Annotated in this window: 52 protein-coding genes and 1 tRNA gene (2 of these 53 only partly in view); 42 read left to right on the forward strand and 11 right to left on the reverse strand. The window is 67.2% G+C overall.

Going from position 1 to position 57,504, the window contains the following annotated elements; genetic code table 11:
• Positions 1–1,778: the 3' portion of a CehA/McbA family metallohydrolase gene (locus ACXJKJ_RS12385; protein ID WP_457390309.1), read on the forward strand. Its footprint begins 631 nt before the window's first position; the window shows 1,778 of its 2,409 coding nt (coding positions 632–2,409); its start codon lies beyond the left edge, outside the window; the stop codon is at positions 1,776–1,778.
• Positions 1,779–1,861: 83 nt separating this feature from the next.
• Positions 1,862–2,830: a tripartite tricarboxylate transporter substrate-binding protein gene (locus ACXJKJ_RS12390; protein ID WP_056192940.1), complete on the forward strand. Its 969-nt coding sequence runs from the start codon at positions 1,862–1,864 to the stop codon at positions 2,828–2,830.
• 226 nt (positions 2,831–3,056) lie between these two features.
• Here the strand turns inward: ACXJKJ_RS12390 and ACXJKJ_RS12395 are convergent, their stop codons facing one another.
• Positions 3,057–4,679, reverse strand: coding sequence for a diguanylate cyclase domain-containing protein (locus ACXJKJ_RS12395; RefSeq protein ID WP_457390310.1), 1,623 nt, complete (start codon positions 4,677–4,679; stop codon positions 3,057–3,059).
• A gap of 166 nt (positions 4,680–4,845) precedes the next feature.
• Here ACXJKJ_RS12395 and ACXJKJ_RS12400 point away from each other — a divergent pair, with 166 nt between their 5' ends.
• The 11 genes from ACXJKJ_RS12400 to ACXJKJ_RS12450 all read left to right on the forward strand — a co-directional run bounded on the left by ACXJKJ_RS12400 (position 4,846) and on the right by ACXJKJ_RS12450 (position 22,561).
• A complete protein-coding gene (locus ACXJKJ_RS12400) occupies positions 4,846–6,189 on the forward strand; it encodes a GH1 family beta-glucosidase (RefSeq protein ID WP_457390311.1) in 1,344 nt (447 codons plus the stop codon).
• A gap of 7 nt (positions 6,190–6,196) precedes the next feature.
• On the forward strand, positions 6,197–7,204 hold the full coding sequence (locus tag ACXJKJ_RS12405) for a LacI family DNA-binding transcriptional regulator (RefSeq protein WP_056192932.1): 1,008 nt from the start codon (positions 6,197–6,199) through the stop codon (positions 7,202–7,204).
• 41 nt (positions 7,205–7,245) lie between these two features.
• Positions 7,246–10,194, forward strand: a complete 2,949-nt coding sequence (locus ACXJKJ_RS12410) for a TonB-dependent receptor domain-containing protein (RefSeq protein ID WP_457390312.1) — start codon at positions 7,246–7,248, stop codon at positions 10,192–10,194.
• 61 nt (positions 10,195–10,255) lie between these two features.
• On the forward strand, positions 10,256–11,677 hold the full coding sequence (locus tag ACXJKJ_RS12415; protein WP_457390313.1) for a glucoamylase family protein: 1,422 nt from the start codon (positions 10,256–10,258) through the stop codon (positions 11,675–11,677).
• A 108-nt stretch (positions 11,678–11,785) separates the two neighbouring features.
• The gene (locus ACXJKJ_RS12420; protein ID WP_457390314.1) at positions 11,786–13,054 is read left to right on the forward strand and encodes a sugar ABC transporter substrate-binding protein; all 1,269 of its coding nucleotides are present in this window, start codon (positions 11,786–11,788) and stop codon (positions 13,052–13,054) included.
• A complete protein-coding gene (locus tag ACXJKJ_RS12425; RefSeq protein ID WP_056192924.1) occupies positions 13,051–13,947 on the forward strand; it encodes a carbohydrate ABC transporter permease in 897 nt (298 codons plus the stop codon). The genes ACXJKJ_RS12420 and ACXJKJ_RS12425 overlap by 4 nt, the downstream gene beginning before the upstream one ends.
• A gap of 89 nt (positions 13,948–14,036) precedes the next feature.
• A complete protein-coding gene (locus tag ACXJKJ_RS12430) occupies positions 14,037–14,756 on the forward strand; it encodes a carbohydrate ABC transporter permease (protein WP_235531826.1) in 720 nt (239 codons plus the stop codon).
• 610 nt (positions 14,757–15,366) lie between these two features.
• Entirely contained in the window at positions 15,367–18,333 is a 2,967-nt protein-coding gene (locus ACXJKJ_RS12435) for a hypothetical protein (RefSeq protein WP_457390315.1), read from the forward strand.
• Positions 18,330–19,052 carry a carboxylesterase family protein gene (locus ACXJKJ_RS12440; protein ID WP_457390316.1) on the forward strand — a complete coding sequence of 241 codons (723 nt, stop codon included), beginning with the start codon at positions 18,330–18,332 and terminating at the stop codon, positions 19,050–19,052. Before ACXJKJ_RS12435 ends, ACXJKJ_RS12440 begins: the two co-directional genes overlap by 4 nt.
• The gene (locus ACXJKJ_RS12445) at positions 19,049–22,330 is read left to right on the forward strand and encodes a GH36-type glycosyl hydrolase domain-containing protein (protein WP_457390317.1); all 3,282 of its coding nucleotides are present in this window, start codon (positions 19,049–19,051) and stop codon (positions 22,328–22,330) included. Before ACXJKJ_RS12440 ends, ACXJKJ_RS12445 begins: the two co-directional genes overlap by 4 nt.
• A gap of 9 nt (positions 22,331–22,339) precedes the next feature.
• Positions 22,340–22,561 (forward strand): hypothetical protein, encoded by a 222-nt coding sequence (locus ACXJKJ_RS12450; RefSeq protein WP_056192911.1) that lies wholly within the window; start codon positions 22,340–22,342, stop codon positions 22,559–22,561.
• Here ACXJKJ_RS12450 and dtd read toward each other — a convergent pair.
• A complete protein-coding gene (gene dtd / locus ACXJKJ_RS12455) occupies positions 22,558–22,998 on the reverse strand; it encodes a D-aminoacyl-tRNA deacylase (protein ID WP_457390318.1) in 441 nt (146 codons plus the stop codon). The genes ACXJKJ_RS12450 and dtd overlap by 4 nt on opposite strands.
• Positions 22,995–23,888, reverse strand: coding sequence for a cation diffusion facilitator family transporter (locus tag ACXJKJ_RS12460; protein ID WP_457390319.1), 894 nt, complete (start codon positions 23,886–23,888; stop codon positions 22,995–22,997). The genes dtd and ACXJKJ_RS12460 overlap by 4 nt, the downstream gene beginning before the upstream one ends.
• A gap of 50 nt (positions 23,889–23,938) precedes the next feature.
• Here ACXJKJ_RS12460 and ACXJKJ_RS12465 point away from each other — a divergent pair, with 50 nt between their 5' ends.
• The 14 genes from ACXJKJ_RS12465 to tatC all read left to right on the forward strand — a co-directional run bounded on the left by ACXJKJ_RS12465 (position 23,939) and on the right by tatC (position 32,667).
• Positions 23,939–24,949 carry a dienelactone hydrolase family protein gene (locus tag ACXJKJ_RS12465; protein WP_457390320.1) on the forward strand — a complete coding sequence of 337 codons (1,011 nt, stop codon included), beginning with the start codon at positions 23,939–23,941 and terminating at the stop codon, positions 24,947–24,949.
• Between the two features lie 103 nt (positions 24,950–25,052).
• On the forward strand, positions 25,053–25,958 hold the full coding sequence (gene argB, locus ACXJKJ_RS12470) for an acetylglutamate kinase (RefSeq protein WP_457390321.1): 906 nt from the start codon (positions 25,053–25,055) through the stop codon (positions 25,956–25,958).
• Positions 25,959–26,077: 119 nt separating this feature from the next.
• Complete coding sequence (locus ACXJKJ_RS12475) at positions 26,078–26,764, forward strand: pyrimidine 5'-nucleotidase (protein ID WP_457390322.1); 687 nt, start codon at positions 26,078–26,080, stop codon at positions 26,762–26,764.
• Between the two features lie 77 nt (positions 26,765–26,841).
• Positions 26,842–27,528: a response regulator gene (locus ACXJKJ_RS12480; protein WP_056192896.1), complete on the forward strand. Its 687-nt coding sequence runs from the start codon at positions 26,842–26,844 to the stop codon at positions 27,526–27,528.
• A 28-nt stretch (positions 27,529–27,556) separates the two neighbouring features.
• Positions 27,557–28,186 (forward strand): nucleoid occlusion factor SlmA, encoded by a 630-nt coding sequence (slmA, locus tag ACXJKJ_RS12485; RefSeq protein ID WP_056192893.1) that lies wholly within the window; start codon positions 27,557–27,559, stop codon positions 28,184–28,186.
• Between the two features lie 23 nt (positions 28,187–28,209).
• Entirely contained in the window at positions 28,210–29,076 is an 867-nt protein-coding gene (locus ACXJKJ_RS12490; RefSeq protein WP_056192890.1) for an ATP-binding protein, read from the forward strand.
• Positions 29,073–29,498 carry an NUDIX domain-containing protein gene (locus tag ACXJKJ_RS12495; RefSeq protein WP_056192887.1) on the forward strand — a complete coding sequence of 142 codons (426 nt, stop codon included), beginning with the start codon at positions 29,073–29,075 and terminating at the stop codon, positions 29,496–29,498. Before ACXJKJ_RS12490 ends, ACXJKJ_RS12495 begins: the two co-directional genes overlap by 4 nt.
• A gap of 84 nt (positions 29,499–29,582) precedes the next feature.
• The gene (gene hisI, locus ACXJKJ_RS12500; RefSeq protein ID WP_457390323.1) at positions 29,583–29,972 is read left to right on the forward strand and encodes a phosphoribosyl-AMP cyclohydrolase; all 390 of its coding nucleotides are present in this window, start codon (positions 29,583–29,585) and stop codon (positions 29,970–29,972) included.
• Positions 29,965–30,303, forward strand: coding sequence for a phosphoribosyl-ATP diphosphatase (locus ACXJKJ_RS12505; protein ID WP_457390324.1), 339 nt, complete (start codon positions 29,965–29,967; stop codon positions 30,301–30,303). The genes hisI and ACXJKJ_RS12505 overlap by 8 nt, the downstream gene beginning before the upstream one ends.
• A complete protein-coding gene (locus ACXJKJ_RS12510; RefSeq protein WP_457390325.1) occupies positions 30,300–30,668 on the forward strand; it encodes a DUF4870 family protein in 369 nt (122 codons plus the stop codon). Before ACXJKJ_RS12505 ends, ACXJKJ_RS12510 begins: the two co-directional genes overlap by 4 nt.
• Before the next feature lie 12 nt (positions 30,669–30,680).
• A complete protein-coding gene (locus ACXJKJ_RS12515; RefSeq protein WP_457390326.1) occupies positions 30,681–31,028 on the forward strand; it encodes a histidine triad nucleotide-binding protein in 348 nt (115 codons plus the stop codon).
• Between the two features lie 122 nt (positions 31,029–31,150).
• A complete protein-coding gene (tatA, locus tag ACXJKJ_RS12520) occupies positions 31,151–31,387 on the forward strand; it encodes a Sec-independent protein translocase subunit TatA (RefSeq protein WP_056192876.1) in 237 nt (78 codons plus the stop codon).
• A complete protein-coding gene (gene tatB / locus ACXJKJ_RS12525) occupies positions 31,388–31,867 on the forward strand; it encodes a Sec-independent protein translocase protein TatB (protein ID WP_457324414.1) in 480 nt (159 codons plus the stop codon).
• Positions 31,864–32,667: a twin-arginine translocase subunit TatC gene (tatC, locus tag ACXJKJ_RS12530; RefSeq protein ID WP_457351473.1), complete on the forward strand. Its 804-nt coding sequence runs from the start codon at positions 31,864–31,866 to the stop codon at positions 32,665–32,667. Before tatB ends, tatC begins: the two co-directional genes overlap by 4 nt.
• On the opposite strand, the gene ACXJKJ_RS12535 is transcribed toward tatC, so the two are convergent.
• On the reverse strand, positions 32,655–33,818 hold the full coding sequence (locus ACXJKJ_RS12535) for a S1C family serine protease (RefSeq protein ID WP_457324413.1): 1,164 nt from the start codon (positions 33,816–33,818) through the stop codon (positions 32,655–32,657). The genes tatC and ACXJKJ_RS12535 overlap by 13 nt on opposite strands.
• A gap of 21 nt (positions 33,819–33,839) precedes the next feature.
• On the opposite strand from ACXJKJ_RS12535, the gene ACXJKJ_RS12540 reads away from it, so the two are divergent.
• Positions 33,840–34,586, forward strand: coding sequence for a Nif3-like dinuclear metal center hexameric protein (locus ACXJKJ_RS12540; protein WP_457351469.1), 747 nt, complete (start codon positions 33,840–33,842; stop codon positions 34,584–34,586).
• A 126-nt stretch (positions 34,587–34,712) separates the two neighbouring features.
• On the forward strand, positions 34,713–35,339 hold the full coding sequence (locus tag ACXJKJ_RS12545) for a hypothetical protein (RefSeq protein WP_056192861.1): 627 nt from the start codon (positions 34,713–34,715) through the stop codon (positions 35,337–35,339).
• Between the two features lie 13 nt (positions 35,340–35,352).
• Here the strand turns inward: ACXJKJ_RS12545 and ACXJKJ_RS12550 are convergent, their stop codons facing one another.
• Positions 35,353–36,264, reverse strand: coding sequence for a M14 family metallopeptidase (locus ACXJKJ_RS12550; protein ID WP_457390327.1), 912 nt, complete (start codon positions 36,262–36,264; stop codon positions 35,353–35,355).
• The gene (locus tag ACXJKJ_RS12555; protein WP_457390328.1) at positions 36,261–38,057 is read right to left on the reverse strand and encodes a DUF885 domain-containing protein; all 1,797 of its coding nucleotides are present in this window, start codon (positions 38,055–38,057) and stop codon (positions 36,261–36,263) included. The genes ACXJKJ_RS12550 and ACXJKJ_RS12555 overlap by 4 nt, the downstream gene beginning before the upstream one ends.
• A gap of 72 nt (positions 38,058–38,129) precedes the next feature.
• On the opposite strand from ACXJKJ_RS12555, the gene pdxA reads away from it, so the two are divergent.
• Positions 38,130–39,179 carry a 4-hydroxythreonine-4-phosphate dehydrogenase PdxA gene (gene pdxA / locus ACXJKJ_RS12560; protein WP_457390329.1) on the forward strand — a complete coding sequence of 350 codons (1,050 nt, stop codon included), beginning with the start codon at positions 38,130–38,132 and terminating at the stop codon, positions 39,177–39,179.
• A gap of 179 nt (positions 39,180–39,358) precedes the next feature.
• Here the strand turns inward: pdxA and ACXJKJ_RS12565 are convergent, their stop codons facing one another.
• Together ACXJKJ_RS12565 and mscL are read right to left on the reverse strand one after the other, a co-directional pair.
• Positions 39,359–41,776 (reverse strand): DUF1631 family protein, encoded by a 2,418-nt coding sequence (locus tag ACXJKJ_RS12565; protein WP_457390330.1) that lies wholly within the window; start codon positions 41,774–41,776, stop codon positions 39,359–39,361.
• 130 nt (positions 41,777–41,906) lie between these two features.
• Positions 41,907–42,329: a large conductance mechanosensitive channel protein MscL gene (mscL, locus tag ACXJKJ_RS12570; protein WP_056192848.1), complete on the reverse strand. Its 423-nt coding sequence runs from the start codon at positions 42,327–42,329 to the stop codon at positions 41,907–41,909.
• A gap of 174 nt (positions 42,330–42,503) precedes the next feature.
• On the opposite strand from mscL, the gene petA reads away from it, so the two are divergent.
• From petA to ACXJKJ_RS12600, 6 genes are all read left to right on the forward strand, one after another.
• On the forward strand, positions 42,504–43,100 hold the full coding sequence (petA, locus tag ACXJKJ_RS12575) for a ubiquinol-cytochrome c reductase iron-sulfur subunit (protein WP_056192837.1): 597 nt from the start codon (positions 42,504–42,506) through the stop codon (positions 43,098–43,100).
• Between the two features lie 18 nt (positions 43,101–43,118).
• The gene (locus tag ACXJKJ_RS12580) at positions 43,119–44,525 is read left to right on the forward strand and encodes a cytochrome b (RefSeq protein WP_056192833.1); all 1,407 of its coding nucleotides are present in this window, start codon (positions 43,119–43,121) and stop codon (positions 44,523–44,525) included.
• 20 nt (positions 44,526–44,545) lie between these two features.
• Positions 44,546–45,316, forward strand: a complete 771-nt coding sequence (locus ACXJKJ_RS12585; protein ID WP_056192823.1) for a cytochrome c1 — start codon at positions 44,546–44,548, stop codon at positions 45,314–45,316.
• Between the two features lie 142 nt (positions 45,317–45,458).
• The gene (locus ACXJKJ_RS12590) at positions 45,459–46,076 is read left to right on the forward strand and encodes a glutathione S-transferase N-terminal domain-containing protein (protein WP_056192820.1); all 618 of its coding nucleotides are present in this window, start codon (positions 45,459–45,461) and stop codon (positions 46,074–46,076) included.
• Positions 46,077–46,204: 128 nt separating this feature from the next.
• A complete protein-coding gene (locus ACXJKJ_RS12595) occupies positions 46,205–46,714 on the forward strand; it encodes a ClpXP protease specificity-enhancing factor (RefSeq protein ID WP_056192817.1) in 510 nt (169 codons plus the stop codon).
• Between the two features lie 25 nt (positions 46,715–46,739).
• Positions 46,740–46,815, forward strand: a tRNA-Thr gene (locus ACXJKJ_RS12600).
• Between the two features lie 45 nt (positions 46,816–46,860).
• Here ACXJKJ_RS12600 and ACXJKJ_RS12605 read toward each other — a convergent pair.
• A complete protein-coding gene (locus ACXJKJ_RS12605) occupies positions 46,861–47,199 on the reverse strand; it encodes a hypothetical protein (RefSeq protein ID WP_157281141.1) in 339 nt (112 codons plus the stop codon).
• Positions 47,200–47,369: 170 nt separating this feature from the next.
• Here ACXJKJ_RS12605 and secA point away from each other — a divergent pair, with 170 nt between their 5' ends.
• The 6 genes from secA to ACXJKJ_RS12635 all read left to right on the forward strand — a co-directional run bounded on the left by secA (position 47,370) and on the right by ACXJKJ_RS12635 (position 55,759).
• Entirely contained in the window at positions 47,370–50,114 is a 2,745-nt protein-coding gene (gene secA / locus ACXJKJ_RS12610) for a preprotein translocase subunit SecA (protein WP_457390331.1), read from the forward strand.
• A 226-nt stretch (positions 50,115–50,340) separates the two neighbouring features.
• Positions 50,341–50,871: a PEP-CTERM sorting domain-containing protein gene (locus ACXJKJ_RS12615; protein WP_157281139.1), complete on the forward strand. Its 531-nt coding sequence runs from the start codon at positions 50,341–50,343 to the stop codon at positions 50,869–50,871.
• 39 nt (positions 50,872–50,910) lie between these two features.
• Complete coding sequence (locus tag ACXJKJ_RS12620) at positions 50,911–51,603, forward strand: PEP-CTERM sorting domain-containing protein (protein ID WP_457390332.1); 693 nt, start codon at positions 50,911–50,913, stop codon at positions 51,601–51,603.
• Between the two features lie 90 nt (positions 51,604–51,693).
• Positions 51,694–52,923 (forward strand): bifunctional glutamate N-acetyltransferase/amino-acid acetyltransferase ArgJ, encoded by a 1,230-nt coding sequence (gene argJ / locus ACXJKJ_RS12625; protein WP_457390333.1) that lies wholly within the window; start codon positions 51,694–51,696, stop codon positions 52,921–52,923.
• Between the two features lie 117 nt (positions 52,924–53,040).
• Positions 53,041–55,170: a prolyl oligopeptidase family serine peptidase gene (locus ACXJKJ_RS12630; RefSeq protein ID WP_457390334.1), complete on the forward strand. Its 2,130-nt coding sequence runs from the start codon at positions 53,041–53,043 to the stop codon at positions 55,168–55,170.
• Between the two features lie 163 nt (positions 55,171–55,333).
• Complete coding sequence (locus ACXJKJ_RS12635; RefSeq protein WP_235531819.1) at positions 55,334–55,759, forward strand: GNAT family N-acetyltransferase; 426 nt, start codon at positions 55,334–55,336, stop codon at positions 55,757–55,759.
• Here ACXJKJ_RS12635 and ACXJKJ_RS12640 read toward each other — a convergent pair.
• Positions 55,756–56,985, reverse strand: coding sequence for a hypothetical protein (locus ACXJKJ_RS12640; RefSeq protein ID WP_457390336.1), 1,230 nt, complete (start codon positions 56,983–56,985; stop codon positions 55,756–55,758). The two genes, ACXJKJ_RS12635 and ACXJKJ_RS12640, sit on opposite strands and share 4 nt — an antisense overlap.
• A 58-nt stretch (positions 56,986–57,043) precedes the next feature.
• A protein-coding gene (locus ACXJKJ_RS12645) for an alpha/beta hydrolase (RefSeq protein WP_457390337.1) crosses the window boundary here: on the reverse strand, positions 57,044–57,504 show its 3' portion. It continues 199 nt past the right edge of the window; only the last 461 of its 660 coding nucleotides appear in the window; the start codon falls outside the window, past its right edge; the stop codon is at positions 57,044–57,046.

Genomic DNA, 57,504 nt, shown 5'->3' on the forward strand with positions numbered 1-57,504 from the left:
AATCGGCACCGGCCATCAACAGCCTGCCCTACACGGTCTACTACGCCAATCTGCACAGCCAGACGAATGACTCCGACGGCGGCGGGGCGCTGGGCAGTTGCTCGTCTTCGCAGCCCGCGCAGACAGGCGCCTTCGGCCCGGCAGACGCCTTCGCCTATGGCAAGACGGCGGGCCTGGACATCCTGATGTCGTCCGAGCACAACCACTACTTCGACGGCTCCTCGAGCACCAACGCCAGCGGCAGCCCCGCCACCGCCAAGAGCCGCTACCAGTCTGGCCTCAGTGCCGCCACCGCCGCGTCGACCTCTTCCTACCTCGCCCTCTACGGCATGGAGTGGGGCGTCATCAGCAATGGCGGCCACATGAACATCTTCAACAGCACGGAGCTGTTCGCCTGGGAATACAACAGCAGCAACCAGCTCTTCGGTGACCGCTTCACGGCCAAGAGCGACTACGCGGCCTTGTACGCGACGATGCGCCAGCTCGGCCTTGTCGGCCAGTTCAACCATCCCGACACGACCGGCCAGTTCCTTGTCGGTGGCACGGCGCTGGGCTACAGCGCCGATGGCGACGAGGTCATGGTGCTGAGCGAGATCCTGAACAGCTCGGCGTTCTCGTCCAACACGACCGAGACCGAGACAGGCCTCTCCAATTTCGAGGACGCCTTCAACAAGATGCTGGAACGGGGCTTTCACGTGGCGCCCGCCAGCAACCAGGACAACCACTGCGCCAACTGGGGCAAGTCGTACACCAACCGCACCGGCGTGCTGATCCCGAATGGCACTGCGCTCAGCAAGGCCAGTTTCATCGATGCCATCAAGGCCCGCCGCGTCTTCGCGACGATGGACAAGACGGCGCAGATCGCGCTGACCGCCAATGGCCACGTCATGGGTGAGCGCTTCACCAACAGCGGCACGCTGTCCTTGAGCGTCGGTTATGCCAGCAACAGCGGCAAGACGGCCACCAGCGTGCAGATCTACGAAGGCGTGCCCAAGCGCAACGGCACCGTCACACTGCTGGCCAGCAGCGGCACGGCCAGCACCACGCCGGCCATCGGCGAGCACTTCTACTACGCCAAGATCACGCAGAACGACGGCAAGATGCTGTGGACAGCGCCCGTCTGGGTCACGCAGTCCAACGGGCCGGTGGACACCACGCCGCCGACCGCGACGGCCAGCGAGAGCGGCACGTCCGGCACCGTCACGCTGTCGGCCACGGCGAGCGACAACATCGGCGTGGCGCGCGTGGACTTCGTCGTTGATGGCACGGTGAAGGGCAGCGACAGCAGCGCGCCCTATTCGCTGTCGCTGGACTCGACGACGCTTGCCAACGGCAGCCACAGCCTGGTCGCCCGCGCCTACGACGCYGCCGGCAACTCGGGCGCCTCGTCGGCCGTCAACTTCAGCATCAGCAATGCCAGCGCGGCGCTGAACGAGACCGAGTCCAACGGCACCATCGCCACCGCCAACGTCGTCACCAACCAGACGACGATCAGCGGCACCATGGCCACCACGAGCGACAAGGACTACTTCAAGGTCACGCTGGCCGCAGGCAAGACGCTGCGTGTCGACATGAGCTGCCCGGCGGCCTATGACTACGACATCTACTTGCACAACGCCAGCGGCACGACGCTGACCTCGTCGGAGAGCGCCACCTGCACCGAGTCCCTGAGCTACAAGAACACCGGCAGCTCGGCGCTGGCGGTCTACATCCGCGTGGGGGCCTACTCAGGCAGCAGCGGCACCCAGGGCTATACGCTGACGCTGAGCTACCCCTGATGGCGCTGGCTTGGGGCCATCCCGGAGACGCCGGGGGCGGTACTCTGCCTAAGATCGTGCGCACACATCCTGGAGACAAGCCCATGCGCACGACCCTGATTGCCCTGGCGGCCCTGCTGGCCGCCGGCACCGCTGCCGCCGACTATCCCGACAAGCCGGTCACCGTGATCGTGCCGTTTGCAGCCGGCGGGCCGACCGACAAGGTCGCTCGCGACCTCGCCGAGGCGTTGCGCAAGCCCCTGGGTGCCACCGTCATTGTCGAGAACGTCGGCGGTGTAGGCGGTACGCTGGGCGCCAACAAGGTGGCCAAGGCCGCGCCGGATGGCTACACGCTGCTGCTGCACCACATCGGCATCGCCAGCGCGACGGCCCTCTACCGCACGCTGCCCTACAAGACGCTGGAAGACTTCGAATACCTGGGCATGGTCAACGAGGTGCCGATGACGCTGATCGGCCGCCCCAACCTGCCGGCGGCCAACTACGCCGAGCTGGCCAAGTGGCTGGAGTCCAACAAGGGCAACATCAACCTCGCCCACGCCGGGGTCGGCTCGGCCTCGCATCTGTGCGGCCTGTTGTATCAGTCGGCCATTAAGATCGACATGACGACCGTGCCCTACAAGGGCACCGCGCCGGCCATGAACGACCTGCTCGGCGGCCAGGTCGACATCATGTGCGACCAGACCACCAACACCACCGGACAGATCGAGGCCGGCAAGGTCAAGGCCTATGCGGTGATGTCGGCCAAGCGCCTGCCCAGCGGCCCGCTGGCCAAGCTGCCGACGGCCGACGAGTCAGGGCTGAAGGGCTTCAATCTTGCCGTCTGGCACGGCATGTATGCACCCAAGGGCACGCCCAAGGCCGTCATCGACAAGGTCAACACGGCGCTGCGCGCAGCCCTGAAGGACGCCGACTTCCACAAGCGCCAGGAGGCCCTGGGTGCGGTCATCATCAGTGACGCGCGCCTTGCGCCGGCAGAGCACAAGAAGTTTGTCGAGGCCGAGATCAACAAACTCACCCCGGTCATCAAGGCGGCAGGGGTCTACGCCGACTGAGATGGAGCCCCTCGTCTGGTCTCGCCATGCTGAACGCAGGCGAGTCCAGCCGGTCCCCCTGGGGGACGGCGATGCTTGCCGGATTGACCAGCAAGCACATCGCCAAAGGCGGGCCTGCTTGGGAGCGGCCCGGCGCTCGGCCCGCAAGCCAGCAAGCAAGCGTTGTTTCGAACGCCGGCCGGGGCGGCGCTCAGCCTTGTGTGCGGGCGTGCACGCCGCTTGGCCGTCAGTGGGGGTGGGCCTTTTCGCGCTTGTTCGCGTACATGCCCTGGTCACTGCGGCTGAGCACGGTGCGCAAGGTGTCGGTCGGCAGGACTTCGGCGAGCCCCAGGCTCACCGAGACCGACAGGCCGGCAGCGATGCCGCCCCATGCATGGCGGGACACCGCGTCGGCGATCCGCTCGGTCAGCGCTTGGGCTGCCTGCGCGCCGGTATCGCGCAGGATGATGACGAACTCGTCGCCGGCCAGCCKCGCGGGAAAGTCCTTGTCGCGCACGCATCTTCGGATCTGCGCCGCGATGGCCCGCAGCACCGCGTCGCCCGCGTTGTGCGAATGGCCGTCGTTGATCTGCTTGAACTTGTCGACGTCGATCATGACGAGGCAGGCCGTGCTGCCCTGGGTGCGCACCTCCTCCAGCAGGCCTTGCAGCTGGAGTTCGAAATGGCGCCGGTTCGGCAGGCCGGTCAGGCCATCCTCGAGCGCCAGTTGCTGGAAGTGCGCGCGTCCGGCCTCGGAGGCGTGCAACTGCCGGGTCCGGCTGCGCAGTTCCAGCTGTCGTTCGACGTCGGCGACGCGGCCGCGCAGGCTGGCAGACCGGGCCAACTGCTCGCGCTCGGCCAGCTCGCGCAGGGCCTGCGCGGCTGCGGCGTGGTCGCCCGCGGTGGACGCCAGATAAGCCAACTGGCCCAGGCCAATGCTGACCAGCCCTTCATGGTTCTGCGCCAGGGCGATGCGAATCATCTGCTCGGCGTGATTGCGGGCCAACGGCAGGTCATCTTCGGCCAAGGCCAGTTCGGACCCGGCCCAAAGCACGAGGGCTTGCAGCCAGGGCCGGCGGGAAGATTCCACCGCCTCGCGCAGCCGGCGCACCTGCGCCGCGGCACCCACAAGGTCGGCCTGCCAGATCAGCAGCATGGCCTTGTTGAAGGCGTGGGTGAGGGCGCTGCTGCTGCGGCTGCCAATGCCGATGCTGGCCAATGGCGCTGCATCGTGCAGCAGCTCATCGCAACGGCGCAGGTGTTCGCGCAGCAGTTCCAGGCTGGTCGTGCCTGCCGTGGTGGCGCTGCGTGCGCTGAGCGTGCGCATGACCTCGGTGGACCCCAGGTCGGCATGCAGCACATAGGTGTCAACCGGGGGGTCGCACTGGTAGGCCAACTCGATGGCGCGCTGTGAAGCCTCGCTGGCCTCGGCGTAGGAGCGGCCGATGAACATGGCGACACCCAGTGCGTGGTGGGCCACGACCTGCTCGACGCTGGCTCCGTCGCCCGACGTGCCGGCACACAGCTTGACCGCCAGCAGGGCGCAATCGACCGAGGTTTCGTAGTAGCCCAGGCGTGCAGCGGCCATGGCTTGGGTGGCGAGTGCGCGGCATTCGCCCTCGGGCATCTCGGCCTGCTGGAACTGGAATGCCGCCTGGCGTGCGGATTCCAGCGCCGCAGCGAAATGACCCAGCAGGCGCAGCTCGACGCTGGCAATGCAGTGCGTGGCTTCCGCCTGGGCGGCCACGCTTCCCCGTTCAAGCGCGGCGTGGTGGGCGCGGCGCGCTGCATCCAGCGCGGCCTCGGCATTGCCTGCATCGGCATGGGCCCTGGCTTGGGCCAGCGTGGCGTTGATCTGTGCTTGTTCCATCCCTGGCTCGGCTTCTGGTGGCGGGCGCGCGGCAGAGTCTGAGGTGCGGTCACGACGGTCCGGGGTAAACACGCTGTTGACTCGTCAAGTAATCACGGAAAGAATGCATGTAAACGTTTACATGACGACACAACGACCGACCCGCGCAAGCGGAGTTGGCACACGGATGAGACAACCGTTCCCGCCCGGCTTCCTTTGGGGCTGTGCGACTTCCGCCTATCAGATCGAAGGCTCGCCGCTGGCCGATGGGGCCGGCGTCAGCAACTGGCATCGCTTCGTGCGCACGCCGGGCCGCGTGCTCGGCGGCGATACCGGCGACATGGCTTGCGACCACTACCGCCGCATGAAGGACGACGTCGCGCTGATGCGCGAGCTCGGCCTCACGGCCTATCGCTTCAGCATTGCCTGGAATCGCGTGCTGCCCGAAGGCCGTGGCGCCGTGAATGCGGCCGGCCTGGGCTTCTACGAGCGCCTTGTCGACGAACTGCTGGCCGCTGGCATCCAGCCGATGGTGACGCTGCACCACTGGGACCTGCCCGCGGCGCTGGACGACCGTGGCGGCTGGCTCAACCCCGACATGCCCGACTGGTTTGCCGATTACGCGCAGGTCTGCTTCAAGGCGCTGGACGACCGCGTGCCGATGTGGGTCACGCTGAACGAACCCTGGGTCGTGGCCGACGGCGGCTTCATGCATGGCGCGCTGGCGCCCGGTCACAAGAGCGCCTTCGAGGCGGCCATCGTCGCCCACCGGCTGATGCAGTCACACGCCAAGGGTGTGCAGGCCTACCGCGCGACCGGAAAGAACAGGATCGGCCTGGTCGTCAACATCGAGCCCAAGCATCTGCCGGCCGACGCCAGCGAGTACGACCGCCACGCCGCCGGGCTCGCCGACGCCTACATGAACCGGCAATACCTCGACCCGGCCCTGCTTGGCAGCTACCCGGCCGAGTTGCGCGAGGTCTTTGGTGAAGCCTGGCCCGACTGGCCGGCCGCCGAGGTCGAGGCACTCAAAGTCCCCGTCGACTTCCTCGGCCTGAACTACTACACCCGCGCCGTCGTGCGCTTTGATCCCAAGGCATGGCCGGTGCCGGCGGTGCCGCAGCGCCAGCCCGGCGGCATCTACACCGAGACCGGCTGGGAGCTGCACCCGCAAAGCCTGGCCGACACCCTCGTGTGGATGCACGAGCGCTACGGCGGCCTGCCGCTGTATGTGACCGAGAACGGCGCCGCCTTCTACGACCCGCCGGTGGCCATTGACGGCCGCGTTGACGATCCGCTGCGCGTGCACTATCTGCGCACCCATATCGCCGCCGTGCAGGACGCTATTCAAAGGGGCGCCGACGTGCGCGGCTACTGCGCCTGGTCGCTGTTCGACAACCTCGAATGGGCGCTCGGCTTTGCCAAGCGCTTCGGCCTCGTGCATGTGGACTTTCAGACACAGCAGCGCACCCCCAAGGCCAGCGCGCGCTTCTATGCTGAAGTCATCGCTTCCCACGGCGCCAACCTCTGACAACAAGATGACGGTCACCCCCGCCACGATCAAGGACGTCGCCCGCGTTGCCGGTGTGTCGGTCGCCACCGTTTCGCGCGCGCTCAACGGCGCCGAGAACGTGCTGCCGCACACGCGCCAGCGCATCGTCGAGGTCGCCCGCGAATTGCGCTATTCGCCGTCGGGGGCGGCGCGCAGCCTCATCACGCGACGCACCGACACCATCGGTGCCCTGCTGCCCGATCTGCATGGCGAGTTCTTCTCCGAGCTGATCCGCGGCATCGACCAGGCCGCCCGGGCGCGCGGCCTGCATCTGCTGCTGTCGAGCTCCCACGACGATGCCAACGAGGCCGCGGCCGCGCTGCGCGCCATGAATGGCCGCGTTGACGGCCTCATCGTCATGTCGCCGCACGCCGACGACGATTTCCTGTCGCAGAACCTGCCGCCTGCCCTGCCGGCCGTGCTGCTGAACTCCGGCGTGCGCGGCGCGAGCCAGCGGGTCTTCGCCGTCGACAACTTCGGCGGTGCGCGCGCGATGACCGAGCACTTGGTGCGCAGCGGCCGGCGACGCATCGCCTTTCTCGGCGGCCCACAGGCCAACTTCGAGGCGCGCGAGCGCGAGCGCGGCTACCGTGCCGGCTTGGCCGTGGGGGCCGAGGCATGGCTGCTGGAGGGCGACTTCTCCGAAGCAGGCGGCCAGCGCGCCGCGGCCGAGCTGCTCGCTCTGCCGGCGGGCCAGCGGCCCGATGCCGTCTTCGCCGCCAACGACATCATGGCCATCGGCCTGCTGGGTGCGCTGCAGGCCGGCGGTGTGCACCTGCCCGAGGACATCGCGCTCGCCGGCTTCGATGACATCCCCATCGCCCGCTACGTCAGCCCGGCGCTGACGACCATGCACGTGCCCATTGCCGCGCTGGGCGGCCAGGCACTCGATGCGCTGGCCGACACCCTGGAGCGCAACGCCACCGACGCCGGCGCCACCGTGATGCCGGTGCAACTCGTTGTGCGGCAGTCGTGCGGCAGCGCCAAGACCTGATCCCGTCCAAACCACAGCACAACACAGGAGACAAGGACATCATGAGCACCCCGACCCCCCGCACCAAACCCAGACTTCTCACCCGCCATCTCTGCGCCGCCGGCCTGATCGGCGGGCTGCTGATGGCGGCCCTGCCCGCGCAGGCGCAGAGCGCCAGCGCCACCGTGCGCGGCACCATCACAGCGGCTGGCGCCACGGCGCCGGCAGGCACTGATGTCGTCGCCGTCAACAAGGCCAACGGCAATACCTACCGGACCAAGACCCTGCCCGACGGCAGTTATGTACTCGTCGGCCTGAACCCCGGCAACTACGAGGTCCGGGTGGCCGGTGCTGCCACCGGCAGTGTGGTTACGCTGTCAGTCGGCCAGAACGCGACGCTGGACCTCGGCAGCACGGACGCCAAGCTCGGCACCGTCGTGATCCAGGGCAGCGCGCAGCGCCAGGGCGTCATCGATTCGCAGGTCGGCACCACGGTGTCCAACAAGATGATCGAGGCCATCCCGCAGGCCACGCGCAACTTCCTGTCGGCAGCGGACTTCGCTCCCGGCGTGCGCTTCGACACCGACGCCAGCGGCAACACGCGTCTGCGCGGTGGCTCGCAAAACATTGATGCTGTAAACGTTTTCATCGACGGCGTCGGCCACAAGAACAACATCCTGCGCGGCGGCCTGAACGGCCAGGACACCAGCCAGGGCAACCCATTCCCGCAGACGGCCATCGCCGAGTACCGCGTGCTGACGCAGAACTACAAGGCCGAGTTCGACCAGGTCTCCAGCGTCGCCATTTCCGCCGTCACCAAGTCCGGCGGCAACGAGACCCATGGCAGCGTCTACGTCAACCGCACCGGGAGCAACTGGACGTCGCTGAGCCCCATCCAGGAGAGGGACAAGGCAAATCACATTGATCCTCCCTCGTACAAGCAGATCGAAGGCGGCTTCAGCATCGGTGGCGCCATCAAGCCCGACACGCTGCACTACTTCGTCGCCTACGACGGCAAGTCCATCGACAAGCCGCGCCAGTTGACTGCGATGAACCTGGACAAGTACCCCAACAGCCCCGGCATCGTCCCCGCCATCGCTGCGCAGCAGGGCTCGTTCAAGGGCCAGTTCAAGGAGCATCTGCTGTTCGGCAAGCTGTCGGCCGAGATCGATGACCGCCAGCGGCTGGACCTGTCCACCACGCTGCGCAAGGAAACCAGCTACTCGGTCGACGGTGACCGCTTCGCGCCGAGCACGGCCATCAACAACAACAACAACGAGTACCGCGTCGACCTCAGCCACGAATACACCGGTGACACCTGGCTCAACGAGGCGCGCGTCGGCTGGGAAAGCTCGAAGTGGAACCCGCAGTCGGACTCCACCGATCCGCTGGTGCGCTACAAGTACTCGCCCACCAACGCGATCAACAACGTCCAGGACGTCTTCTTTACCGGCGGCTCGCCCAATGCGCAGGACCGCCGCCAGAGCGGCATCTACCTGAAGGACGACCTCAGCTACACGGGCCTTGCCGGCCATGTCATCAAGGGCGGCGTCCAGTTCAAGGCCATGAAGTAYGACCTCAGCGGCACCGCCTTCCGGGTCGCGGCGATCGACACCGTACTGAACACGACCACCGGTCAGCCCTACTTCAACGGCCTGGCCTGCACCGGCACCAACGTCAGCAGCAGCGGTTTGTCCAGCGACCAGTGCAACATCAGGCTGCCCATCGCCACCGCGTCGGCGAACTTAAAAAACAACCAGTACGGCATCTATCTGCAGGACGACTGGAAGCTCACCAAGCAGCTGGAGCTCAACATCGGCGCGCGCTGGGACTATGAAGACAACATGCTCAACAACAGCTACGTGACGCCGGCCGACCGCATCGCCGCGCTGAACGCGCTGGACGGCCGCACCGTCGACGGCATCACCGCACCCGCGGGCCAGACCTATGCCCAGTCGCTGGCCAAGGGCGGCATCAACATTGCCGACTACATCTCCACTGGCAACTCGCGTAAGGCCTTCAAGGGAGCTTTCGCGCCGAGACTGGGTGCGTCTTTCGACGTGTTCAGCGACAAGGCCACGGTCGTCTACGGCGGCTGGGGCCGCAGCTATGACCGCCGCATGGCCAACAACTCGCTGGACGAGCTGCAGAAGAACGCAGCGCCCAACGGCGAGATCTGGATGATCAAGAACGACTTCAAGATGCCGTTTGCCGACCAGATGAGCCTTGGCGTGCGCCAGGCCCTCGGCAGCTGGAACATGGACATCGCGGTCTCCAACATTCATGCGAAGAACCAGTTCATCTGGTTCAACGGCAACCGCGACCCCAACGGGGGCTTCGGCAATACGAACTCGCTGGACCCCTTGTGGGGCGGCGCTCCGCGCAACTACGGCACCATCGTGTTGGGTGATTTTGTTGGCGAGAACAAGGCCACCAGCGTCTTCCTGTCGCTGGAGAAGCCCTACACCCAGGCCAGCGGGTGGAGCATGACGATTGCCTACACCCACACGGATGCAAAGACCACGAGCCACGAATGGTCGGATAGCATCTTCGACTGGACCTATGGCAAGTCCACTCACGGCTTCAACCCCACCCTGGATGCGGAGAAGAACCGTCTCGTCGTTGGCGGCTTGATGGACCGCCTGCCGTGGGGCATGCAGCTGTCCGGCAAGCTGACCGTGGGCGACGGCCAGCCACGCCGGGTGCTCGACTGCCACACCGGCTTCGGGCCGACGGGCTGCCGTGCCGTGCCGCGCGGCTCCGACACCTTCAAGCAACTCGACCTGGCGCTTTCCAAGAGCTTCAAGGTCTATGGCGGCGACCTGCAGATCCGTGCCGATGTGCTCAACCTGTTCAACACCGCCAACTGGGGCTACTACGACGACTGGGTCGGCGGCCCGTCCACGCCGCCGAAGAACGCCCTCGGTGGCGACAACGACCACTTCGACACCCGCACCGGCGTGCGCGGCTCGATGCGGCAGTTCAAGCTGGGCGTGAGCTACTCGTTCTGATCCTGAAGACCGGAAGCCGGCCGCGCCGAACGCGCGGCCGGCTCCCACAATCACCCCCATCATGAGTTTGCTGACCCGACGCGCCGTCCTGGCCCACGGCGCCGGCCTCGCCCTGGCCGCCAACCTGCCCAGCTGGGCCGAGGCGCCGGCGCAAGCCGCCGACACCTTTCTCGCCGACCTCGAGCGGCGCACCTTCGACTTCTTCTGGGAGACGACCGACGCCCGCACCGGCCTCGCACCCGACCGCTGGCCCACACCGTCATTCGCCAGCATCGCGGCCGTCGGTTTTGCGCTGAGCGCCTATCCCGTCGGCGTGGCGCGTGGCTACATCACGCGAGCGCAGGCTGCCCAGCGCACGTTGACGACGCTGCGCTTCTTCGCCGGCCTGCCCCAAGGCCCGGGCAAGACCGGCGTGGCGGGCCACAAGGGCTTTTTCTATCACTTCCTCGACATGAAGGAGGGCCTGCGCTTCGACCGCTGCGAGCTSTCCACSGTCGAYACCGCTYTGCTGCTGATGGGCGCCCTGCATGCCCAGAGCTTCTTTGACGGCGAACACGCCGACGAGGCCGCCATCCGCAAACTGGCGGACGAGCTCTATGGCCGCGTCGACTGGACCTGGGCCCAGGTGCGCCCGCCGTCCATCAGCCACGGCTGGTCGCCCGAGAAGGGTTTCATCCGCAGCGACTGGAAGGGCTACAACGAGGCGATGCTGGTCTATCTGCTGGCACTCGGTTCGCCGACCCATCCGGTCAAGCCCGAGGCCTGGGACGCCTGGACCAGCACCTACGACCAGCAGAGTTGGGGCGAAAGCTACGGTCAGACCTTCCTGCGCTTCCCGCCGCTGTTCGGCCACCAGTTCACGCACTGCTGGGTGGACTTCCGCGGCATCCGCGACGCCTACATGCGTGACAAGGGCTTGGACTATTTCGAGAACTCGCGTCGCGCCACCTATGTGCAGCAGGCCTATGCCCAGGACAACCCGCTCGGCTGGCAGGGCTACAGCGCCGAGGTCTGGGGCGTCAGCGCCAGCGACGGCCCGGCCGACATCTCGCTTCAATACACCACCACCGCTGGCAAGACCGTGAAGCGCCGCTTCATCAGCTATGCCGGCCGCGGCATGGGCCTGCATGACGACGGCACGCTGGCGCCCTATGCGGCCGGCGGCTCCATCGCCTTCGCGCCCGAGATCGTCATCCCGGCGCTGATGGCCATCAAGGAGCGCTACCCGCACACCTGGGGCCGCTACGGCTTCTGGGATGCCTTCAACCCCAGCTTCAACTTCCCCGATGTGCGCCTCACGCATGGCCGCATCGAGCCCGGCAAGGGATGGGTGGACACCGACATGCTGGGCATCGACCAGGGCCCGCTGCTCGCGATGATGGGCAACCATCGCGGCGAGCTGGTGTGGCAGGCGATGCGCAGGAATGCGCACCTCATCAAGGGCTTGAAGCGGGCTGGCTTCACTGGCGGCTGGTTGGGCTGAAATGAAATTCAAACAAAGCCACAGAGGCACAGAGGCACAGAGGCCGCGACATGAAGGTCTCTCCGTGTCTCTGTGCCTCTGTGGCTGTGTTGCCTTGGCCGGGTGATCATGCGCCGCCGCGACCTGCTCGCCGCATCGACCGTCGCGCTGGCCGGCTGTACGCGCGACAGCGGCACGACGACGCTGCGCTTCTGGGCTATGGGCCGCGAGAGCGAGGTCGTGGCTGAGCTGATGCCCGGCTTCGAGCGTGAACACCCCGGCGTGCGCGTCAAGGTCGAGCAACTGCCGTGGACGGCCGCGCACGAGAAGCTGCTGACGGCATTCGCTGGCGACGCCACGCCCGATCTGGCCCAGGTCGGCAACACCTGGCTGCCCGAGATGCAGGCCCTGGGCGCGCTGGAGCCGCTGGAGCCTTGGCTCGCGCGCACGCCGGCACTGCAGGCGACGGACTATTTCGAAGGCGTCTGGGCCACCAACCTGGCCGGTGGCCAGCGCGTGGGCCTGCCCTGGTATGTCGACACGCGGCTGATGTTTGTGCGCCAGGATCTGCTGGCCAAGGCCGGCATCAAGGCCATGCCTGTGAGTTGGGATGACTGGCGCGCCGCGCTGGCCCGGCTGCGCGAGCAGGGCATGGACAAACCCATCCTGCTGCCGACCAACGAATCCGCGCCGCTGCTTGCCTTGGCCCTGCAGCAGCCGGGCGAGGTGCTGCGCGACGGCGGCCGCTATGGCAACTTCTCAGGCCCGGGCTTTCGCAAGGCTTTGTCCTTCTACCTGGAGCGCTTCCAGCGCGGCGAGGCGCCCGGCGTCAGCGAGGTGCAGATCGGCAACCTCTGGCAGGAGTTCGGCCGCGGCAACTTCGCCTTCTACATGTCGGGGCCCTGGGACATCGGCGAGTTCAAGCGCCGCCTGCCGGCCGAACTGGCCAATGCCTGGATCACCGCCGAGCTGCCTGGCCCGGACGGCCCCGGCGTCTCCATCRCCGGTGGTGCCAGCCTCGCCATGTTCAAGCGCTCGCGCCACAAGCCCGAAGTCTGGGCGCTGATCAGCTACCTGAGCCGGCCCGACGTGCAGCTCGAGTTCTACCGCCTGACGGGCGACCTGCCGGCGCGGCGCAGTGCCTGGGCCCTGCCTTTGAACGGCGCCACGCTGGCCGAGGACCGCCACGCCGCCGCCTTCCGCCGCCAGCTCGAGCGCGTGCGCGCGGCGCCGGCCGTGCCGGAATGGGAGCGCATCGAGAAGGAGATGCAGCTCGCGGCCACGCGCGCGGTGCACGGCGTGACCGACCTCGACACGACGGTGCGTTCGCTGGATGCCCTCGTCGACGGCATCCTGGAAAAGCGCCGCTGGATGCTGGACCGAAAGACCGCCGCATGAAGCACAGTGGCCGCGAATCCCTCGCCGCCTGGGCCTTCGCCGCTCCGGCGCTGATCGTCATCGCGCTCTTCTTCGGCGTGCCCGTCTTCGCCGGCCTTGCGTTGAGCCTCACCGATTTCGACATCTATGCGCTGGCCGACCTGCGCAACCTGCGCTGGCAAGGCTGGGACAACTATGTGCACGTGTTGAGCCTGCCGCTGTTCTGGAAGGCGCTGGGCAATACCCTCTACTTCGTCGTGCTCGGCGTGCCGCTGTCGATCGGCGTGTCGCTGGCCGCGGCCGTGCTGCTGCAGTCGAAGCTGGTGCGTTTCAAGCCGCTGCTGCGCACCGCCTTGTTCGCCCCCGTGGTGACCACGCTGGTGGCCGTCGCCGTCATCTGGCGCTATCTCTTCCACGTCAAATACGGTCTGGTGAACTACACGCTGCAGTCCCTGGGCCTGGACCCCGTCGACTGGCTGGGCGACCCGCACTGGTCCATGCCCACCATCATCCTGTTCGCCGCCTGGAAGAACTTCGGCGGCAACATGATCATCTTCATCGCGGCGCTGCAGGCCGTGCCGCATGACCTGTACGAGGCCGCGCGGCTGGACGGCGCGCGCAGCTGGGCGCAGTTCCGCTACATCACGCTGGCCAGCATCGCGCCGACCCTGCTGATGGTCACCATCCTGACAACGGCCGGGTACTTCCAGCTTTTTGCCGAGCCCTATGTGATGACCCAGGGCGGCCCGCTGCAGAGCACGGTCAGCGTGCTCTACCTGATGTACGAAGAAGGCTTCAAGTGGTGGAACCTGGGCCTGGCCTCGGCCGTGGCCTTTGTGCTCTTTGTCATCATCGTGGTGGTCAGCAAGGGCCTGATCGCCGTGCAGCGGCGGCTGACGGGGGAGGGCGCATGAAGCCCAGGACCCTTCTGGTCAATGGCCTGCTGTGGGCCTTTGCGGCGCTGGCGGCCTTCCCGCTGGTGTGGATGGTGTGTGTGTCGCTGATGCCGGCCGGCAGCGCCTCCAGCCTGCCGCCGCCGCTGGTCCCGCACGACCCGACGCTGGTGCACTACCGCCAGTTGCTCGGCGACGGTGGCTTGAAGCGAGCCTTCGTCAACAGCCTGGGGCTGGCCGTGGTGAGCACGTTGATGTCGGTGAGCTTCAATACGCTGGCGGGCTACTCGTTCGCCAAGCTGCGCTTTCGCCACCGCGAGCGGGTGTTCGGGCTGCTGATCGCGGCGCTTGTCATCCCGGGGCAGGTGGCGATGCTGCCGCTGTTCCTGATGCTCAAGGGCATGGGCCTGGTGAACACATGGATGGGCGTGCTGATTCCCAGCATGGCGGGGATCTTTGGCATCTTCCTTGTGCGGCAGTACGCGCGAGGGGTGCCGGATGAATTGCTGGAGGCGGCTCGGTTGGATGGGGCAGGGGAGGGGCGCATCTTCTGGAACATCGTGCTGCCGACGTTGAAGCCGGTGTTGGTGACGCTGGCGGTGTTTGCCTTTTTAGGAAGTTGGAACGAYTTCATGTGGCCGTTGATCGTGTTGACGGATGGCGAGATGCACACGCTGCCAGTCGCATTGGCTGCGTTGTCGCGGGAGCATGTGAACGACAGCGAGCTGATGATGGCGGGGGCGGTGATCACCGTGCTGCCGGTGCTGGGGTTGTTTGTGGCGCTGCAGAGGTATTACATGCAGGGGCTGTTGATGGGGAGTGTGAAATGACGGCCCGTTGCAGTGGCTTTGTGCCTATGCCCAGCCGGGAGTTCGCCCCGGCGGGCGACCTTCTTTTTGAGCGACCAAAAAGAAGGCAAAAAGTCGCCCCTGCGAAACCGCCCCTGCGGGGTTCCCTGCGATGCTCTGAACCCGGGGCCGCGCCCAACTCACWTCGCTACGCTGCGTTCAAACAAAGGGGCGCGAAGTCAGAGCTTGAGGCTCGCTGCGCTCGCGCCCCGGGCTCCTGCGCTTCTCGGCGGTTTAGAAGGGGAGTTCTCGAAACAGCCGAACAGCCAACAGCCAAACCCGAAAGCCGTTCGCACCGAGGTGGTTTTCTCCCCCCCTTTGAGCCCGCCGAGGAACGCAAGACCTTGAGGCCGCGCGCGCAGTGCGCCTCAAGAACTGACTCCGCGCAACTGTTTGACCGCAGCGTAGCGAAGGGAGTTTTGCGCGGGGCCTCAAGGGCTGAGTACCGCAGGGCACCCCGCTGCGAAGCAAAGGGGCGGGCGGTTCGGGGGCGACTTCTTTGCCTACTTTCTTGTTCGCACAAGAAAGTAGGTCGTCCGCCGGGGCGAACTCCCGGCATGGGCCTTACCTCTCAACCTGCAGCCGCCAAGCCATGAGAAGGTTTCTCTACGTCTTGCTGACTTGCACCCTGCTCGCGTGCCTTGCGTCTCACGCCGCCATCCTCGATGACATGAAGGACGCCACCCGCTGGAAAGCCACCGCCTCCGACCAGGTCAAGGCTACCCTTCGACAAGACTCTCGCGACGACTCCCTCTGCCTCGACTACGACTTTGCCGGCGTCTCCGGCTATGCCGTGCTGCGCCGCGAACTGCCGCTGGACTGGCCGGCCGACTTCGCGCTGACCACCCAGCTCAAGGGCAAGACCACCGGCAACGACGTGCAGATCAAGTTCGTCGACGCCAGCGGCGACAACGTCTGGTGGATCAATCGCCCGGCGCTGACCCTACCCGACACGCTGACCGAGACGCGCTTCAAGCGCCGCCATGTCGCCTTCGCCTGGGGGCCGACCGAGGACCGCGTGCTCAAGCGCAGCCAGTTCATCGAGTTCGTTGTCGTCGCCGGCCAGCAGGGCGGCGGGGCAGGGGCCTTGTGCGTCGGCGCCCTGGGCCTGGAGCCGCGCGAGCCCGCGCCCAAGGCCTGGCCCGAGCCGCGCCGCAGGCTGGGCGCCAGCGAGATGACGCTGGACTTCCAGACCTTGCGCGAGTTCAACGGCCTGTGGTTTGCCAGCGGCGCGGCCATGCGCGTCGAGGTCTCCGACGACAACCGGCGCTGGAAGACGCTGTCCACCCAGCCCGGCCGCGCCGTCTTCCTCGGCGAGCAGGAGTGGCGCTGGATTCGCCTGCGCTATGAGGGCAGGAAGCCGCCTGAGGTCGAGTTGCGCGACGCCGCGCAATGGCCGGACCGCAACGCCGCCGTTGCCGAACTGGCCAAGTCCCTGCCGCGCGGCGAGCTGCCGCGGGCCTTCCTCGGCGAACAGAATTACTGGACCGTCGTCGGCGTGGATGGCGGTGCCCAGCGCTCCGGCCTGGTCAGCGAGGACGGCGCCATCGAGCTGACCCGCGGCGGCCCCAGCATCGAGCCGACCGTGCGCCTGGCTGATGGTCGTCTCGTCACTTGGGCTCAGGTGCGCACGGGGCACAGCCTCATCGAGCACGCCTTGCCGGTCGTTCGGTGGCAGCATGCAGACGTCGAGTTGCGCGTCGAAGCCGGTGCCGACGGTCCGGCCAAGGCGCCGCAGCTGCTGGCCCGCTACACGCTACGCAACCCCACCAGCAAACCGCAGCGCTACTCGCTGCTGCTGACGTTGCGCCCCTGGCAGGTCAACCCGCCGCAGCAATTCCTGTCGACACAAGGAGGCATCAGTCCTTTGCCCACCGTGGCCTGGGCCGATGGCAAGTTGACTGCTGCCGGCCTGGCCATCCAGCCACGCGAGACGCCAGCCGAAGTGCGCGCCGCATCGTGGAGCGCCGGCCCTGGCTTCGCCACGCTGCTGCAGGCGCCGCCCCTCACGCAACTGGCGGACGCCGAGCAACTGCCCTCCGCGCTGATGCGCTTCGACATCGAACTCGCATCGGGCGAGGCACGCAGCCTGGGCTGGGTGACGGGCGGTGATGCGGGCGCCCTCGACACCCGCCTGGCCGTCGCGGCGGCGCAATGGCGCGACCGCCTCGGCGTGCTGGAACTGAACCTGCCGCCTCAGGCTCAGCCCATCGCCGACACCATGCGCAGCGCGCTGGCGCAGATCCTCGTGTCCCGCGACGGCCCCGCGCTGCGCCCCGGCACGCGCTCCTACGCCCGTTCCTGGGTGCGCGATGGCGCCATGATGGTGGCCGGCCTCGTGCGCATGGGTGAGGCCCAGGCCGCGCGCGAGTTCGTCGACTGGTATGGCGGCTATATCTTCGAGTCGGGCAAGGTGCCCTGCTGCGTCGACCAGCGCGGCGCCGACCCCGTCGTCGAGAACGACAGCCACGGCCAATACCTGTTTGCCGTCGCCGAGCTCTGGCGTCACACCCAGGATCGCGCGCTGCTGGAGCACCACTGGCCCAAGGTGCAGCGCGTCGTGGCGTGGATGGAGGCCCTGCGCCAGAGTGAACGCAAGCCGGGTGCCGACCCGCGCTTCAAGGGGCTGATGCCGCCCTCCATCAGCCACGAGGGCTACAGCGACAAGCCGGCCTATTCCTATTGGGACGACTTCTGGGCCTTGCGCGGCTACAAGGACGCGGTGCAGATTGCCCAGGCCCTGGGTGACACCGCGCAGGCCGTGCGCTGGGCGGTGTCGCGTGACGAGTTCGAGGCCGAACTGGGCGCCTCCATCACTGCGACCGCCCGGCACTACCAGCTGAACCACATCGCCGGCGCCGCCGATCGCGGCGACTTCGATGCGACGTCGACCACCATGGCCCTCAACCCGGCCCAGGCGGACAAGCTGCCGCCCGAACTGCTGCGCGGCACCTTTGACCGCTATGTGTCGGAAGCCGAGGCCCGCATCACGGGCCGCAAGGCCTGGGCCGACTACACGCCCTACGAGCTGCGCAATGTCAGCGCCCTGGTGCGCCTGGGTCGGGTGGATGAAGCGCACCGGCTGCTGGCCTGGTTCTTCACGCACCAGCGGCCGATGGGCTGGAACCAGTGGGCCGAGGTGGTGCGGCCCGATGCGCGCGAGGCCCGCTTCCTGGGCGACATGCCGCATGCCTGGATCTCGTCCGACTACCTGCGCGCGGCCCTGGACCTGCTGGCCTACGAGCGCGAAGCCACTGGCAGCCTCGTGCTCGGCGCTGGCCTGTCGCCCGCCTGGCGCATGGCGGGCGACATCGGCGTGGCCGGCCTGTCCACGGCCTGGGGGCGGCTGGACTACCGCTTGCTCAAACGCGCCGATGGCGGCTGGACGCTGCATATCGACCGCCGGCCCGAACGACTGCCTGGTGATTTGCGCCTGGCCTGGCCGGGTACGGAGCGGTTGCCGCGCGCTAACGTCGAGACTCAGGGCCTGAGCTGGCAGGACCGCGAACTGCCCCTGCCCGCCAACGCCACCACCATCCAACTGGAGCCCGCACCATGACGATGAACCGCCGCCAGTTGCTGTTGACGACGCCGGCTCTGCTCAGCGCCTGCGCGGCCTTGCCGCCCACGCCGCCTGCCGGCCTGGCCGCCGGCGAGCAGCGCGCCTGGGAGCTCGAAGGCCAGCGCTTCTGGATCTGGCTGCCGCGCGAATACAGCCAACGCACCGAAGCCTGGCCGCTGGTTGTCTTTCTGCACGGCTCGGGCGAGCGTGGCACCGACCTGGAGAAGGTCAAGGTCCACGGCCCGCCCAAGCTGGTCGCCGCCGGCGCCGACTATCCGTGCATCGTTGTCAGCCCGCAGCTCGAGGACAACCTGCGTTGGGACCCCGAGCGATTGCACAAGCTGCTCGGCGCCCTCAAGGCCAGGCTCAATATCGATCCGCAGCGCTGCGTCGGTACCGGCCTGTCCCTCGGCGGCTTCGGCGTGTGGCACTGGGCCACGGCCTTCCCGCGCGACCTCGCGGCCATCGCACCTGTCTGCGGCTTTGGCGATCCGGCCAAGGTGTCCGCCATGCGCGGCGTGCCGGTGCGCGGCTATCACGGCGAGCAGGACCAAGTCGTGCCGTTGGCGCCGCATATCGCCTGTGTCGAGGCGCTGCGCGCGGCCGGTGGCACTGCATCACTGACCATCTACCCCGGTGTCGGCCACGACTCCTGGACGCCGGCCTATCAAGATCCTGGACTGCTGCCCTGGCTGCTGGCGCAGCGACAAACATGACCGTTCACTCCCTTGGCAACAAAGTCGGCCTCGAGGCCGAGCTGCTGTCCCATGGCGCGCTGCGCCGCCTGATGTTCGGGCCGGCGCTGATGCTCAACCTCTTCCCCGGCAACGAGCTGGAGGGCGGGCCGGCCAATGTCTGGCTGCGCCGGCGCGATGTGGGCGGCAATTGGCGCATCGCAGCGCTGCTGGGGCCGCTCTCGCCGCTGAGCGCGCACACCGACGAAGGTGCCTTCGAGATGCGCGGTGAGTGGGACGGCCTGGCCCTGCGCCTGCAACTGCGCCTGGCCGCAGATGAGCCCGTGCTGTTCTGGCATCTGCAGGCCGCGAACGTTAGCGACACCGCCTGCGAGATCGCACCCGTGCTGGTGCAGGACGTGGGCCTGGCCGACTATGGCGCCGCGCGCACCAACGAGTTCTACGTCAGCCACTACATCGACCTGCAGCCGCTGCAGCACTCCGGCCACGGGGTGCTGCTGGCTGCGCGCCAGAACCAGGCGCAGGGCGGCAAGCACCCCTGGCTGCTGGCCGGCTCGTTGCGCCGCGCGGAGAGTTTTGCGACCGATGCCAGCCAGGTCTGGGGCCATGCCGCGCGTGAGGGCGCCTTGCCGCCCGGGCTGTTGAGCGACCTGCCGGGTCAGCGCCTGCAGCACGAGCACGCCCTGGTCGGGTTGCAGGACGAGGCCCTGCCGCTCGCGCCCGGTGAGCGCGCGGCGGCGGGCTTTTTCCTGGCGCTGCAAGCCCATCATCCCGGGGCCAGCAGCGATGCCGACCTGGCCCGGCTGCCCACGCTGCTGGCGCTGCCCGAGGCCCAGCCATCCAACATGCTGGACGCGCCGGGCCTCTTGCCGGCGCCCAGCCTGTTCGCCAGCGCATCGATGCTGGCCAGCCGGGACTTCAGCGACGAGGACCTGGCCGCCTACATCCCCGGCGAGCGTCGCCATGAGGAATGGCAGGGCAACCAGCGCTTGAGTTTCTTCACCGGCGAGGCGACCCACGTCGTGTTGCGCGCCAAGGAACTGCTGGTGCAGCGGCCCCACGGCCACATCCTGCGCAGCGGCGACCATCTCGTGCCTGACGAAGGCGCGCTGACTTCCACCTGCTGGATGGGCGGTGTCTTCCATTCCATGCTGACCCAGGGCCATGTCAGCATCAACCGCCTGCTGTCCACGCAGCGCAGCCTGCTCGGCCTGTTCTGCACGGCCGGCCTGCGGTTGTTCGTGCAGCCACAGGTGAGCGACTGGCTGCTGCTCGGCCTGCCGTCGGCCTTCGAGATCCAGCCGCAGCGTTGCCGCTGGCTGTATGCCTTTGATGCCGGCGTCATCGAGGTCGTCGCGTCGGCCGGCGCCACGCCGGATGCGATGGCGCTGAGCGTGCGCATGCTCAAGGGCCGGGCGCTGCGCCTGCGCGCCAGCCTCAATCTGGCCGTGGGCGGTGACGATGGCGCCGCGCCATTCAAGCCCGTGTGGGAGCACAGTGGCAGCCGGCTGCGCATCACGCCGCCCGAAGGCAGCGAGCTGGCGCAGCGCTTTCCCGGTGGCGGCCTCGTCATCGACGCGCCGGGCCTGGCCATCGTGGGCGACGACGGCCGGCTGTTCGACGACGGCGTCAGCCACGGCGAGCCGCTGGTCTGCCTCGACTTCTCGCCGGCCCACGCTTTCTCGCTGACGCTGCGCGGCGAACTGCTCGAGACCGCGCCGCCGCCTGCCCAGCCACTGACGCTGCCGCATTGGCAGCACCCGGCCCTGGCGCAGCTGAGCGACATCCTGCCCTGGTATGCCCACAACGCCCTGGTGCACTACCTGTCGCCGCGTGGCCTGGAGCAGTACTCCGGCGGTGGCTGGGGCACGCGCGACGTCTGCCAAGGGCCGCTAGAAATGCTTTTGGCCCTGGGCCAGACCGCACCGGTGCGCGATCTGCTGCTGCGTGTCTTCAGCAACCAGAACCCGGATGGCGATTGGCCGCAGTGGTTCATGTTCTTCGAGCGCGAGGCCAAGATCCGTGCCGGCGACTCGCATGGCGACATCGTCTTCTGGCCGCTGCTGGGCTTGGCGCAGTACCTGATCGCCTCCGGCGATGCGGGCATCCTCGATGAAGTGATGGCCTTCCACGGCGGCGAGCGGGCCACGTTGGCGGCGCATGTCGAGCAGGCGCTGGCGCTGATCCGCCAGCGCGTCGTGCCCGGCACGGGGCTGGCCGCCTACTGGCATGGCGACTGGAACGACTCGCTGCAGCCGGCTGACCCGGCACTGCGAGAGCGCCTGTGCAGCGCCTGGACGGTCACGCTGCACCACCAGATGCTGCACACGCTGGCGACGGCCTTCACGCAGATCGGCCGAGCCCATGACGCCGCCGCGCTGACCGCCGAGGCCATGGGCGTGCGCGCCGAGTTCCAGCGCCTGCTGGTGCAGGACGATGTCGTCGCCGGCTACGCCCTCTTTCCCGAGCAGGGCGAGCGTGAGCTGTGGATCCACCCGCGCGACACCCGCACCGGCCTGCGCTACAGCCTGCTGCCGATGATGCATGCCGTCATCGACGAGCTCTTCACCCCTGAGCAGGCCGCCATCCAGGCCGCGCTGATCGAGCAGCATCTGAAGGGCCCCGATGGTGCCCGCCTGTTCGACGCGCCGCTACCCTATCGCGGCGGCCCGTCGCAGCTGTTCCAGCGCGCCGAGACCAGCACCTTCTTCGGCCGCGAGATCGGCATCATGTACATGCATGCCCATCTGCGCTATGCCCAGATGCTGGCCCATCTCGGTCACGCCGAAGCCTTCCTGCAGGCGCTCGCGCTGGCCCACCCGATTGCACTGACCGACCGCGTGCCCAGCGCGAGCCGCCGCCAGGCCAATTGCTATTACTCCAGCTCCGACGCTGCCTTCGCCGACCGCTACGAGGCGCAAGCTCACTACGGCCGCGCGTTGGTGGGTGAGGTGGCGCTGGACGGTGGCTGGCGCATCTATTCCAGCGGCCCGGGCATCGCGCTGGGTCTGGTCATCAACTCGCTGCTCGGCCTGAGGCTGGAGCAGGGCGCCCTCGTCGTCGATCCCGTCATGCCGCCGTTGCTGGACGGGCTCACCGTGCAGCTGGTGCTGGCGGACTTGCGCTTCGAGCTGACCTACCGCGTCGGCTCGCGCGGATATGGTGTGGAGCGGGTGCGGGACGAGGCGGGCGCCGAGCTGCCGGCCGTGCGGCGCGCGAACGCCTACCGCATGGCTGGGCTGGCGCTGGCGCGGCCTGTGCCAGGCAGCCTGTCGCGGCTGACGATAGAGATCGGGTAGGAGATCCTCGTGGTGAAGATCCTTGCGAAGTTCTGGCTCTTGCGCTTCCTGCAGGTGTTCGTGCTGGCATGCGCCGTGCTGGGCGGCATCGAAGCCCTGCAGCATGGCGGACAGGAGGCGTCCTACCGGTCCGTGCTGACCTGGGCGGCGCTCACGGCGTTGATGACGGCGACGGTCTCGGCCTGGTGGGCCTACAAGCGCCAATGCAAACTCGTCTTCAAGGACCCCTAAACCATCCGTATCGGGATGGTGACGGGGCCGTCATTGATGAGGTGGACCTGCATGTCGGCACCGAACTCGCCATTGGCGACGACAGCGTGCTGGCTTCGTGCAAACGCCAGCGCGTGCTCGTAGAGCCGGCGCCCCTGCTCGGCCGGAGCAGCGCCCGTGAAGCTCGGCCGGTTGCCGGCACTCGTGTCGGCCGCCAGCGTGAACTGGCTGACGATGAGCAGGCCGCCGGCCACGTCCTGCAGGCTGCGGTTCATCTTGCCGGCGTCGTCGCTGAAGACGCGCAGCTTCAGCACCTTGGTGATCAGCTTTTCGGCGGTCGCCTCGCTGTCGGTGGGTTCGGCGCAGACCAGCATCAGAAAGCCGTGGCCGATGGCGCCGACGACCGCGCCGCCCACCTCCACGCGTGCCTCGCGCACCCTTTGCAATACCGCGATCACACCAGGTCCTCCTCATCCATGTTGTGCGCCTCGACGTCCATGGGCAGCAGCTGGATGCTGGCGCGCAGCCCGGGCACGGCACTCATCAGCGCCTGCTCGACGTCCACGCGCAGCGCCGCGGCGCGCCCCAGAGTCCAGCTGGCCGGCATGTGCATGTGCAGGTCGATGAAGCGACGCTGGCCGGCCACGCGGCTGGCGATGTGGTCGAAGCGGATGGCGTGCGGATGGATAAAGCCGTCCAGCACCGCCATCACCTGAGTCATGGATTCGGCGTCCAGGGCCTGGTCCATCAAGCCACCGGTGGACTCGCGCATCAGATGCACGCCTTCACGCAGGATGTTCAGCGCCACGATGATGGCCAGCAACGGGTCCAGCCATTGCCAGCCGGTGGCCATGACGCCCAGCAGCCCGGCCACGACACCGGCCGAGGTCCAGACGTCGGTGATCAGGTGGCGCGCATCGCCCTCCAGTGCCACCGAGCGCACCTCGCGCGCCTTGCGCAGCATGGCCCAGGCCATGGCACCGTTCAATGCCGAGCTGACGACGGCCAGCGTGACGCCGACGCCGATGGCTTCCAAGKCCTGGGGGTGTTGCCAGCGGTCCGCAGCGCCCCACAGGATGCCCAGGCCGGCCGCGATGATGAGGATGCCCTCGAAGCCGCTGGAGAAGTATTCGGCCTTGTGGTGACCATAGGGGTGGCCCTCGTCGGGGGGCTGGGCCGCGAGGGTCACCATGGCCAGGGCGAACACGGCGCCGGCCAGGTTGACGAGGGACTCCAACGCGTCGGCCGCCAGGCTGACCGAGCCGGTCCACCACCACGCGGCGGTCTTCAGCGCAATGGTCACGAGGGCGACTGCGACCGAGAGCTTGAGATAGGCGCTGGCTTGCATGGCGGCATTGTCAGTGGCGCGCAGCAGGCCCCCGCAGAATGGGTGCCATGATGAATACAGCCTTGATACGCGCTGCGGCCAGCCTGCTGTCCATGCTGTTGCTGGCGTTGCCGTTCGCGACGCCGGCCCAGGACCTGAAACCCGATACGCAGGGGCGCATCGACTTCGACAGCTTCACGCCCAAGACCATGTTCGACCTCGCCCGCGAGCGCCGCCAGAACTGGGCGGCGCAGCGCGTCTGGGGCGAACTGAGCCTGCCCAGGGGCGCCGGCGACAAGGTCCCGGCCATGGCGCTGATGCATGGCAGCGCCGGCGTGGAGAGCAGCATGTCGCAATGGGTCGATGCCTTGAACGACATCGGCGTCGCTACCTTCGTCGTCCACGTCTTTGAGGCGCGCGGCGTCAAGCGCACGGCGGAGAACCAGACGCTTGTTCCCTACTCGGCCGACCTGATGGACGCCTTCCAGGCGCTGATGCTGCTCGCCGGTCATCCACGCATCGATGCTTCCCGTATCGGCATCATGGGCTTCTCGCGCGGCGGAAGCGTGGCCTTCCAGACCGCCATCGAACCGCTGCGCCGTGCCGTGGTGAAGAGTGACCTGAGCTTCGCCCTGCACATCCCGGTGTACGCGGGATGCAACCAGGTCTACTGGTCGCCGCGAGTGACGAAGGCGCCGCTGCTCAACCTCGTCGGCGCTGAAGACGACTACGCCACGGCGCGGCCCTGCGAGCAGTTGGCCGAGCGCTACGCCGAGGCGGGCACGCCGGCTCGCACCATCAACTACGCCGGGGCGCCGCATTCCTGGGACGCCATGTACCAGCCCTTCCTGCTGGAGGGGGCCACGTCGGCAGCGCCCTGCGGCGTGCTGCGCTGGGACATCGAGGCGTGGAAGATCACGGCCGAGCGCACCGGCGCGACCATCGACGCGGCGAGGCTTGGGGAGTTCTTCGACAGCTGCGTCATCCGGGGCGTGCATGTCGGGCGCAACGAATCGGCCTTCCGGCAATCGCGAGCGGATGTGAAGGCCTTCGTGCGGCAGGTGTTTTTCGCCGGCAAGTGACCCGCGGGCATGCGCCGGATGCATCCTCAGGCTGGCGGGTCATGGGAGCGACCGCCATGGCGGCGTCCCTAGAATCCGCCTGCTGCTTTCCGGAGTCCGCTGCATGACCACCCCCCATACCACCGACGTCTCCCACATCGCCCCGCGCGAGAAGGCCGAGATCCTTTCGCAGGCCCTGCCTTACATCCGCAAGTTCCACGGCAAGACCATCGTCATCAAATACGGCGGCAATGCGATGACCGACCCGGGCCTGCAGCAGGACTTCGCCGAGGACGTGGTGCTGCTCAAGCTCGTGGGCCTGAACCCCATCGTCGTGCACGGCGGCGGGCCGCAGATCGAAGGCGCCTTGAGCCGCCTGGGCAAGAAAGGCGAGTTCGTGCAGGGCATGCGCGTCACCGACGAGGAAACCATGGAGGTCGTCGAGTGGGTGCTGGCCGGCCAGGTGCAGCAGGACATCGTCGGCCTCATCAATGCCGCCGGCGGCAAGGCCGTGGGCCTCACGGGCCGCGACGGCGGCATGATCCGCGCGAAGAAGCTCAAGATGATGGACAAGGACGACCCGGCCAAGGAGCACGACGTCGGCCAGGTCGGCGACATCGTCGCCATCGACCCCAGCGTCGTGAAGGCCCTGCAGGACGACCAGTTCATCCCCGTCGTCAGCCCCATCGGCTTTGGCGAGCACAACGAGAGCTACAACATCAACGCTGACGTCGTCGCCGCCAAGCTGGCCACGGTGCTGCAGGCCGAGAAGCTGCTGATGCTGACCAACATCCGCGGCGTGCTGGACAAGAACGGCGAGCTGCTGACCGAACTGACGCCGCGCCGCATCGACGAGCTGGTGGCCGACGGCACCATCAGTGGCGGCATGATCCCCAAGATCGCCGGCGCCATTGACGCGGCCAAGAGCGGTGTCAATGCCGTGCACATCATCGACGGCCGTGTGCCGCACGCCATGCTGCTGGAGATACTGACCGATCAGGCCTACGGCACGATGATTTCGTCTCGATGAGACGAAATGCTCGTGCCGCGTCTGAGCCGAAGGGGAGGACTTGCGATGATTTCGTCTCGATGAGACGGAATGCGCGTTCCGCGTCTGAGCCGAAGGCGAGGACTTGCGATGATCGGTGGGTGACGAAATCTCGCGACCCGGTCTGGCTGTTCGACCTCGACGACACCCTGCACAACGCTTCGCATCGGGCGTTCACCGAGCTGAATGCGTCGATGGCGGCCTATATGGTCACCTACCTCGGCCTGACGGAAGAGCAGGCCGCGGCGCTGCGCAATCGCTACTGGCAGCGCTATGGCGCAACGCTGACGGGGCTGCAGCGCCACCATGGCGTGAAGCCGGCGCATTTCCTCAGCGAGACCCATCGCCTGCCCGGGCTGGAAGCCCATCTGCATGGCCACGGCCATGACCTGGCCGCGCTGCGCCGCCTGCCGGGGCGCAAGCTGCTGATGACCAATGCGCCGCGCAGCTATGCCGAGCGCGTGCTGGCCGCCATCGGGCTGTCCGGCGTCTTCGAGCGCCTGATCTGTGTCGAGGACATGCAGATCTTCGGCCACTCCCGCCCCAAGCCCGATACGCGCATGTTCCGTATCGTGCTGGCACGCCTGAAGCTGAAGCCGGAACGCTGCATCCTCGTTGAAGACACGCTGATCCACCAGAAATCGGCCCGCAGCCTGGGGCTGCGCACCGTCTGGATGCAGCGCTGGCTGCGCAAGGCGGCCGATGGCCGGCGCCTGCAGCACCGCCCGGCCTACGTGACCCAGCGAGTGCGTTCCCTGGCAGCCTTGTTACGCTACCCCCTGTTCTGAAGGAAGACGCTCATGGATGAGGGGGTATCCTCACCTGACAATGCGGCTTCCGCGCGTTTGGAAAGTCCACAGAGTCCATGTCCCCGTTCTCGGTCCTGATCGTCGAAGACCAAGCCCGCTTCCGCGAGGCTTTCACTCACGCTCTGGGCAGCGTGCCCGACATCGAGCTGCTGGGCATCGCGCCCGACCTGCCCCAGGGCCGGCGCATGTTCGATCAGTTGCAGCCCGACGTCCTGCTCGTTGACCTGGACCTGCCTGGCGGCAGCGGCATCGAGCTGATCCGCCATGCGGCCCAGACCCGGCCGCAGTGCGAGGTCATGGTCATTTCCGTCTTCGGCGATGAGCAGCATGTGGTCGCCAGCATCGAGGCTGGCGCCACCGGCTATCTGCTGAAAGACAGCCTGGCGCTGGACCTGCCCGGCCAGCTGCGCTCTCTGCGCGCCGGCGGCAGCCCCATCAGCCCCGTCATCGCCCGCCGCCTGCTGGTGCGTCTGGCCCCCGGGTCGCAGAACTCGACCGGCCCCTCGCCGGAGGCCATGGCCGCGACGATGGCCGACGAGGAAGTTGTCGCCCTGTCCGAGCAGGAATCGCGCGTGCTGCACCTGGCGGCCAAGGGCTTCACCTTCGATGAGATCGCGCAGTTCATGCAGGTCTCACCGCACACGGTGATGACCTACGTCAAGCGGGTCTACCGCAAGCTGCACGTGCGCTCCAAAGTGGAAGCGATCTACGAAGCTCGCCGCCTGGGCTGGCTGCGCGACTAGGGCTGTAACAGGCCCTAACATCGCCGGCATGGACGCCGACCAGCCCGCCGCCGACAGCCCCGCTGCCAACCCCAAGAAGCGCCCCAAGCCCGGCGAGCGCCGCACGCAGATCCTGCAGGTGCTGGCCGGCATGCTGGAGCAGCCGGGCGCCGACCGCATCACGACGGCGGCGCTGGCAGCCAAGCTCGACGTCAGCGAGGCGGCCCTGTACCGCCACTTCGCCAGCAAGGCGCAGATGTTCGAGGCGCTGATCGATTTCATCGAGAGCAGCGTCTTCGGCCTGGTCAACCAGATCGCCGACTCGCCGCATCCCCTGCCGCCGCCTGGCAAGGCCGCGCGCATCGCCAGCGTCATCCTGCAGTTCGGCGAAAAGAATCCCGGCATGGCTCGGGTGATGGTGGGCGACGCCCTGGTCTACGAGAACGAGCGGCTGGTGGCCCGCATGAACCAGTTCTTCGACCGCATCGAATCCTCGCTGCGCCAGGTACTGCGCGCCGCAGCCGAGGCGCAGGGTTCACTGACGCCGACCGTGCAGGCCAATGCTCAGGCCTCGGTCTGGGTCAGCTTCATCATTGGCCGGCTGCAGCGCTATGCCCGCTCGGGCTTCAAGCGGCTGCCGACGGAGCAGCTCGAAGCCTCGCTCAAGGCGATCGCCTGAGCCTGCCCGCCTAAACTGCGGCGATGTCTGCCGCTCTGGATTCCTTCCTCACCCGCGCTGAGGGCCTGCTGACCCGGCTCGAAGCCGTTCTGCCCCACGCCGCCACGCCGCCCGACTGGGCTGCTTCCACCGCCTTTCGCGCCCGCCGGCGCCATGGCGCCCTGGTGCTTGAGCCGGTGCGCGCCGTCAGCCGCATCCGCCTGTCAGACCTGCAGGAAGTCGAGCCGCAGAAGGAGCGGCTGCTGCGCAATACCGCCCAGTTCGTCGCCGGCAAGCCGGCCAACAACGTGCTCCTGACGGGCGCCAAGGGCACGGGCAAGAGTTCGCTGATCAAGGCCGTGCTCAACGAGTTTTCGAGCCAGGGCCTGCGCCTCATCGAAGTCGACAAGGCCGACTTGGTGGACCTGCCGGACCTGGTCGAACAGGTCGCGGCTCGCCCGGAGCGCTTCGTGGTTTTCTGCGATGACTTGAGCTTCGACGAAGGCGAGGCCAGCTACAAGGCGCTGAAGAGCGTGCTCGACGGCTCCGTCGCTGCCGCCACCGACAACGTGCTGATCTACGCCACCAGCAACCGCCGCCACCTGCTGCCCGAGAAGATGGTCGACAACCTTGCGGGCACCCACGGCGAGCATGGCGAAATCCATCCCGGCGAGGCCGTGGAGGAGAAGATTTCGCTGTCCGAGCGCTTCGGGCTGTGGATCAGTTTCTACCCCTTCAGCCAGAACGAATACCTGGCCATCGTGGCGCAGTGGTTGCGCCACTTTGGCGTGGACGACGCCGCCATTGAAGGGGCACGCCAGCCGGCGCTGATCTGGGCGCTGGAGCGCGGCTCGCGCTCGGGCCGTGTGGCTTACCAGTTCGCGCGCGACATGGCAGGGCGTGCCGAATGACTGAACGTCCCATCACCGAAGTGGCGGTTGGCGTTCTCGTCGCGCCTGACGGCCAGTTCTTGCTGACCTCGCGCCCCGAGGGCAAGGTCTACGCCGGCTACTGGGAATTCCCGGGCGGCAAGGTCGAGCCGGGCGAAAGCATCGAGCAGGCGCTGGCGCGTGAGCTGCGCGAGGAACTGGGTGTGCAGATCGGCGCAGCCCATCCGTGGAAGATGCTGGTCATGGACTACCCGCACGCCCGCGTGCGGCTGAACTTCTGCAAGGTGTACGACTGGCAGGGCGATTTCCAGATGCTGGAAGGCCAGCAGATGGCCTGGTCCGGCCTGCCGGCGCAGGTCCGGCCGGTGCTGCCTGGGACGATCCCGGTGCTGGAGTGGTTCGCTGAAGAGCGCCGGCACGTCGGTCCGACTCACCTAGACTGAAACCATGGAAACGCAGCCCCCACGTTCACTTCGTTCTCTGCCCCCCGAGGGGGCGCCATTGCCCTTCGGGCGGCCGGGCGGGCAATGAACTGGCTGGACGAAATCAAATGGGACGACAAGGGGCTGGTGCCCGTCATCGCCCAGGAGCAGGGCACGGGCGACGTGCTGATGTTCGCGTGGATGAACCGCGAGGCCCTGGCCCTGACGGCCGAGCGCGGCCAGGCCGTGTACTGGAGCCGCTCGCGCAGCAAGCTCTGGCACAAGGGCGAGGAGAGCGGTCATTTCCAGCAGGTGCATGCCATTCGCATGGACTGCGACAACGACGTCGTGCTGCTGACCATCACCCAACTTGGGCACGAACCGGGCATCGCCTGCCACACCGGCCGGCACAGCTGCTTCTTCCAGAAGCTGGAGAACGGTGTCTGGAGCGCCACCGAGCCGGTACTGAAGGACCCCGCAAAAATCTATGAGTGACGACATCCTTTCCCGCATAGGCGCGGTCATCGACTCCCGCAAGGGTGCCGACCCGAGCACTAGCTACGTCGCCAAGCTCTTCGACAAGGGCCTGGATGCCATCCTGAAAAAGGTCGGCGAGGAAGCCACCGAGACCGTCATGGCCGCCAAGGATGGCGACGCCCAGAAGGTCGTCTATGAAGTGGCCGACCTGTGGTTTCACAGCATGGTGGCGTTGGCCCACTTCGGGCTGAAGCCCGAGGACGTGCTCCGGGAACTTGCGCGTCGCGAGGGCTTGTCTGGCCTGGAAGAATTTGCGTCCCGCAACAAGCCGCCGAAAGAAGCCCCATGAACAACGATCCGAGCCCCGTGGCGCTGGATGTCGGCGCGCCTGCCGAGAAGCTGGCCAGCCTCAAGCAGCTGACGATGGTGGTCTATGTCCTCTATGCCCTGAGTGCCTTCACCGGCTTCACCGGCATCGTGGCCATCATCATCAACTACATCAAGCGCGAGGACACCGCGGGCACCGTCTACGCCAGCCATTTCACCTGGCAGATCCGTACCTTCTGGTGGAGCCTGGTATGGGGCATCCTGGGCTTTGCCACCTTGCTGCTGGGCGTGGGCTTCGTGATCCTCGCCGTGGACGGCATCTGGTTCCTCTATCGCCTCGTCAAGGGCTTCTTGAACTGGAACGACGGCAAACCCATGCCGGTCTGAAGCGAGTAAAAGATGACTCACGATCCCAACTGCCTGTTCTGCAAGATCGTCGCCGGCCAGATCCCGAGCAAGAAGGCCTATGAGGACGAGGACGTTCTGGCCTTCCATGACATCCATCCCTGGGCACCCGTCCACGTTCTCATCATCCCCAAGCGCCACATCGCCTCCATGGCGGACGTGACCGAGGCCGAGGCTGCGCTGCTGGGCAAGATGACGGCCCTGGGCCCGCGTTTGATGAAGGAACTGGGTGTTACCAACGGCTTCCGCCACGTCATCAAYACGGGTCCGGACGGCGGTCAGGAGGTGTTGCACCTGCATCTGCATGTGATGGGCGGGCCTCGGCCGTGGTTGAAAGGCTGAGTTGTGACCAAACCTAAGGGCTGAGCACGATCGCACCGGAACGCGATCGACCTCGAAATGACCTGGGATGCTAGGGTCATCCCTCACCTAGAATTTGAGCCAGTCCACAAGGAGTCAACATCATGGGTTCATTCAGTATTTGGCACTGGCTGATCGTCCTCGTCGTCGTCATCGCCATCTTCGGCACCAAGAAGCTGCGCAATGTCGGTTCCGACCTCGGCGCAGCCGTCAAGGGGTTCAAGGACGGGGTGAAGGACGGCACGACTTCCGAAGAGCAAGCCGCTGCGCCCCAACAGGTCACCGCCCGCAAGGTCAATGACCCGAACACGGTCGACGTCGACGCGAAGACCAAGTCCTAAGTGCTTGACTTCGGCTTCGACAAGATCGCGCTGATCGGCGCGGTGGCCTTGATCGTCATCGGCCCCGAGAAGCTGCCGCGCGTGGCTCGCACGGTGGGCACCTTGCTGGGCAAGGCACAGCGCTATGTGGCGGACGTGAAGGCCGAGGTCAACCGCTCCATCGAACTGGAGGAGCTTCAGAAGATGAAGACCCAGTTCCAGACGGCGGTCCAGGACGTCGAGCAGAGCGTGCGCCAGGAGGTGGACACCGCGACGCAGGCGATGAATCAGACCTGGCAGGACGTGACCAGCGATTCGTCCTACGAAGCCGGCACGACGATCGCGCCACCGCCGCCCGAGTACCGCCACCCTAAAAAGAACTGGCGCCTCAAGCGCGGGTCGACGCCGATGTGGTTCAAGCAGAAGGCCGGTGTGAAGCGTCATACCCAATCGGGAGCTGCCCGCGTGGCGCGATTCCGCCCACCAGGCCTGAACCGATGAGCTCCTTCCAGAACCCCGACCACGACGAACTGGCCGGTACCGAACAGCCCTTCGTCACCCACCTGATGGAGCTGCGCGACCGGCTGCTGCGCGCCGTCATCGCCATCGCGGTCTGCTTCGGCGTGCTGTGCCTCTACCCCGGGCCGAGCCAGCTTTACGACTGGCTGGCGGCGCCGCTCGTGGCCAACCTGCCCGAAGGCACCAAGATGATCGCGACCAACGTCATCGCGCCCTTCTTCGTGCCGATCAAGATCACCATGCTGGCCGCCTTCATGCTGGCTTTGCCCATCGTGCTCTACCAGGCCTGGGCCTTCGTCGCGCCGGGCCTGTACTCGCACGAGAAGCGCCTGGTGATGCCGCTGGTCGTGTCGAGCACGCTGCTGTTCTTCGGCGGCGTGGCCTTCTGCTACTTCTTCGTCTTCAAGAAGGTCTTCGCCTTCATCCAGAGCTTTGCGCCCAAGAGCATCACGGCGGCGCCGGACATCGAGGCTTATCTCGGCTTCGTGATGAACATGTTCATCGCATTCGGTGCGGCCTTCGAGGTGCCCATCGTCGTTGTCGTGCTGGTGCGCATGGGCATCGTGTCGGTGGAGAAGCTGCGCGAATGGCGCGGCTACTTCATCGTCGTGGCCTTCATCATCGCCGCCGTCATCACGCCGCCCGACATCGTTTCACAGCTCGCACTGGCGATCCCGATGTGCCTGCTCTATGAGGTGGGGCTGTTTGCGTCCACCTACTTCGTGCGCCATACCAAGGCGCCCGACGAGGCCGAGCAGACCACCCCCGATCAGTCGTCCTGATCGCGCTGCGGCTTGGGCCGCTGAGCCACGGCGAGCTGGAAGTGCATGGCCTTGCCGGCGCGCTGCACGCCCACCTCGACCTGACTGCTGGGCTTTAGGGCCGCCACGCTGGCCAGCAGTTCGGCCGGCGTCGTGACGGCATGCTCGCCGATGCGGGTCAGCACGTCGCCCGGCTTGATGCCAGCCTTGGCCGCCGGCGCGTCGTTGACGACGCCGCCGATCAGCACGCCCTTGGCGTCGCCCAGCTTCAGCGCCTCGGCCAGCTCGGGCGTCAGCTCGCGCGTCTGCACGCCGATCCAGCCGCGCGCGACGACACCGTCCTGCAGCAGCGAGGCCGCCACCTGGCGGGCCACGTCGACCGGGATGGCGAAGCCAATGCCCAGGGACCCGCCGCTGCGCGAGAAGATCGCCGTGTTGATGCCCACCAGCCGGCCATCGGCGTCCACCAGCGCGCCGCCCGAGTTGCCGGGGTTGATGGCGGCATCGGTCTGGATGAAGTTCTCGAACGTGTTGATACCGAGCTGGTTGCGGCCCAGCGCCGACACGATGCCGGACGTGACCGTCTGGCCGACATTGAAGGGGTTGCCGATGGCCAGCACGACGTCACCGACCGCCAGGCTGGCCGCATCGCCCATCGCGATGACCGGCAGATCGGGCAGGCTGATCTTCAGCACGGCCACATCGGTCTCGGGATCGGTGCCGATGAGCTTGGCCTGGGCCTGGCGGCCGTCGCTGAGCATGACCTCGATGTCGGAGGCGCCCTCGACGACATGGTTGTTGGTCAGCAGCACGCCGTCGGCCGAGATGATGACGCCCGAGCCCAGGCCAAGCTGGGGACTGCCGCGGGGCTGGCGCAGCCCGAACGGGAAGCCGAACAGCTGTTCATGCGCCCGGCCCGCGCGCGACGGCGCCTTGCTGGCCGTGATGCTGACGACGGCCGGCGCTGCGACGCGAGCGGCCTGCGAGAAACCGGCGCGCACGACGGAGGCGGCAGGCGAGGAGGGCAAGGCGATCTGGCGTGCGGTCTGGGCGACGGTGGCATGGGGTAGCCGTGCCTCGTGCAGCCATTGCGGCTTCAGCGTCGAGACGACGAAGAGGGCGGCCAGGGCGACGGTGACCGCCTGCGCGAAAATCAGCCAGAGCCGTTTCAACACCTACATCCCCATCAAGCCATGACCGATCGCGCCGCGCTGGAACTCCGCCTGAACCAGCTGCTGGAGCCCGCGCGCTTCAAGGATTATGGGCCGAACGGTCTGCAGGTCGAGGGGCGCGCCGAGGTGGGTCATCTCGTCTGCGGCGTCACAGCCAGCCTGGCCCTGATCGACGCGGCCATTGCCGTCGGGGCGGGTGCCATCCTGGTCCATCACGGCCTGTTCTGGCGTGGACAGGATGGCCGCGTGACGGGCTGGATGAAGCAGCGCCTGGCGCGGTTGATCCAGCATGACATCAACCTCTTTGCCTATCATCTGCCGCTGGACGCTCACCCGACATTGGGCAACAACGCGCAGCTTGGTGCGCAATTCGGCTGGACTGCGGACAGCCGCTTCGGCGAGCAGGATCTCGGTTTCAGCGCGGCCATCGAGCCCACCGACCTTGCCGCGCTGACGGTGAGGCTTCGCGATGCGCTGGGCCGCAACGTGACCGCCGTGCCGGGCGACGGCCGCCCGCTGCGCCGCGTCGCCTGGTGCACCGGCGGCGCCCAGAGCTATTTCGAGTCGGCCATCGCGGCGGGCGCCGATGTCTTCATCACCGGCGAGATCTCCGAGCCCCAGGCCCATTACGCCCGTGAGACCGGCGTCGCCTTCATCGCGGCCGGCCACCATGCCACCGAGCGCTACGGCGTGCAGGGCGTCGGTGCCCAGGTCGCGCAGGATCTGGGCCTCACCTGGCAGTTCATCGACGTGGACAACCCGGCCTGACCTAACCCTGGCGTAACCCGGCGCGGGGCCGCGGCTCCTAGCATCCGGCATGCCTTCCTGCTGCTATTGCGTTGCCCGCTCGCCCACTCGTGTCCTTGGGATGCTTGGCCTTCATCCGGCCGGCGCGTGAAGGCCGCGGAGGCCGTCACGCGGCCAGGCCGCTGGCGCCTGGCTTCGTCCCGGCGTCGGCAGATGGCGGTCTGGGCCGTGCTGTTGGGGCATGCGGCGTTGCTGCTGCTCATCTGGCAGGCGCGGCGGTGGCCAGCGGCAGGCGAAGAAGCGCGGCGTTCAGTGGTGCTGCGCCTGCTGCCCCCGCCGCCTCAGTTGCACCAGCGTGCGGCGCGCGTGCAGGCGCGGCAGCCCACCGCCCCATCACCGGGCATCAGCCCAAGACCCACGCCAACCCTGCCGGGCGCACCGGACGGCGAGGGCGCGCCCGTGGTCGCGGCGACGGGTGCGGCCCTGTCGCCCGGTGCGGCGGCGTCTGCACCCGGCGCGCTGAACCTGAGGCCCAGCCCCGAAATCCTGCGCGGCGCCCTGGCCAACCCCGCCACGACCGACCCGCGCAGCAATTCACCCAGGCCTACCTTCGAGGAGCGCATCGCGATGGGGCTGGACCCCGACCTCTGCGTCAAGCTCGAGCGTGATGCCGAGGGCGTCGTGCGGCGCCGGATGGGGCGGCTGGTAAATGCCACCTCTTTGCTGCAGTCCACGCATGGGGTGGGTGCCAGAGGCCTGCTGGTCTGCGAATGACGCCGCCTGAGGTTCAGATCTCGGCCGCCAGCGCGTAGCCGATCGCGGCACGGGTGGCCGCGACCTGCGCCGCATTGCATTGCTCGGGCGTGGCGCGCGCGCTGTCCGGGTAGACCTCGGTCGTCGTGCTGAAGCGGGCGCCGGTGATGGCGGCGCACAGGTTGCGGCTGCGCACTGCGAAGCTGATGACACCGGGCGACTGCAGCGGGCAGCCGATGATCTGCCCGTTCGTATCGGGTTCGGCGATGTGGGTGACTTGAGCCACCGCGGCGATGACGGCCTTCTGGAACTCCGGTTGCGGGTGTTCGGCGTCGTCGACGAGGTAAAAACCATCGGGAATCAGCCCGGGCTCGAACACCTCGCCATCGCGCGCCGCCAGGGCAGGGCGGAACTCTGATTCGTCCGTGTCGGTGGTCTCGTGCAGGTCGATGTGCATCAGCACGCGGCCGCGCAGCGGCGCGAGCAGGGCCACCAGGGCCGTCGACTCCGGCACCGGGCTGCCCGCGCGGAAGTTGCGGTTGGGGTCCTGGGCGTCGAAGTTCCAGCGCTGCACGCGCTCATAGGCCCAGGGGCTGACGCAGGGGATGACGAGCAGGTTGGCGCGGCCGGCCGTGTCGAGCCCATGCTCGCGGACGAACTGCAGCGCGCCCTGCACGCCGCTTGTTTCGTAGCCATGCACGCCGCCCGTCACGACGAGGATGGGCAGGTCTTCGCGCCAGCCGCGGCTGCGGATGGCCAGCAGCGGGAAGCGCTCGCCGCCATGCACCACGGCGCCGTATTCGCTGACGTCGAAGTCCTGCTTCAGCGGCTCGATGGCGGCGAGCACGTCAGCCGCATAGCTGCGCTGCTTGACCAGATGCTCCCGCCAGGCGGCGACCTCGGACGGGCCCCAGGGCTGGCCGGGAATGCCTATTGCGTAGCTCATGGCCGCGCCTTCTCGGCCTGGATCCAGGCGTTGATGCGCTGCTCCAGCAGCGGCAGCGGCATGGCGCCCTGGTCGATGACGGCCATGTGGAAGCGGCGCTGGTCGAACTTGGCGCCCAGCGCGACTTCCGAGCGGGCGCGCAGCTCCTTGATCTTCAGCTCGCCCATCATGTAGCTCAGCGCCTGGCCGGGCTGGGACAGGTAGCGGTCGACCTCGGCCGTCATGAAGGTGGCGTCGTGGCCGGTCTGCTCGATCATGTAGGCGATGGCCTTGTCGCGGTTCCAGCCCAGCGCATGCAGGCCGGTGTCGACAACCAGCCGCGCGGCGCGGAACATCTGCGCCTGCAAGTGGCCAAAGCGCGCGTAGGGGTCGCGGAACAGGCCGATCTGCGGGCCCAGCGTCTCGGCATACAGCGCCCAGCCCTCGCTGAAGACCGAGTACTGCGACTGGCGGCGGAAGTTGGGCAGCTCGCCCAGCTCGACCTGGCGCGAGATCTGCAGATGGTGGCCTGGCACGGTCTCGTGGGCCACCAGCGTCTCCATCGCCCATTTCGGCCGGCGCTTGAACGAGATCGCGTTGGCGTTGAACCAGCCGGGGGTCGTGCCGTCCAGCGAGGGGCCGTTGTAGTTGTCGGCCGCGCCTTCGCCGGTATAGGGCGGCATGCCGCGAATGCCATAGGGCGAGCGCGGCAGCTGGGCGAAGAGCTTGGGCAGCTCGGGGTCGATGCGTTTGGCGATGGCGCGGTAGCCGTCCAGCAGCTCGTCGGCCGTCTGGTTGAAGAACTTGGGGTCGCTGTAGAGGAATTTCTTGAAGGCGGCGAGGTCACCGTCGAAACCGGCCTCGGCCTTGACCTTCTCCATCTCGGCGCGGATGCGCGCGGCCTCGCGCAGGCCGGTGGTGTGGATGTCGCCCGCCGCCAGAGGCAACGTCACATGGCGCTGGATCAACGCCTCGTAGACCTTGTCGCCGCCGGGGTAGCTCGACAGCGAGCCGCTGTCGGGGGCCTTGGCCATCAGCTCGTCTTTCATGACGGCGAGCAGCTTGCGCTGGGCCGGGTAGAAGATCTCGCGCATGGCCGCCTGGCCCTGGGCCTGGTAGTTGGCCTTGACGCTGGCGTCCACCGTCATGCGCGTGAAGGGCTCGTAGACCGGGCTCTTGGTGACGTCCTCGGTCAGCTGCCCTTCCACCTGGGCAATGGCGCGCGCCAGCACCGGCTTGGAGGTGACCCAACCCAGGGTCAGGCCCTGGCGCAGGATGGCGATTTCCTGGTCAACCCGCGCCGGGTAGGCGGCCAGGCGCGTCAGCCACTGCTTGACCTGGGTCTCGTTGTTGACCGGCACATTGCGCGCAAAGCCGGCCAGGGCCGATTGCGCGCCGTACAGGGTGCCCAGCGTCAAGGTGCGCCAGCCGGCGAAGCCTTGCATGGCCACCTCCTGCTGGTAGCGGTTGATGWAGAGCGCCAGGGAGACGCGGTCGGTGTCGCCCAGCAGGCCGGCGTCCATGGCGCGGGCGCGGGCCAGCATGTCGCGGGCAAAAGCGTCGCGGGCGGCCAGGCCGGCCGCGGAACGGTCGCTCAGCTTGTCGTTGAAGCGCAGGTCACCGCGCAGCGTGGCCCATTCCGGCGCCGCATGGGCCTCGGACTCCCAGGCTTCGTCGAACAGGGCCAGCAGGGCCTGATGGGCTTTGGCGGCAGCGTCGGTAGCGGCTGCATTGGCCTTGGGTGCCGGCTGGGTGGCGGCGGGGGCGGTCAGATGCAGACCGGCGATCAGGGCGGCAACAAGGGTCTTGCGCAAGAAAGTCTCCACGGCGTGATGAGCCGGTGGGCAGTCTGCCAGCGCGCTGCCAGGGTGATGAAAGAATGCGGCATGACCCCGGAAAACTCCCTAGGCCAGCCCCTGGTCCTCAGCATGGGTGATGCCTGTGGCATCGGCCCCGAGATCATCGCCAAGTTGTGGCGGCACGAGATGCCGCGGGATGCCCTGGTGGTCGGCGACGTTGCCGTCATGAGGCGCGCGGTCGCTGCTGCCGGCGGTGGCCTGGCGGTCGCTGAATTGCATGGGGCCGATGTGTTAGGCCGCGTACCGCCGCGCTGCCTGCCGGTCTGGCAGCCCGTGGGCCTGCCCGCAGGCGTGATCGATGCCCCCTTGGGCCAGGTCGATGCCCGTGCCGGCGCGGCCGCAGCCCTGTGCATCGAGGCCGCCGTCGGCCTGATCCAGGCCGGCCATGCGCGCGCCCTCATCACGGCGCCCATCCACAAGGAAGCCCTGCATGCGGCCGGCTCGCCCTACCCGGGCCATACGGAAATGCTGCAGGCCCTGGCGGGGGGCGTTCCGGTGCGCATGATGCTGGCCAACGAGGAGCTGCGCACGGTGCTCGTCACCATCCACTGCTCGCTGCGTGAGGCCATCTCCCGCGTGACCCGTGAGGCCGTGGGAGAGACGCTGCGCATCACGCAGGCGGCGCTGCAGCGCATGGGCATCGCCGCGCCGCGCATTGCCGTGGCCGGGCTGAACCCGCATGCCGGCGAAGGCGGCTTGTTCGGTGATGAAGAGATCCTGCATATCGCGCCGGCCATCGCCGACGCGCGTGCCGCGGGCATGGACGCCAGCGGCCCCTATGCGCCCGACACCATCTTCATGCGCGCCCGGCGCGGCGAGTTCGACGTCGTCGTGGCGATGGTGCACGACCATGGCTTGATCCCGGTCAAATACCTCGGGGTGGAGCAGGGCGTCAACGTGACGCTGGGCCTGCCCTTCGTGCGCACCAGCCCCGACCACGGCACGGCTTTCGACATCGCGGGGCGAGGCCTGGCCGACCCGGCCAGCCTGGGCGCGGCACTGGCAATGGCACGCCGGCTGGCTGGGGTTAGATCCTTCGGGCCGAGCGCTGGGCCGCTCCCGAGCCGGCCCGCCTGACGACGCTTGCGGCTCAATGCCGCAAGGGGCGGCGTCCGCGGGGGCTGAGGCCGGACACAAGACGCCCAGTGGGCGTCTTGTGCCTGCCGAAGAGCTGCGGCACTGCCGCAGCGCGGTCTGCAAGACCGACTAGGCTCGCGGGCGTTCAGCAGCGCGAGCCTGGGCGAGGGGCATATGTTCTAGCGGCCGCCGAGCGCCGCCAGTTGCGCCCGGGCACGAGCCGTCGCGCGCTCCAGCAGCAGGCCGTGTTCATAGGCGCGCATGCGGTCGGCCTCGCAGAGCTTCCTCAGCATGCGGGCCGTCATCGTCACCGTCTCCTGGTGGCGGTTGCCGTGCGTGAAGATGAAGAAGCTGCGCCCGGCGCTGACATGGGCCAGGCGCACCTTCTGCCATTCGTTGCCGGTGTGCATCTGGTAGGCGAAGCCGAGCTGCATGTTGTCCACCAGCAGGGCGCCGCTGCTGGCCTCGGGTGCGCCCTCGGCGGCGGGCAGGCCGTCGATGGAGATATCCACGGCCTGCAGCGGTTCGGCCGCGGCCGCCGCGTCGTTGCCTGACAGGTCGAGGTCCAACTCGCCGTTCCAGTCGACGCTGGCTTCCTCGACGAGGCCCAGGCTCTTGGCCTCGGCGGGCGTCAGGCGCTGGCTAGCGTCGAGGTCGCCGGGCGCGGTTTCGCCGGCCATGGGCTTGGCGAGGTCGGCCTCGGCCGGTGGCGCGACGCCGAAGATCTGGTCGAGCTGCTTGATCAGCAGGTTGGTGTCCAGGGCGCTGGCGGCCTGGCCCTTCAGCGATTCGGCATGCGCGGGCAGCAGCACGCCGAAGAAGTCCTTGCGCGGGCCGTCCGGCCAGCGGATCAGATCCATGCCCTCGTTGAGGGTGCGCATCAGATTGGGCAGCTCACGCAGGAAATCGGCGCGCGCGGCCGTGCCGCCCTTGGGCTGCACGCTCATGACCAGGGTGCGGCCGAGGGTGCGCAGGCGCAGGGCCCGCTCCGGCGCGCCCTCGCGCGAAGCCAGCACGATGGCCTGGGACCAGACCTGGGCCAGGAAGGTGCGCAGGAAGTCCTGCATTGGCACACGAGCGAGCTGCTGCTGCAGTTGCAGGGCGTAGCGCTGCTGCAGGCGCAGGTCGGTCTCGCGGCGCTCGACGACGGCAGCGGCGTCGCCGGCAGCCTTCAGCGTGCTGCGGGTCTGCTCGGTGATGAAGGCTTCCAGGGCGTCCAACTTGGACGTGTAGACGTCCATGCGGTCGAAATCGCCCTGGGCGACGTCCTGCACGAGGTCGCGCACATGGGCCAGGAAGGAGCGGCCGGGATCGTCGCTGAAGTCCTCAAAGGCACAGGCGAGGGACGCCATGCGATTGACGAACACGCGCACCGGGTGGCGGCGCGAGGAGAAGAAGGTTTCGTCGCCCAGGGCCACGCGCAGCACGGGCAGCTGCAGGCGGGCCAGCAGGCGCGCCATCTGCGGCGGCACCTTGGGGTCGGACAGGATCTGGTCGAACAGGCCGGCGACGACGTCGATGACCATGTGGTCCAGCCGGCCCGTGGCCATCTGACGCAGTTCGTCGCGATGCTGGTTGATCAGGTTGGGCGGCAGCGGCATCTGCCCCCAGGCGCTGGGCTCACCGCTGAGGGTGTCAAGGCCCATGCGGCTGGAGTTGCCGTGGCTGTCATAGGCCGGCTCGTAGGCGCCGGGCGTCTGCGCCAGGCGGCGCAGCAGGTCCATCATCTGGGGGTCGACCCGGCCAATGCCGCCGCTGCCTCCGCCGCCGCCGCGGCTGCCAAAGCTGCCGCCGGCTCCGCCGAAGCCGCTGTTGCGGCCGCCGCCAGGGCTTCCCTGGCCACCCAGGCCGCCATGCCCTGAGCCACCGTAGCCACCGCGCGAGGACATGCCGCCAAGGCCCGAATCGAGATCGCCAGGCTGGGTGGCTGCACCCAGGCCGCCGAGGCGCGAGGCGGCGCCATCCGGCGTCGCCCGCACGCGCAAGTCCTGGGGCCGCAGGCCGCGCGAGCGCAGCAACTCGGCAATATCGGCATAGCAGGCGCGCATCTCCTGGGCCAGCGCGCGAGTCAATTCGTCAGTCAGCGTCTGGCGGGTCACAGGGTCGTCGGTGATGGCCTGGATGGCGTCAAGCAGGCCCTGGCCGATGAGCTCGGGCCGCAAGGGGTTGCGTTCACCGACCTGGATGCCAGCGACGTAGGACTCGACCTCGCGCAGCTCCCACTCGCAGTGGTGGCCAATGGCCAGGCCGATGCGGTCCGCGGCCACCAGGTTGTTGACCTGGTCGTCGTCCATCAGCGAAAGCTCGCCCCAGGCCTTTTTGGCCGTGGGCGCCGCCTGCGGCGGCTTGGTATCGGATTGTTCGGCCGACACCTGTTTGCGCAAGCTCTGCACAAAACGCTGCGAGAACACGCCTTGTTGCTGGCGGAACACGAATTGAGCCGCGAGCAGGGTGTCGCGGCGCTTGACCTGCCCGGAGGACAACGCCGACAGCCCGAGACCTTCCGCGCAGCGCTCGGCCGCCTGCTCACCCGCCAGACGAATGCGGGTCAGCGAGGCTTCGAGGTGCGGGTTCAGGCGTATCTCTGGCGCGTTCATCAACTGGTGGCACGAGCTGCATTGAAAGTATCGCGCCTGCAACAGGCGCGGGTTTTCAACCAGTTGCCAAATTCCTGGCACAAAAAAGCCCGGTAACCATTGCTTACCGGGCGACGGGCGGCGCGAGAGCTTAGCGCTTCAGCGAATCGCGAATCTCCCGCAGCAGTTGAATGTCTTCCGGCGTGGCCGGCGGCTCGGCCGGCGCGGCCGCGGCTTCAGGTTCGCGCTTGAGGCGGTTGATCTGCTGAATCATCAGGAAGATGACGAAGGCCAGGATGATGAAATTCAGCGACACGGTCAGGAAGCTGCCGTAGGCCAGCACGGCGCCGGTTTTCTTGGCTTCGGCCAGCGTCGTGGCCGTCTGGCCGGCCAGCGGGATGAAGTAATTGCTGAAATCCAGGCCGCCGAAGATCTTGCTGACGACCGGCATGATGACGTCGCCGACCAGGGAGTCGACGATCTTGCCGAAGGCGCCGCCGATGATCACGCCGACCGCCAGGTCGACGACATTGCCTTTGACGGCAAACTCCTTGAACTCGGAGAAGAAACTCATGCGGGGCTCCTGGATGGCGATGTCTGTGAGATGACTCGGACGGATGTTGGCGCCAAGTCCGGCGAGCCAGAAGGCGGGTAAACCTGCGGTCGGTCGTCGCTTGGCCGAGCCTCGGGTAAGCGTCCGTTAGAATCCTGGGCTGCCCCTGATCAGAAGTCTCTTTAGAGGACCCTCATGAGTGACCAGCAAGTGGACCAAGGCAAGCGCACCTGGTTGATTGCAACCGGTTGCGCCGGCGCCGTTGGTGGCGTTGCGACTGCCGTGCCCTTCGTCAGCACTTTTGCGCCGAGCGAGCGCGCCAAGGCCGCTGGTGCCCCCGTCGAGGTCGACATCTCCGGCATCAAGCCCGGTGAGAAGCTGACCGTCGAATGGCGTGGCAAGCCGGTCTGGATCGTGCGYCGCACGCCGGAACAGCTCGAGGCCCTGAAGAAGAACGACGGCCAGCTGGCCGACCCGAACTCAGACCGCAAGGCCTTCCCCATCCCCGACTACGCCAAGAACGAGAACCGCTCGATCAAGCCCGAGTACCTCGTCGTCGTCGGCATCTGCTCGCACCTGGGCTGCTCGCCGAGCGACAAGTTCGCAACCGGCGCCCAGCCCTCGCTGCCGGATGACTGGGCGGGCGGTTTCCTGTGCCCCTGCCACGGTTCGACCTTCGACATGGCCGGCCGCGTGTTCAAGAACAAGCCCGCGCCCGACAACCTCGAAGTGCCGCCATACATGTATCTGTCGGACACCCGGCTGGTCATCGGTGAAGACAAGAAGGCCTAACGGAGCACGGGACGAGACATGGCTGAATTCAAAGAAGCACCCGCAGGCGCCTCGGCAGGCGTGAAGACCATGACCTGGCTGGAGAACCGGTTCCCGACCGCGTTCGACGCCTACAAGGTCCACATGTCGGAGTACTACGCGCCGAAGAACTTCAATTGGTGGTACATCTTCGGCTCGCTGGCGCTGCTGGTCCTCGTGATCCAGATCGTCACCGGCATCTTCCTGGTGATGCACTACAAGCCCGACGCGGGCCTGGCCTTCGCGTCGGTCGAGTACATCATGCGCGATGTGCCCTGGGGCTGGCTGATCCGCTACATGCACAGCACGGGCGCCTCGGCCTTCTTTGTCGTTGTCTACCTGCACATGTTCCGCGGCCTGATCTACGGCAGCTACCGCAAGCCGCGTGAGCTGGTCTGGATCTTCGGCTGCGCGATCTTCCTGTGCCTGATGGCCGAAGCCTTCATGGGCTATCTGCTGCCATGGGGCCAGATGAGCTACTGGGGCGCCCAGGTCATCGTGAACCTGTTCGCTGCCGTGCCCTTCGTCGGCCCGGACCTGGCGCTGATGATCCGCGGCGACTACGTGGTTGGCGACGCGACCCTGAACCGCTTCTTCAGCTTCCACGTCATCGCCGTGCCGCTGGTGCTGCTGGGCCTGGTGGTCGCCCACTTGCTGGCCCTGCACGACGTCGGTTCCAACAACCCCGACGGCGTCGAGATCAAGAAGCACAAGGACCCGAAGACCGGCATCCCGCTGGACGGCATCGCCTTCCATCCGTTCTACACGGTGCACGACATCTACGGCGTCTGCATCTTCCTGATGGCCTTCACCGCCATCCTGTTCTTCGCGCCGGAACTGGGCGGCTACTTCCTGGAGTACAACAACTTCATCCCGGCCGACCCGCTGAAGACGCCGGCTCACATCGCCCCGGTCTGGTACTTCACGCCGTTCTACTCGATGCTGCGCGCGACGACCGACACCATGGTCAACGTGCTGTGCGGCGTCGTCGCCGTCGCGGCCGTCGTGAGCTTCCTGAAGGGCAAGTTCGGCGGTGCCGCCAAGGTGGCCCTGCTGGTGGCGGCCGCCGTGCTGATCTTCCTGCTCAAGGTCTTCGACGCCAAGTTCTGGGGCGTGGTCGTCATGGGTGGCGCGGTCATCATCCTGTTCTTCCTGCCCTGGCTGGATCACAGCCCGGTCAAATCGATCCGCTACCGCCCCGACTGGCACAAGTATGTGTATGCCGTCTTCGTCGTCTTCTTCCTGTGGCTGGGCTACCTCGGCATCCAGCCGCCGAGCGACGTGGGCACCTTGGTCGCCCAGGTGGGCACCTTGTTCTACTTCGGCTTCTTCCTGCTGATGCCCTGGTGGAGCCGCCTCGGCACGCCCAAGGCAGTGCCGGACCGTGTGACCTTCCACGCCCACTGAGCCGCGGAGCAACAACACCAATGAAAAAGCTGATCGCTCTCCTGCTGGCCACCCTGGGCTTCGTGGGTGCCGCCCAGGCCAACACCGGCGGCATCGAGTGGGACAAGTTCCCCAAGGAAAAGATGTCGGACATGGCGGCGCTGCAAAGCGGTGCCAAGCTGTTCGTCAACTACTGCCTGAACTGCCACTCGGCCGCCTACATGCGCTACAACCGCATGCGCGACATCGGCCTGTCCGAGGCCGACATCAAGAACAACCTGCTGTTCGCGGCCGAGAAGGTCGGTGAGACCATGAAGGTCAGCATCGACCCCAAGGACGCCAAGGCCTGGTTCGGCGCCAACCCGCCCGACCTCAGCGTCATCGCCCGCTCGCGTGCCGACGGTGCCAAGGGCTCGGGTGCGGACTACCTCTACACCTACATGCGGAGCTTCTACCGCGACGACACCAAGGCCACCGGTTGGAACAACATGGCCTTCCCCAGCGTCGCGATGCCGCATGTGATGTGGGAGCTGCAAGGCCAGCGCGCCGCCAAGTTCGAGGAAGTCGCCGACCCGCACGACCACGACAAGAAGACCCACGTCTTCGCCGGCTATCAGCAACTGACGCCAGGTACTTTGTCCGAGCGCCAGTACGACGAAGCCGTGGCCGACCTGGTTGCCTATTTGCAGTGGATGGGCGAGCCCGCTCAGGGCCAGCGCTTTCAGCTCGGCGTGATCGTGCTGATCTTCCTGTCCATCCTGACCGTGTTTGCCTGGCGACTGAACGCCTCGTACTGGAAGGACGTGAAGTAAGCCCGTCCATCCCGGCACCGCTCTCGGGCGGTGTCGAAACACGCAGTGGGGCGCGCTTGTAGCCACCCACTGCGTTTGCTTTTTCAGCGCGGCCCCAGCCGTCGCGCGTTTTTGATTGACTGACCCCTCGGGAGCCCAAGCCATGATGGTCCTTTACTCCGGTACCACCGACCCCTACTCGCACCGCTGCCGCTTCGTGCTGTTCGAGAAAGGCATGGACTTCGAAATCCGTGACGTTGACCTGTTCGCGAAGCCCGAAGACATCGCTTTGATGAACCCGTACAACGAGGTGCCCATCCTCGTCGAGCGCGACCTCATCCTGTACGAGTCGCACATCATCAACGAGTACATCGACGAGCGCTTCCCGCACCCGCAGCTGATGCCCGGCGATCCGGTGGCCCGTGCCCGCGTGCGCCTGTTCCTGCTGAACTTCGAGAAGGAACTGTTCGCCCACGTGAACATCCTCGAGGGCCGCGGCACGACGACCAAGGCGACCGACAAGCAGCTCGAAAAGGCCCGCTCGCAGATCCGTGACCGCCTGACCCAGCTCGCGCCGATCTTCCTGAAGAACAAGTACATGCTGGGCGACGACTTCTCGATGCTCGACGTGGCCATCGCCCCGCTGCTGTGGCGCCTGGACTACTACGGCATCGACATGTCCAAGAACGCACTGCCGCTGCTCAAGTACGCCGAGCGCATCTTCAGCCGCCCGGCCTACATCGAGGCGCTGACGCCCTCGGAAAAGGTCATGCGCCGTTGATTGCCCACCCCGAAGCGCTGTGCGCTTCCCCCTCAAGGGGGCGCCGTCAGTGGCCCGGCAAAACCGGTTCCATGGCGGCCGCGGGGTCTACAGACCGTATTGCACCCTGACCGGGTTGACTGTCGTACATGGATAAATCGCAAGGAGTTGAAGGTGGCGCGGGCAATGGCACGTCCACCCGCCCGTACCTGATCCGCGCGCTGCACGACTGGTGCACGGACAACGGCTTCACGCCCTATATCGCGGTCCACGTCGATCGTTCGGTGCAGGTGCCGATGGAGTACGTGTCCAACAACGAGATCGTGCTGAACGTCGGCTTCGATGCCACCAGCGGACTGGATCTCGGCAACGAGTTCATCCAGTTCAAGGCGCGCTTCGGCGGCGTCGCGCGAGAGATCGTCGTGCCGGTGGACCATGTTGTCGCGATCTACGCCCGCGAGAACGGCCAGGGCATGGCCTTTCCGGCGCCCGAGGCGCTGGCCGAAGGTGCACCGCTGCCCAGCCCGGCGCCGCAGGAGCCGCGCCGCAGCGGCCTGCGTCTGGCCAGCGAAGCCAGCGACGACGAGGGCGATGACACGCCCCCGCCACCCGACGCGCCCAGCGGTGGCCCGCGGCCTTCACTCAAACGGGTGAAGTGAGCGACTAGAATCTCGCCTGTTTTTCGCCGGCTTAGCTCAGTTGGTAGAGCAACCGCCTTGTAAGCGGTAGGTCMYCAGTTCGAATCCGATAGCCGGCACCAATCAAAAACCCACTGTCTCGCGACAGTGGGTTTTTTCATGTGCGCCTATTTCTGGATCAGCTTCACGCGGATATGTCCAGGCAGCCCGGCCTGGGCCAGTAGGGCTTCCAGCCGGGGCAGCAGATGGCGCAGCTTGGCGGCGACGGCCGCGTTGGCGGCCAGCAGGCTCCAGCCTTCTTCGTCCAGCGGCCCGGGTTGCAGGCTGGCCAGCAGATTGCCCGGCAACGCGGGCCCGATGATGCGCAGCCGCCGCCGTGACGCCTCCAGGCGCGCATTGAGCTGACTCAGGCCCTCGTGAGCACGCAACGCGTCGGCCACCGGTGTCGGCGACGGGACGCTGACGCGCACGCTCTTGGGAGCAAGGTAGCGGGGCGGGTTGGCCATAGCCGCAGTGTAGTGAGGCGGCGATCCTGGCCAAAAGCCCACTGCTAAACTGCGCCGTTTTGCGCGGCCGGGCAAGTCCGTCTTGCAATGCCTCGCCGTGCCCTCAGATTCGCGCCTCCCACCGGTTGGACAGCCCGCCCGGTGCCGCGCAGCTCCTCATTCCTCGCAGCATGTTGCCCAAGCTTCTCACCTCGATTTTCGGTAGCCGCAATGAGCGTTTGCTCAAGCAGTACCGCCGCACCGTGCAGCAGATCAACGCGCTGGAGCCGAAGTACGAGGGCTTGAGCGACGACGAATTGCGCGCCCAGACGGCTGAATTCAAGCAGCGCATCGCTGCCGGCGAGACGGTCGACGACATCCTGCCCGAAGCTTTCGCCGTCTGCCGCGAAGGCAGCAAGCGCTCGCTGAAGATGCGCCACTTCGACGTGCAGCTGATCGGCGGCATGGTGCTCAACGACGGCAAGATCGCCGAAATGCGCACCGGCGAAGGCAAGACGCTGATGGCCACGCTGCCGGTCTACCTSAACGCGCTGRMRGGCAAGGGCGTCCACGTCRTCACSGTSAACGACTACCTGGCSCGYCGCGACGCGGMSTGGATGGGCAAGCTCTACACCTTCCTCGGGCTGTCGGTCGGCATCAACCTGCCGCAGATGCCGCGCGAGCAGAAGCAGACCGCCTACGCCGCCGACGTCACCTACGGCACCAACAACGARTACGGCTTCGACTACCTGCGCGACAACATGGTCTACGAGACGGCCGATCGCGTGCAGCGCGGCCTGTCCTACGCCATCGTCGACGAGGTGGACTCGATCCTCATCGACGAGGCGCGCACACCGCTGATCATCTCGGGCCAGGCCGACGACCACACCGACGTCTACAAGCGCATCAACGCCGTCGTGCCCAAGCTGAAGAAGCAGATCGGCGAGCTCGACCCGCGCACCGGTGAAGGCGTCATCGAGCCGGGCGACTTCACTGTGGACGAGAAGTCGCACCAGATCCACCTGACCGAAGACGGCCACGAGGTTGCGGAGGCGCTGCTGACCGAGGCCGGCCTGATCCCGGAAGGCGCGAGCCTGTACGACGCGGCCAACATCACGCTGATGCATCACCTGAATGCAGCGCTGCGGGCCCACCACGTCTATCACCGCGACCAGCATTACGTCGTGCAGAACGGCGAGGTCACCATCGTCGACGAGTTCACCGGCCGCCTGATGAGCGGGCGACGCTGGAGCGACGGCCTGCACCAGGCTGTCGAAGCCAAGGAAGGCGTGGAGATCCAGGCGGAGAACCAGACGCTGGCCTCGATCACCTTCCAGAACTACTTCCGCATGTACGGCAAGCTGTCGGGCATGACGGGCACGGCCGACACCGAGGCCTATGAGTTCCAGGAGATCTACGGCCTCGAGACCGTCGTCATCCCGCCGAACCGCCCGACCATCCGCAAGGACGAGCTGGACCTGGTCTACAAGACCGACAAGGAAAAGTACAACGCCGTCATCGAGGACATCCGCGCCTGCCACACGCGCGGCCAGCCGGTGCTGGTGGGCACGACGTCCATCGAGAACTCCGAGCTGATCTCCAAGCTGCTGGACCAGGCCAAGCTGCCGCACAACGTGCTGAACGCCAAGCAGCACGAGAAGGAAGCGCAGATCGTCGCCCAGGCCGGTCGCCCGGGCGTCATCACCATCGCCACCAACATGGCCGGCCGCGGCACCGACATCGTGCTGGGCGGCAACGTCGAGAACCAGGTCAAGTTCCTCGAGGCCGACGAGGCGGTCCCCGCCGACGAGAAGGCGCGCCGCATCCAGCAGCTCAAGGACGAGTGGCAGGGCCTGCATGACAAGGTGCGGGCCGAGGGTGGCCTGCGCATCATCGCGACCGAGCGCCACGAGAGCCGCCGCATCGACAACCAGCTGCGCGGCCGTGCCGGCCGCCAGGGCGACCCGGGTTCTTCGCGCTTCTACCTGTCGCTGGATGACCAGCTGATGCGCATCTTTGCCGGTGAGCGCGTGCGCGCCATCATGGACCGGCTCAAGATGCCCGAAGGCGAGGCCATCGAGGCCGGCATCGTCACGCGCAGCATTGAAGGCGCCCAACGCAAGGTCGAGGCGCGCAACTTCGATATCCGCAAGCAGTTGCTCGAGTACGACGACGTCTCGAACGACCAGCGCAAGGTCATCTACCAGCAGCGCAACGACATTCTCGAGGCCGATAGCCTCATCGCCCAGATCGCTTCGCTGCGCGAGTCCACGCTGAGCGATGTCGTGCGCACCTTCGTGCCGGCCGAGAGCGTGGAAGAGCAGTGGGACCTGCCCGGTCTGGAGCAGGTGTTGCAGGGCGAATGGCAGATTGGCCTGTCACTGACCGAACTCGTCAAGAAGAGCGACTCGATCACCGACGACGACATTCTGGAAACCGTCACCAAGGCCGGCGACGAGCTCTTCCAGGACAAGCTCGAGCGCGTCGGCATCGATCAGTTCAACCCCTTCATGCGCATGGTGCTGCTGCAGAGCATCGACCAGCGCTGGCGCGAGCACCTGGCCGCGCTGGACTATCTGCGCCAGGGCATCCACCTGCGCGGCTACGCCCAGAAGAACCCCAAGCAGGAATACAAGCGCGAAGCCTTCGAGCTGTTCTCCCAGCTGTTGGACCTCGTGAAGATGGAAGTCACCCGCACGCTGATGAATGTGCGCATCCAGAGCCAGGAAGAGGCCAGCCAGGCCGCCGAGGCCATGGAGCGCCGTGCCGAAGCGGTGTCCAACGTGACCTACCAGCACCCCAACGAGGACGGCTCCATCAGCCAGGACGTCGACCCCGCCACGCTGCTGGCCGAATACGGCCACGTGGGCCGCAACGACCCCTGCCCCTGCGGCAGTGGCAAGAAGTTCAAGCTCTGCCACGGCAAGCTGGCCTGAGTTTTCCTGGTCGCATCCCGCCACGGGCCGGCTTTGCCGGCCCGTTTTCATTGGTGGCTCACCCCGCGCAGCCCACCCATGTGGGGGGAAAAGCGTGCGTTTGGGCACATCCCGCCGCCTGCGCCACGCGCATGAGGGGTGCTCGGACCGCTCTCACCCCCCTAGAGTGCAGTCATTCCCCGGCGAAACTCCGGGTAGACCCGAATAGAGAACCTGAAAGTACGTGATGAAAACGTTGTCTAAAGCGCTCGCCGCCCTCAGTCTGGTTGCCGCTGCATGCAATGCGACCGCAGCGGTGACGCCGGTGTCGTTCAGCTTTTCCAACGACGCCATCATGTCCAACGGCGCAGGTGCCGCGCAGTTCAACGACATCTTCGGTTTCACCTTGAACGGTGTGACGCTGATGGGCGGCAGCGTCATCACGTTCTCGGCCGAAGACCAGGCCAGCGTCGACATCACCTCGGCCTACCTCACCCAGGGTGGCACGTCCGTCGCGCTGACGCCGGTCGGCGCCGGCATCGACGTGGACAACGACATCTTCGGCATTGAGACCTGGACGCTGGGCCAGCAATGGCTGTCGGCGGGCGCCTGGCAGCTGCACGTCCTTGGCGCCGGCTTCAGCGCCAAGGGCTTCGAGGGCTACACCGCCACGCTGGAAGGCAGCACGTCGACCACCGAGTTGCCCGAGCCCACCGCCCTGGCCCTGGTGGCCGTGGCCCTGGCCGGAATGAGCCTGTCCCGTCGCCGCGCTCGCTGAGCCGCGTCCAGCCGCCCCAATCACGAAAGCAGTCCAACCATGTTCAAGCCTCTGACCCTCGCCGCCGCCCTGCTGATGAGCGCTTCGGCATTCGCCGCCGACACCGTCAGCATCCGCTTCGTCGACCGTGATGCCGGCGATCCGGCGCTCACCACCTCGCTGACGACCAACTACGTCACCGGTGGACTGAACTTCACGGATGCCGCCACCGGCAGTTTCCTGGCCTACTGCATCGAACCGACCCAGTCCTTCGCGCTGAGCTTCAAGAGCGACGGCGTGACGCCCAACTTCAAGACCTACACGGTCGGCAGCTTCAGTGGCAGCCAGGACACACTGCTGCAGGCGCTGTACTCCAGCAAGTTTGCTTCGGTCCACTCCGGCAACCAGCAAGCCGCCTTCCAGCTCGCAGTCTGGGAAATCATGCGCGAGAGCAGCGGCACGCTCAGCGTTGCCCAGGGTAGTGGCAGCTTTTTCCTGAAGACGGAAGGTGCCACCGGCCAGCAAAATGGCATCAACAATTCGGTGCAGGCCCTGGCCACCAACTACCTGGCCGCCGCGCAGGGCTACGAGGGTCCGGCGCTGTACAGCCTGACCAAGCTCAGCAACGCCAGCTACCAGGACCTCGTCGTCGCCAGCGCCGTCAACGCGGTACCCGAGCCCGAGACCTATGCCCTCTTCCTGGGCGGCCTGGGCGTCATCGGTCTGCTGGCCCGCCGCCGCCTGCCGCGCTGATCCACTTTCAGCTCCTTGCAAAGGCTCCCTCGGGAGCCTTTTTCACTTCTTAGAATCCTCGCGCTTTCCCTGACACCAACCGAGCGCGCCATGCCCGTCAATCTCACCGCCCCCGATCCCGCCTCCCTGTTGCCCGTGCCGGGCGTGCGCCTTGGCGTGACCATGGCAGGCGTGCGCAAGGCCAACCGGCGTGACCTCAGCGTCATCGCGCTGGAGGAGGGTGCCGCCGTCGCCGGTGTCTTCACCACCAATCGCTTCTGCGCCGCTCCCGTGCAGCTTTGCCGCGAGCACCTGGCCGGCGGCTCGGCCATCCGTGCCCTGCTGATCAACACCGGCAATGCCAACGCCGGCACCGGTGCCGACGGTCTGGCCCGTGCGCGCCAGACCTGCCAGGCCCTGGCCGGCCTGATCGGCTGCCAGCCAGAGCAGATCCTGCCCTTCTCGACCGGCGTCATCATGGAGACTCTGCCGGTCGACCGCATCTCCGCCGGCCTGCCCGCCGCCCTGGCCGCGCTGAAGGCCGACAACTGGGCCGAGGCTGCCGCCGGCATCATGACGACGGACACCCTGCCCAAGGCCGCTTCACGCCGCATCGAGATCGGCGGCGTGCCCGTCACCCTGACCGGCATCTCCAAGGGCGCCGGCATGATCCGGCCGAACATGGCCACCATGCTGGGCTTCGTCGCCACCGACGCCAACATCGCGCCGGCCCTCCTGCAGCCGTTGGTGAAGGAAGCGGCCGATGCCTCCTTCAACCGCATCACCATCGACGGTGACACGTCCACCAACGACTGCTTCATGCTGATCGCGTCGCGCCGCGCGGCGCATGCCGAGATCACGTCGCTGGACAGTGCCGAGGCCAAGACGTTGCGCGAGGCGCTGATCGCGCTGGCCCAGGAACTCGCGCAGGCCATCGTGCGCGACGGCGAGGGCGCGACCAAGTTCATTGCCATCACCGTCGAAGGCGGCCGTGACGAGGCCGAGTGCAGGCTGGCGGCCTATGCCATCGCCCACTCGCCGCTGGTCAAGACGGCCTTCTTTGCCAGCGACCCGAACCTGGGCCGCATCCTGGCGGCCGTCGGCTATGCCGGCATTGGCGACCTGGACCAGGGCCTGATCGACCTGGACCTGGATGACGTTGCCGTGGTGCGCCAGGGCGGGCGCCTGACGACCTATCGCGAGGAAGACGGCCAGCGCGTCATGAAGCAGTCCGAGATCACCATCCGCGTCGGCCTGAACCGCGGTTCGGCCAGCGCCACCGTCTGGACCTGCGACCTCAGCCACGACTACGTCAGCATCAACGCCGACTACCGTAGCTAAGGGCCCGCAGGCCCTCCGGGTTATTGCTGTCAGGGCTTCATCGCATGACGATCGGCGCCGCCTGCGGGCGGCGCTGACAATCCGCGGCTTCACGGAACACATCCCGGACACCGCTCGATGAAGCTCACCTTGTCTGCCATCACCCTCGCAGCCGTTCTCGCCACCAGCGCCCAGGCCCAGGGCCTCAGCTATCCCGCCACGCGCAAGGTCGACCAGGTCGACGCCTATCACGACACGGCTGTCGCCGACCCCTACCGCTGGCTGGAGGACGACAACAGCGCCGAGACCAAGGCCTGGGTCGTCCAGCAGAACGAGGTCACCGACAAGTTCCTGGCCGCCATGCCGCAGCGCCTGCCGGCGCGCCGCATCTACACCGAGCTCTACAACTTCGAGCGCTTCGGCATCCCCTTCAGCGAAGGCGGCCGCTATTTCTGGACCCGCAACGACGGCCTGCAGCAGCAGAACGTCCTCTACACGGCCAAGTCGCTGGCCGACACGCCGGTCGTGGCGCTGGACCCCAACCTGCTGTCCAAGGACGGCACCGTGGCACTGAGCGGCGTCGTGCCCTCGCGCGACGGCAAGCTGCTGGCCTATGGCATCGCCGGTGCCGGCTCCGACTGGCAGACCTGGAAGGTGCGTGACCTCGCCACCGGCCAGGACCTCGCTGACACCATCGAATGGGTCAAGTTCAGCGGCGCCGCCTGGACGGCCGATGGCAAGGGCTTCTTCTACGCCCGCTATGACGCGCCCAAGGAAGGCGACAAGCTCAAGGGCGCCAACTACTTCCAGAAGCTCTATTACCACCGCCTCGGCACGGCCCAGAGCGAGGACCTGCTCGTCGCCGAGAACCGCGACGACAAGGAGTGGGGTTTTGGCACCGAGGTGTCGGACGACGGCCAACTGCTGGTCATCAGCGTCTGGAAGAGCGCCGGCAGTAAGAACGGCCTGATGGTGCTGCCCCTGCCCAAGGGGGCTTTTGCCGGCGGCAAGCCCCAGCCCATCACGCTGGACTTCGACGCCCAGTACACCCCTGTCGCCGCCGTCAACGGCAAGCTGATCGTCAAGACCGACAAGGGCGCCCCGCGCGGCAAGCTCGTCGCTGTCGACCTGAAGAACCCGGCGCAGGCCAATTGGAAGACGCTGGTGCCCGAGGGCCCGGATGCGATGACGGCAGCCTCTGCCGTCGGCGGCCGTTTCCTGTTGAGCTATCTGCATGACGCTGCGACCCTCGTGCGCGTGCATGGCGCCGACGGCAAGCAGCTCAGCGAGGTCAAGCTGCCCGGCATCGGCACGGCTGGCGGCTTCGGCGGGCGCTGGAGCGACAAGGAAACCTTCTTCAGCTACACCAGCCTGACCACCCCGGCCGAGATCCATCGCTACGACGTCAGGACCGGCAAGATCAGCCTCTTCAAGCGTCCCAAGACGGCCTTCAACCCCGATGAGTTCGAGACCCGCCGCGAGTTCGTCACCAGCAAGGACGGCACCCGCTTCCCGATCTTCATCGCCGCCAGGAAGGGCCTGAAGTTCGACGGCAGCAACCCGACCCTGCTCTACGGCTATGGCGGCTTCGACATCTCCATCACCCCGGGCTATGGCGTGACGGCCGCGACCTGGATGAGGATGGGCGGCGTCTACGTCATTGCCTCCATCCGCGGCGGTGGCGAATACGGCTCGGCCTGGCACGAGGCCGGCACCAAGCTGAAGAAGCAGAACGTCTTCGACGACTTCATCGCCGCCGGCGAATGGTTGATCAGCCACAAGGTCGCCAGCCCCGCGACGCTGGCCATCAACGGTGGCAGCAACGGCGGCCTGCTGGTCGGCGCGGTCACCAACCAGCGCCCCGACCTGTTCGCGGTCGCCGTGCCGCAGGTCGGCGTGATGGACATGCTGCGCTACCAGAACTTCACCATCGGCTGGGCCTGGGCTACCGACTACGGCACCAGCGCCGACAGCCCGGAGATGTTCAACGCGCTGCGCGCCTACTCGCCGGTGCACACCATCAAGAGCGGCGCCAAGTACCCGGCCGTGCTGATCACGACCGGCGACCATGACGACCGCGTCGTGCCGGCCCATAGCTTCAAGTACGCCGCCACGCTGCAGGCCGCCGACACGGGTGCGGCTCCGAAGCTGATCCGCATCGAGGTCAACGCCGGCCACGGCGCGGGCAAGCCGACATCCAAGATCATCGAGGAGCGCAGCGACATCCTGGCTTTCATTGCCAACACGATGAAGTTGGAAGTCAAATAATGAGACCCCTCGTCCGGCCTCGCGCCGCTGAACGCGGGCGAGTCCAGCCGGTCCCCCGAGGTGACGGCGATGCTTGCGGCGTCGAGCCGCAAGCACATCGCCAGCGCGGGCCGGCTCGGGAGCGGCCCAGCGCTCGGCCCGCAGGGCGATGAGCAGTGCTGTGGTGATCCGTGACCTGGGCGTCGGCGATGTCGACGCTCTGCTTGATCTCTATCAGCATCTGAACGCCGGCGATGCGCCGCCTTCGCAAGAGGCGGTACACGCCGTGTTCGCACATCCGTGGCTGCGCCATTTCGGGCTTTTTGACGGTGAGACGCTCATCGCCAGCTGCAACCTCGCCGTCATCCCCAACCTGACGCGCGGCGGCAGCAGCTATGGCGTCATCGAGAACGTCGTCACCCATGCGGACCATCGCGGCCAGGGGCATGGCCAGGCCGTCGTCCGGCATGCGATTGATCAAGCCTGGGGCGCAGGTGCCTACAAGGTCGTGTTGACAACCAGCCGCAAGGACCCCGCCGTGTGGGCCTTCTACGAGCGCTGTGGCTTTGACAGCGGCGACAAGCGCGCCTTCGTCATACGCCGGTCCTAGAAGTTCACGGCCTTGGTCTTGAGGCCGCGAGCCACCAGCGTCGCGTTGATCAGCTGGGCCTGCTCCCGGCTCGGGAAAGGCCAGACCGTTGCGCGCCAGCCCTCGGGCGTCTGGATGACATCGGCCTGCAGCGCGTCGGGGTTGCCGTGCACGCCGACCAGGCCCGCCTTCATCTTCCCCAGCAGCGCCTCGGCCTCGGCCTTGCTGCCCGGCGGGCCGACGAGGGCGACGACGACCTTGTCCGATGACTGGGCCAGGCGAGCCAGGCGTGGGTCGACGGRCTCGGGCTTGCTGGCGGCAGGCTCGGGCTTGTCGACCGTCTTTTCGCCCGGCTTTTCCGCAGGCGCCTCGGCGGGCTTGTCCGAGCGCAGGATCGGCGGGCGCTTGATGCCGTCGGTGCGCTCCACGAGGCGGGGGCGAATATCGGGCGGTGGCGCGTCGCTTGCAGCCTCGCTGGCGGGCGCTTGAGCGGCCGAAGCGGCCGCAACGGCCGACTCTGGAGCGGAGGCGGGCGCAGAAGCGGCTGAGGCGGAGACAGGCAGGGCCGGCGCTGATGCCGCCGACGCTGCCGTCGGGGGCGGCGCAGCGGCCGGCTCGGCCGCGCGTTGGGGCCACAGCATCCAGGCACCCGCGGCGATCAGGACCGCCAGGACGGCACCCGCTGCGCCCAGGCGGATCGGGTCCCACAGCCGGCGGCCAATGATTTCCGAAGGGATGCCGCGGCCGGCCAGCACGCGGGTGCGGGCGCTGCCCACATCGACGCCCGCCGTCATCACATAGAGCTCGAAAGGCCAGCCGCTGTGGGAGCTGGCCAGGGTCTCGTCGATGACGATGACGCGCCAGGGCCGGCTGTCGGGGGTGGCCGGCGGCTCGGCAAAGCCATGGGCCAGCGCAAAGCGCTCGACCTGGGCCGGGCTCAGGCCGGGCAGGAATTTCTCGCTGAAGGCGCGCCACTGCGTGCGCGGGCGCCGGGCGATCAGGCGCGGCAGATGCGTCAGGCGCTGCTTCCATGCCGCCCAGCGTGACAGAGGGGGCGAGCCATGCAATGCGTCGAAGGCGCTGACCACATCGGTCAGCACGGGCTCGACCAGGCCGCCCGCCTCGGCGGAGGCGCGCACAAAGGGCAGGGCCACCACGCCCACGGTGTGCACATCGCCCACGGCGATGCGCCGCGCAAGCGGGTGGCGGTTGTGCCAGTCAACGATCTGTTCGGCCAGGCGCTCCATGACTACTTGATCTTCCCCGACGAGCCCATCCGTCGGTGATGGAAACAAGCCCCCGAATTCARGCCAGTTGCTTCAGCAGCCAGGCGTTCAGGTCTTCAATCTCCTCCATGCAGACCGAGTGCGGCATCGGGTAGTCATGCCATTCGACCTCATGGCCCAGAGTTCGCAGAGCGTCGCGGCTGGCCGTGCCGCGGGCGGGCACGACGATGGTGTCCTGGCTGCCATGGCCCATGAAGATGGGCAGGTCGGCGTTCGCCGCCGAGCGCTCGGTGGCCGTCGTCGCAGCCAGCGGCAGATAACCCGACAAGCCGACGGCGCCGCCCAGGCGCTCGGGGTAGCGCAGCGCCGTCATCAGCGCCATTGCGCAGCCCTGCGAGAAGCCGACGAGGACGATGCGGTTCGCTGCCACGCCGCGTTGGCGCTCGCTGTCTATGAGTTCGGCAATCTGCCGCTGCGACTCGCGCAGGCCGGCCTCGTCCTCGCGCTTGACGAGGTCGGCGCCGAGGATGTCGTACCAGG

The sequence above is a fragment of the Roseateles sp. P5_E1 genome, assembly GCF_054049335.1.

What these genes read in the sequence shown, in the direction of transcription:
- ACXJKJ_RS12445 (WP_457390317.1), top strand. Translation starts at nt 19,049, where the DNA reads ATGACCGTTCACTCCCTTGGCAACAAAGTCGGCCTCGAGGCCGAGCTG.
- ACXJKJ_RS12540 (WP_457351469.1), top strand. Translation starts at nt 33,840, where the DNA reads ATGACCGATCGCGCCGCGCTGGAACTCCGCCTGAACCAGCTGCTGGAG.
- ACXJKJ_RS12605 (WP_157281141.1), bottom strand. Translation starts at nt 47,199, where the DNA reads ATGGCCAACCCGCCCCGCTACCTTGCTCCCAAGAGCGTGCGCGTCAGC.
- argB (WP_457390321.1), top strand. Translation starts at nt 25,053, where the DNA reads ATGACCACCCCCCATACCACCGACGTCTCCCACATCGCCCCGCGCGAG.
- ACXJKJ_RS12615 (WP_157281139.1), top strand. Translation starts at nt 50,341, where the DNA reads ATGAAAACGTTGTCTAAAGCGCTCGCCGCCCTCAGTCTGGTTGCCGCT.
- slmA (WP_056192893.1), top strand. Translation starts at nt 27,557, where the DNA reads ATGGACGCCGACCAGCCCGCCGCCGACAGCCCCGCTGCCAACCCCAAG.
- ACXJKJ_RS12585 (WP_056192823.1), top strand. Translation starts at nt 44,546, where the DNA reads ATGAAAAAGCTGATCGCTCTCCTGCTGGCCACCCTGGGCTTCGTGGGT.
- ACXJKJ_RS12435 (WP_457390315.1), top strand. Translation starts at nt 15,367, where the DNA reads ATGAGAAGGTTTCTCTACGTCTTGCTGACTTGCACCCTGCTCGCGTGC.
- ACXJKJ_RS12490 (WP_056192890.1), top strand. Translation starts at nt 28,210, where the DNA reads ATGTCTGCCGCTCTGGATTCCTTCCTCACCCGCGCTGAGGGCCTGCTG.
- ACXJKJ_RS12565 (WP_457390330.1), bottom strand. Translation starts at nt 41,776, where the DNA reads ATGAACGCGCCAGAGATACGCCTGAACCCGCACCTCGAAGCCTCGCTG.
- ACXJKJ_RS12495 (WP_056192887.1), top strand. Translation starts at nt 29,073, where the DNA reads ATGACTGAACGTCCCATCACCGAAGTGGCGGTTGGCGTTCTCGTCGCG.
- argJ (WP_457390333.1), top strand. Translation starts at nt 51,694, where the DNA reads ATGCCCGTCAATCTCACCGCCCCCGATCCCGCCTCCCTGTTGCCCGTG.
- ACXJKJ_RS12405 (WP_056192932.1), top strand. Translation starts at nt 6,197, where the DNA reads ATGACGGTCACCCCCGCCACGATCAAGGACGTCGCCCGCGTTGCCGGT.
- ACXJKJ_RS12580 (WP_056192833.1), top strand. Translation starts at nt 43,119, where the DNA reads ATGGCTGAATTCAAAGAAGCACCCGCAGGCGCCTCGGCAGGCGTGAAG.
- tatC (WP_457351473.1), top strand. Translation starts at nt 31,864, where the DNA reads ATGAGCTCCTTCCAGAACCCCGACCACGACGAACTGGCCGGTACCGAA.
- ACXJKJ_RS12465 (WP_457390320.1), top strand. Translation starts at nt 23,939, where the DNA reads ATGAATACAGCCTTGATACGCGCTGCGGCCAGCCTGCTGTCCATGCTG.
- ACXJKJ_RS12390 (WP_056192940.1), top strand. Translation starts at nt 1,862, where the DNA reads ATGCGCACGACCCTGATTGCCCTGGCGGCCCTGCTGGCCGCCGGCACC.
- tatA (WP_056192876.1), top strand. Translation starts at nt 31,151, where the DNA reads ATGGGTTCATTCAGTATTTGGCACTGGCTGATCGTCCTCGTCGTCGTC.
- ACXJKJ_RS12595 (WP_056192817.1), top strand. Translation starts at nt 46,205, where the DNA reads ATGGATAAATCGCAAGGAGTTGAAGGTGGCGCGGGCAATGGCACGTCC.
- ACXJKJ_RS12505 (WP_457390324.1), top strand. Translation starts at nt 29,965, where the DNA reads ATGAGTGACGACATCCTTTCCCGCATAGGCGCGGTCATCGACTCCCGC.
- ACXJKJ_RS12400 (WP_457390311.1), top strand. Translation starts at nt 4,846, where the DNA reads ATGAGACAACCGTTCCCGCCCGGCTTCCTTTGGGGCTGTGCGACTTCC.
- ACXJKJ_RS12590 (WP_056192820.1), top strand. Translation starts at nt 45,459, where the DNA reads ATGATGGTCCTTTACTCCGGTACCACCGACCCCTACTCGCACCGCTGC.
- mscL (WP_056192848.1), bottom strand. Translation starts at nt 42,329, where the DNA reads ATGAGTTTCTTCTCCGAGTTCAAGGAGTTTGCCGTCAAAGGCAATGTC.
- ACXJKJ_RS12510 (WP_457390325.1), top strand. Translation starts at nt 30,300, where the DNA reads ATGAACAACGATCCGAGCCCCGTGGCGCTGGATGTCGGCGCGCCTGCC.
- ACXJKJ_RS12630 (WP_457390334.1), top strand. Translation starts at nt 53,041, where the DNA reads ATGAAGCTCACCTTGTCTGCCATCACCCTCGCAGCCGTTCTCGCCACC.
- pdxA (WP_457390329.1), top strand. Translation starts at nt 38,130, where the DNA reads ATGACCCCGGAAAACTCCCTAGGCCAGCCCCTGGTCCTCAGCATGGGT.
- ACXJKJ_RS12480 (WP_056192896.1), top strand. Translation starts at nt 26,842, where the DNA reads ATGTCCCCGTTCTCGGTCCTGATCGTCGAAGACCAAGCCCGCTTCCGC.
- ACXJKJ_RS12425 (WP_056192924.1), top strand. Translation starts at nt 13,051, where the DNA reads ATGAAGCACAGTGGCCGCGAATCCCTCGCCGCCTGGGCCTTCGCCGCT.
- ACXJKJ_RS12620 (WP_457390332.1), top strand. Translation starts at nt 50,911, where the DNA reads ATGTTCAAGCCTCTGACCCTCGCCGCCGCCCTGCTGATGAGCGCTTCG.
- hisI (WP_457390323.1), top strand. Translation starts at nt 29,583, where the DNA reads ATGAACTGGCTGGACGAAATCAAATGGGACGACAAGGGGCTGGTGCCC.
- ACXJKJ_RS12440 (WP_457390316.1), top strand. Translation starts at nt 18,330, where the DNA reads ATGACGATGAACCGCCGCCAGTTGCTGTTGACGACGCCGGCTCTGCTC.
- ACXJKJ_RS12550 (WP_457390327.1), bottom strand. Translation starts at nt 36,264, where the DNA reads ATGAGCTACGCAATAGGCATTCCCGGCCAGCCCTGGGGCCCGTCCGAG.